Raw genomic sequence first — 57,091 nt, 5'->3', positions numbered from 1 at the left:
TCATTGAGCAGCAGCAATAGCGTTTCACGCAGCGCTACCACAAGAACTTCCTGCGCCGGCGAGAGCGTCGTCGAGAGTCGGTGCGAGGCATCCTCGACGCCACTTGCGTACCGTTAGGGGCGAGAGGTTGTACTGCGCGGCCAAGACCTTGGTCGGCAACGTCGAGGCCTGCACTTCACGACGAATCGCCGGGGTGGTGCGGGCATTCTTATGCAAATAGATCTCCATCGACGATCAGGTTCCCGAGCTGTGGACTGTTGCGCGAGCGGTGGCTTCGTAAATCAAAAGCTCAAGAGCCTCGCGGGCTCGGAACAAATGATCGCTTCGACGGTGAATATGATCACACGTGGCATAACAAATAGGTTGTGGTAATGGAAATAGAGCATGATGTGCTTGTGGGGTTGGAAAAATTGCTTCTAAGCTTGCCGGAATGGGGGCAGAGAGAGTGGCGACTAAGATTTGCTCAGAAAGCACTCGGAAAAAAACATCCTGTAATAGAAAGGGTGCGCTGGGGTGGTACGGCTAGAGATGTTGCTTGGGATTTAGTGAGTAACTGCGAAGACTTTCCTCAACCCACGCCATACAATGTTTCTCCGCTTTGCTCTTTGTTGATTGGTGTTCGCGATAATGATGGAATTTTTGATAAAAAATTAAGTGATTCAATATTATTTTTCGAGAAAAAGCTAAGGTGTGATTTTTTAGATAATCCTGAGTGGTTTCACGATCCTTATCCTGGAATGAAGCCGCTAATGAATTCTCAATCTTCGATTTTTTTTGGGCGGAAAAAGGAGGTTAGGGATTTAGTTGAGAAGATAAAGCTAAATAAAAATAGATTGATTTTGGTTGCTGGTGCTTCAGGAGCTGGGAAGTCTTCTTTGGTTCACGCTGGAGTATGGGCAAAGCTTAGTATTTTAGAAAATGAACCTATTGCGGGGTCGAGCAAATGGGTTATCACTTCAATGACGCCTGCTTGCAATGACAGGGATCCATTTAAATCATTGGTGGCAAGCCTTAAAGATGTACCGGGTTTCAATTATCCTTATGAAGAGGCGGATGCGTTGCGTCAGGACCTGTCTTTTTTTTCAGTTTTAATTAGAAATGTTTTATGTGAACGCCCCAAAGAATCAAGGTGGCTTTTGATTTTAGACCAATTTGAAGAGTTGTTTACTAGCATTGAGCCTGGTTTGGCTAAATATTTTATCGATGAATTTTTGGCTGCTGCTATTGCAAACGATCGTTTTAATGTGGTTGCAACAGTGCGTTCAGATTTTTTGGGCAATTGTTTGTCGCATGATTTGCTGATTAAGGAAATAAATGGGGGCGCGATTTTTACGCTTGGTCTTCCGGGGGCGGCTGCTATGGTTGAAATAATAAAATACCCAATATCAAAGGTTCGACTCTCAAATCCAATTGAAATAGAAGAAGAACTAGTTGACAAGCTCGTTAGTGACGCTGGTGGACATGTTGGCGGGCTTGCTATTTTAGCTTTTGTCCTTAAAGACCTCTATGGAAAGTGCAAAGATTCTGGAAAAATAACTTCTAAGGATTACGAGGAGGGGTTAGATTTTTATGTCAAGAAGTATGCTGAAAATGCGGTTAAAAAATCTGGAGTTTCTAGTGAAGAAGTGCTTCCTAGAATATTTTCAAGGTTGTTAGCGATTCAACATAAAGGTCCACCAGCAAAATTGCGTGAAAAATTAGACTTCTGGAAAGAAGACCCTGATGCTATTTGCTTAATTGATGCTCTGGCAGATAAAGATGTGCGTCTTTTGGTTAAGTCTAACGAAGGGGTTGGTTTTGATTTGCCAGAAAAAGATGCTGTTGAGATTGGTTGCGCTTATGATGCTACGGTTGAGGTTGCTCACGAAGCCCTTTTTAATGCTTGGCCTGCTTTAAGTAAATGGATTAACGATAGTCGCATAGGGATAATGAGAAGGCCTCAAGTTGAATTTGATGCGGACGTTTGGGATTCTGAGGGACGTCCGGATAGAAGACTTTATAAAAAAGATATTATCGTTGAAATACGCAAAGAGTTTGAGAGCGCTTTTATTTGGGATTGTATCGCGCGCAATTCTAACGTTGCACATTTTCTTGCGCGAGACAACGAGAGAGAATTATTTGATCTAACTTTGCATGCTTTTTGCGAAAAAAAATCAAATGATGATCTTGTGGCGCTTTTGCGTACGCTTACTGCGGAGAGCCGAAGTGCGGAAGTTATCCAGTTACTTGGTTCTAAAATCGCTAAAGAAAAAAACGAGGTCGCTGATTGGTTGCGCTCTGGAATCACAGCTATAGTTAAAGGTCTTGAGAAAGGATTAGATATCGATTGGCATTGGCGACGACTCCGCCTTGGGGATTTATTGGCGGCGCTTGGAGATTGCCGTGAAGGAGTTGGTGTTCGTGATGGCTTGCCTAATATAGTTTGGAAGGACATACCGGCAGGACGATTTGTTTGGCAAGAAAAAGAAATACGTGAAACTGGTTTCTATAAAATCGCACAATATCCAGTGACAAATGCTCAGTATTCACTATTTCTTGAATCTAAGGACTATGCAGACCCAAAATGGTGGGGGGGGGTATGATTTTTTGTCAGCTCCTTCGGTATGGGAGCAGCCTAATCGTCCGCGTGTTATGGTGGCATGGATTGAGGCTATGGCTTATTGTGCTTGGCTGACTAATCGTTTTAAGTTGAATGGGGTCATTGGTGATAAAGAAGAGGTTAGGCTTCCAACTGAATACGAATGGGAGAAATCTGCTCGTGGGGTCGATGGTCTGAATTTTCCGTGGGGCGATAAATATGAATGTGGTAGTGCAAATATTAATGAGTCTTTTGATGGAAAAGGAACTCTTAGCTTGGGTGAGACTGTTGCTGTGGGGTTTTATCTGAAAAACGTTTCGCCTTACGGGTTATTTGATTGTAGTGGTAATGTTTGGGAGTGGTGTATAAACTCTTATGATGACCCTGAGGATGTTTCAGTTGGCAGCCCCTCTCTGCGTGCTTTGCGGGGGGGGTCTTTTATGGAGCATCAAATAAATGTGCGCACTACCTCTCGTAATAAGCATGGTTTTGTGAACTCATTCTCAGATAGAGGCTTTAGGCTTGTGCTTTCCGAGAAAAAGAGATCCTAAATGTCAAGTCCCCTAAGATTGTAAACCCACTTATTGAATAACTCAGGCCCGTTTCTGCGCCCATTCCTTGAGCGCTTGAATCGGGGCGATGTGCCCGAGCGCTTTCTAGGGGGATGCACTGGTTGTAGCCCTGGACATAGCGGGTGATGGTTTGCTCCAGACTCAGGGCGGAGTCGAAGCGTGTGGTGGCCAACACCTCGGCGATGCGTCCGTTGAAGCGCTCGACCAGGCCGTTGGTCTGTGGGATTCTGGGTTTGATCAGACGATGCTCGATGGCGTGCTGGACACAGACCTGATCGAAGCGATGCAGTCCGGTCGGGGCACGCTCACCGGTGACGCAGAAACGATCGGTGAACGCCTTACCGTTGTCGGTGAGGATCTTGGAGAGGGCGAACGGGGCAGGGCTATCGCATCAAGGATCTCCAATATTATAAGGCGCCAATATCTTTTGATATCAGTCTATTGTTGCCATCTTGCATCGAAACCCCGTCGTTATTCCCACGAAAGGTTTCGGACTGTGCAAGACAAGATCCACAACTGGAGCGAGACTTCGTCTTGATCATGGCGCCAAGAAGCGAGCCCTCGGCAAAGCCTCGTCTTGAGCAACGAGTGCCGACCTCCCTATCGCTTTGAATTATAATCAATATTAGCGAAATGGAATATTGGGGGTACTTGATGCGATAGCCCTGGCGAACGGGGCCTTGGCGATCAAGCGCTCGAGAAAGCCACTGGCCGAGGCTGCTGACTTGTCGTCGAGGATCTCGACATAGACCCAGCGGGTAGCGCGGTCGATGGCGGCGAAGAGATAGCGGCGCCGGTCCTCATCGGGCATCTGGGGCAGAGACTTGACGTCGACATGGACGACCCCCGGTTCGTCGTCCTTGAACGACTTGACCGGACGTTTTGCTGCGTCGGCCTCCTGTGGGATCAGGGCCTTGAGGTTGGAGACGCCGTAGCGGCGCAAGCAGTGATCGAGTGCCGAGCGCGAGGCCTTGGGATGGATGAACTCACGGGTCACCACCAACAGATCGTCGAGCGGCAGCAACCGCGTCTCACGCAGTGCTACCACAAGGACTTCCTGCGCGGGCGAGAGCGTCGTGGAGAAGCGGAGCGGGCGGTGCAATGAGTCCTCGACGCCAACCCGAGGCAGGCGCTGGAGGCGCGCGACCCGCAACTGGACACTCGTTGCCAGCGTGACACTCAACCCGGCGCGCGAGGACGATGACAGATGCCCAGAGGGCGAAGCTGCATAACAAGCCTCATGAGAGGCGACATCTACCTTGACAGTTACCGTATACAATCTAAGTAGAATTGACATGTAAGGAGATGCGCTAGTGGATAGTAGTTTGGTTGAGCAGATAGTCGTTAAGTTGCGTAAAGAGTGCGTGCTTGTAGCAGGAAGAAGTATCGGCTGTGGCTTTGCTGTTTCTCCTGGCTGGATTTTAACATGTGCACATGTTTTAAATCCTGATATTAAGATTAATGATAGCGTTGAAGTTCGTCTTTGGGATGGGGTTTTACGCACATCGATTTTGCGCCATCTTGAGAGAGATTTAGATTTGGCTTTGCTCGAAGATTTTAAGGTCAAATCTGTCAATGCAGTATTTGGCAATAGGCCGCGGCGTGACGCGCTGGTTCTTGGTATTGGCTTTCCGGTTCGTGATCATAGGCCAGAGTTTGATGAGTTTACGGCTCGCGTTGAGGGTTTTACAACAATAAAATACGCAAAAAAAGAAGTTGATTTAGAGCTAATTAAGCTAAAGCAAGGGAGAATAGAGTGCGGCTTTAGTGGTGGTCCTTTAATTAATATGGGGACAGGCGAAATCGTTGGGGTTACCCGTTTCAGTAATGACACTCAGACAGACCTTGGGGGCTGGGCTATCACGCCGGAATCAGTCAGTTTTTTTTGTTTTAAAGTGGGTGTAGAGTTAAATAAAAAGGAAGGTTTTACGAATGACTTTGAAGGTGGTTTTTTTAAGCCTCAAACAGTTGAGAGGGTGAGGGATTTGCTACTTAATTTGCCTGGGTGGGGAATCAAGGAATCAAGAATAAGCTTTATTGAGATTGCTCTTGGGAGAAGGCATCGAATATTAAATGAAATAGAGTTAGATGGCAGGCCGCGCCAAGTTGCATGGAGTGTTGCTAGAGCTTGCGAGGATTATCCGGAATTAACAGAAAGTGGGCTTGTGCCATTTTGTGCTTTGCTGAACACCATTCCTCGAGAATTTGGATGTAGGCCAGACCGCGACCGTGAAATTAATGAACTTAGGATTTTGCTTCACTGCGTTTTCCCGGAAAATTGAATAAAAAACATTTTGTATTAATCGAATAAAAATCAGATTTGAAGAATTTTAAGGAAGAAGTTACAGAACATCCAGAGCGCCGGGAAAAGCCGGCAAGAGATTGGAGGTGAAAGCCCTCTCCCCGGAAAGGTGTAGCGAACCGCCGGGACCCCGAGTCATGGGCCGGACTGTCCGCGAGGGCAGCGGTTAAGCGTTGACAGGGGCATGCATAGGCTCGGTATGGAGCTCCGAAATCAAGGTTGGGAACGCTGACCGCGTTGGGTGAGCGGGAAGGCAAGACGAGCGGTCGCGTCAGCGCAAGTGGCCGATCGGTTCCCCGGAGTCGTAGACCCGAAGCATGTGCGGATGTCTATTGCGCGGAACCCGGGAGGCATTGGTTACGGCCCGAGGAAGGGGCACGGCCCGGCCGAAGGTGAAGAACCGACACGTCAGCCGGGCGTATCTCTGTGGCTTTGATCGGTTGAGCGGACGGAGCTTCGAGCATCGGCGCGGCTGGGTGGAGTTGCGGTTGCGTCAGCTCGCCGGGGTGTTCGCGATCGATGTCGCGGCTTATGCGGTGATGAGCAATCACGTACATCTGGTGGTGAGGGTCGATGCCGATCGGGCGGCGGGGTGGTCGGATACCGAGGTGCTGCGGCGCTGGCGGTGTCTGTTCCGGGGGCCGGTGGTGGTGGAGCGGTTCCTGTCGCCTGCGACGCGGGCGGGGATGACCGAGGCGGAGCTGGAGGTGGTCGCTGGCTTGGTCGCGACCTACCGGGCGCGGCTGGCGGATCTCTCCTGGTTCATGCGGATACTGAACGAGTCGATCGCGCGGGCGGCGAATCGGGAGGATGGGGTGCGGGGACGGTTCTGGGAGGGACGCTTTCGCTCGCAGGCGATCCTCGACGAGACGGCGCTGTTGGCGGTGATGGCCTATGTCGATCTCAACCCGATTCGGGCGGGGATCGCGGAGATGCCGGAGGAGAGTGCGCATACCGGGATTGCGGCGCGGATCGCCGCCTTGCGGGCTGACGATGCGTGTGCGTCTGGTGAAGCGCTTGTCGAGACGGGCGAGGCATCGCCGTCGGTCCGTGTGACCACATCGCCCGAGACCAAGGCCATCGACTCTCCTTCAGACTCGCGTAGCGATAATCTTTGGGAGACCGCGCTGAATCGCCTGCCGTCCGCGCCGCTGTTGCCCTTCGGCAATCCCGCCGAGGTCCCTGCGGCGATTCCTTTCACCTTCGACGATTATCTGACCCTGGTCGATTCGCTTGGCCGTGCTCTGCATCCGCGCAAGCGCGGCTCGATCCCGGCGGATCTGCTGGACGTCCTCACCCGGCTCGGCATCGCGCCGGAGCGTTTCGTCGAGCACGCGGGTTTCCTGCTCAAGGGGTTTGGTGTCGCGATCGGCGCGCCTGAGCGGTTGGCGGCGCTTGCTGCGCGTCGCGAGTGTCGCTATCTGCGCGGGCTCGGACGCGCCAGGGCGCTGTTTGGGCAGGCGGGCAGGGCGGCGTGAGTCGCCTGGGCGTCTGACTTGCCGATGCCGCCTGGTCAGGCCGCGCGTCTGCCCGACAAACCTCTCGTCCCGCCGACCCCGAACCACCGCACCCGCCCGGCTCACCCCGTCCGCGCCTCATCCTCGCTCACCTTGAAGAATCCGGCATAGAACACCGGCACCGCGATCAGGGTGAGGGCGGTGGCGAATGCCAGTCCGCCCATGATGGTGACGGCCATGGAGGCGAAGAAGACGTCGAAGAGCAGCGGGATCATGCCGAGGATGGTGGTGCCGGCGGCGAGCATCACCGGGGTGAAACGGCTGACGCTGGCGGCGACGATGGCGTCGTGGCGGTGGTGGCCGTCGGCGATGCGCAGGTCGATCTCGTCGACCAGGACGATGGCGTTCTTGATCAGCATGCCCGAGAGGCTGAGGAAGCCGAGCAGGGCCATGAAGCCGAACGACTGTCCGGTGGCGAGCAGTGCGGCGGTGACGCCGGTGATCGCCATCGGCACGCACAGCCAGATGATCAGCGGCTGGCGCACCCGGCCGAACAGCGCCACGGTGATCAGCACCATCGCCAGGAAGCCGAGCGGGACGCTGCGCGCGAGCGCGGCCTGGGCGTCGCTGGAGTCCTCGTACTCGCCGCCCCACTCGAGCCGGTAGCCCGGCGGCAGCGCGATCGCCTCGACCGCGCCGCGCACCTGCGCGAGCGCCGCGTCGGTGTTGGCGCCGTAGGCGGGGTCGGCCTGAGCGGTGATGGTGCGTGCCTTGTCGAGCCGGCGGATCAGCCCGTCCTCGGTGCCGGTCTCGAAGCGGTCGATGACCTCGGTCATGGGGATGTAGGCGCCGGCGGTGGCCGACCAGACGCGACGGTCGCGCAGGTCGGTGTTGCCGTTGCGCTCGTCATCGGGGGCGCGCATCACGATCGGGATCAGCCGATCGCCCTCGCGATAGAGCCCGACGGTGCGCCCCTCGGTGACCATCGCCAGGGTATCGGCGATGTCGGCGCGGCTCACCCCGGCGGCGGTGGCGCGCTCCTCGGCCAGCCGGGGGACGATCAGCGGGCGGTACTGGCGCCAGTCGTGGCGCACGTTGATCAGGCCGTGGTCGCGGAAGATGCGCTCGGCCTCGGCGGCGAGCGCGCGCAGGGTGGCGTTGTCGGGACCGGAGAAGCGCGCCTCGATCTTGGCGCCGCCTCCGGGGCCGAGGCGGATGCGGCTGGTCCAGCCCTTGACCTGGGGCTGGTGCTCGCCGATCCACTGGCGCACGCGCGCGGCGATCTCGGGGATGCGCGCGGCGTCGGTGACGCGCACGATGCACTGGCCATAGGCGCTGTTGGGCAGCTCCGGGGCATAGACCAGCATCAGCCGGTCGGCGCCCGAGCCGCTGAAGCTGGTGACGTCCGTGACCCCGTCGAGCTGGCCGAGCGCGTTGCCGAGTTCGGCCATGTCGGCGGCGGTGGCGCGGATGTCGGTGCCCTGTTCGTGCCACACGTCGACATAGAAGAGCGGCGTGGCGCTGTCGGGGAAGAAGGACTGGGGCACGGCGCCGAAGCCGATCACCGCCGCCAGGGTCGAGCCGACCAGCGCCGCCACCGTGGTCAGCCGGTGGCGCAGCGCCAGGTGCACCAGCCCGCGATAGCCGCCGAGCAGGACGCCGCCGGCCTCCTCCTCGTCGCGGCGCTCGGCGGCGCTGCGGAACAGATAGCTGCCGAACAACGGGGCCACCGTCACCGCCAGCACCCAGCTCAGCAGCAGCGAGATGGCGATCACCGCGAACAGCGAGAAGGTGTACTCCCCGGTCGAGTCGTTCGACAGCCCGATCCCGGAGAAGGCGAGGATGCCGATCACCGTCGCCGCCAGCAGCGGCCACTTGGTCTGGTTGGTGATCTGCTGCGCCGCCTCCAGCGCCCCCAGCCCGCGCCGCATCCGCACCATCATCCCCTCGGCGATGACGATGGCGTTGTCGACCAGCATGCCCATGGCGATGATCAGCGCGCCGAGCGAGACGCGCTGCATGGTGATGCCGCCGATCTTCATCAGCAGCAGGGTGCCGAGCACGGTGAGCAGCAGCACCCCGCCGACCACCAGCCCGCCGCGCCAGCCCATCGCCAGACAGAGCACCAGGATGACGATCGCCACCGAGCTTGCGAGGTTGACGAGAAAACCGTTGACCGCCTCATCGACCACTCGGTGCTGCTGGTAGATCGGATCGATGGTGACGCCGAGCGGCAGGGTCTCGAGCAGCGCGTGGATTCGCGCCTCGACCGTCGCGCCGACCTCGACGATGTTGGTGCCGCTCTGCGCCGAGACGCCGATGGCCACCGCCGGGCGACCGTTGTGGCGCACCAGCAGGGTCGGGATCTCCTCCTCGCCGCGGCTCACCCGGGCGATGTCGCCGAGCCGCAGGCTGGCGTGCTCGCTGCTCGCCCCGGGGCCGCCGAGCGGCAGCGCCTCGATGCGCGCGACCGAGTCGAAGGTGCCCGAAGGGGCGAGGCGCACCGAGCGGTCCTCGACCCGCAGCGCGCCGCTCTCGACCACCGCGTTCTGCACCGAGATGGCGTTGGCGATCAGCGTCGGGGCGATGCCGAGCTGGGTGAGCACCGACTGCGGCGGCTCGACGAAGATGCGCTCGGCGCGCAGCCCGCTGATCGCCACCTTGGCCACGCCCGGTATCCGCAACAGCTCCTGGCGCAGGGTGCGGGCGAAGTCGCGCAGCTCGGCCTGGCTGTAGTCCGGGGCGCTGAGCGCGTAGTAAAGCCCGTAGACGTCGCCGAAGTCGTCGTTGACGTGCGGGGTGCCTGCCCCCGGGGGCAGGGCGGCGCTGGCGTCGCGGACCTTGCGCCGCAGCTCGTCCCAGATCTGCGGCAGCTGGCTGGAGTCGTACTGCTCGAGGATCTCGACATCGATCAGCGAGCGCCCGGGCTCGGAGCGCGAGCGGATCTCCTTGATCTGGGGCAGGCGCTGGAGGGCGATCTCGAGCTGGTCGGTCACCTCCTGCTCGACCTCGAGTGCGGAGGCGCCGGGATAGCTGGTGGTGATGATCGCCTGCTTGATGGTGAACTCGGGGTCCTCCAGCCGTCCCAGGCTGAACAGGGCCCAGAGTCCCCCGAGCAGACAGATGAGGATCAGCAGCCAGGTGTTGACCGGCTTGTCGATGGCGGCGCGAGCGATGTCCATGGGTAGGGGTTCCCGATGCTACTGGGCGGTGTCGTCGAGCGGGCGCACCCGCTGACCGGCGCTGAGGAAGCCGACCCCGGCGGCGACGATGCGCTCGCCCTCGGCCAGCCCCGAGAGGATGCGCGCGTGGCTGCCGTCGAGGGTGGCGACCGCGACGGCGCGCGGCTGCACCTGACCGCGCTCGGGGTCGTAGACCCAGACGCGGAAGTCGCCGGCGGCATCGGCGTCGAGCGCGCCGATCGGCACCTCGATCGTGCCCTCGGCGGTGGTGAGGATCTCGGCGCTGACGGTGGCGGTCATCCCCGGCAGCACCTGGATGTCGTCGGGGTTGGTCATGAACAGGGTGATGGTGTAGGTGCGGGTGCGCGGGTCGGGCTCGGTGGCGAACTCGCGGATGCTCAGCGGGAAGCTGCGCCCCGGCCAGGCCGAGAGCTCGGCGGTGATGGCGCCGACCTGCTCGCGCCGTACCCGCGCCATCAGCCGCTCGGGCACGTCGACCTCGACGGTGAGCACCGAGATGTCCTGCAGCAGCGCGATCGGCTCGCCGGCGCGGACGTTGACGAAGCGATCGACCAGACGCTCGGCAAGCAGCGCGTCGAAGGGCGCCTCCAGCTCGGTGTAGGCGAGGTTCTGCGCCGCCTGTTCGAGCCGCACCTGGGCGAGGTCGGCGGTGGCGCGGGCGTCGTCGAGGGCGTTCTCGGCGAGATGGCCGCGCTCGCTGAGCGCCTGCTTGCGCTTGAGCTCCTTGCGCGCGAGATCGGCCTGGACCCTGGCCTCGCGCAGCGCGAGCGCATAGTCGGTGGCGTCGAGCGCGGCGATCGTCTCGCCGGCGCCGATGGTCTCGCCCTCGCGGATGGGGAAGCGTTCGAGCTTGCCCGGCACCTGGAAGGAGACGGCCGAGGTCTGCGAGGCCTCGATGGTGGCCGGGAAGCGGCGCAGCTCGGATCTCGGCGCGGTATCGACGGTGAACAGCCGCACCGGTTGCGAGGTCGGCGCGCTGGTGGTCGTGTCGGACTCGGCAGCGGCGCGGTCACAGCCGCCGAGCGCGCCGCCGAGCAGCGCGATCAGGGCGGCGAGCAGCAGTGACGGACGGGGGGATAGGGCGGTCATCGAAGGGCTCCGTGATCGTCGAGGATGCGCCGGGCCTGGGCGCGCAGCGCGTCGGCCTCGTCGGGGTCGAGCGGCGAGATGCCGAAGACGTCGAACATGTAGAGCCCGGCCATCGCCAGATAGAGCAGCCGGGCGTTCGGGATCTCGTCCTCCAGCGCGCCGAGCGCGTCGAGCGTCTCGGTGACGTGTGTGCGGATCGGCGCGAGCAGCTCGCGATGGTGCGCGGAGGCGGCGATCACCGCGATGCCGAGCTCGGGCGAGACCGGACAGGGGGCGAGCGAGGCGATGAGCCGGGCGCGGCCCTCGCGGTTGGGCTGATCGGGCGGGAGGGTGTCGCGCAGCGCGCCGATGTCGGCCTCGTCGCGTGCCAGGGTACGCTCGACCAGCCCCTCGAGCAGCGCCTCCTTGCTCCTGAAGTGATAGAGCATCCCGCCCTTGCTGGCGCCGGCCTCGGCGATCACCGCGTCGAGCGTCAGTCGCGCGGCGCCATCGCGCATCACCACGGTCTCGGCGGCATCGAGCACGCGCTCGCGCAGCGACGGCTTGGGGGCTTGGGTTTCGGGCATGGATGGATCACCGGTCTGGACGATTGTAGAACAGTCTAGACGGTACGAAAGGGCTGAGGCAAATGGGCGCCAGTTGTCAGCCGCCAGCTTCCAGCGCCTGGCTTCTCCTGCTGGCTGCTGGATTGCCCGTCCCGCTCCGTGGTCCGATGGGCAGTCCAACCGACGAGCAAGCCGTCAGCGCCGACCCTCTTGCTGGCGGCTGGCGACTGGCGACTGGAAGCTGTCAGCGAGACGCTGACAGCCGATTCACTCAGTCGATGGTCACGCGGCGGGCGCGGAAGTCGCGACCGTCGTCGTCATCATCGTCGTCGTGGTCGTCGTGGTCGTCGTGGTCGTCATCGTCGTAGTCGCCGGCGATGGTCACCCGGGTCCCCGGGGTGATGCCCAGGGCGCGCAGGCTGTCGAGTTCGACGTCGAGTCGCTCGCTGCCGGTGTCGAGCAGGAAGCCGTCGTCCCAGACACGCTCGACCACGCCGCTGGCGCTGGTCTCGGCGCGGGCGCCGAGACTGGTGACCAGGGCGAGCAGGGCGCCGTAGAGTACGACATGGGTGAGGTTCGGACGTTGACGCATGGTTGCATCCTCCATGGTGCGGTGAGATGCGCCGTCGGGCGGCGCGGGGTTGGGGTCCTTGTGGCCTGGGCCGCGCCCCGCCGAGCGGTGGCGGGGCGGGGGCTCAGGCGACCATCCGCCGATAGCTCTCCCAGGTGGCATAGCCGAGTACCGGGAAGATCACCACCAGCCCGATGAACAGGGTGAGGATGCCGAAGCCGGTGAGGGCGACGATCATCGCGGCCCACAGCGTCATCGCCGGCCAGTTCTGGCGGCAGGCGCGCAGACTGGTGTGGATGGCGGTGAGCGGGCCGACGTCGCGATCGAGGATCATCGGGATGGAGACGGCGCTGGTGACGAACACCGCCACGGCCAGCAGCAGCCCGATGCCGAGGAAGAACAGCGTGACCACCGGATCGAAGTGCCCGGCCAGCAGGCCGGTGATGCTGTCGGACGAGGGCGAGAGGGTGTTGAACTTGATCGCGAACAGCAGCGCCGAGAAGCGCACCCAGGCCGCGGCGATCAGCCCGAGGAAGAGCACGAACAGCCCCAGATTGGTACGCCGCGCCCAGATCAGCGCCAGGCTGTCGTGGATGGCCACCGGCTCGTCGGCCTCGAGCTGGCGTGCGGCGACATAGAGCCCGGCGGCGAGGAAGGGGCCGAGCAGCAGCAATCCGGTGAGGAAGGCGATGGTGAACCAGGGCAGGGTCCAGGTCAGCGCCAGCGCGCCCCAGCAGGCGAGCACGAAGAGCGCGCCGTAGAGCAGACTCGCCGCGGGTGCCTCGGCGAAGCGCCTGACACCGGTAGCGAGCCAGTCGAGCGGCTCGCCGATGTCGACCCGGCTGACCGTGGGCGCCGGCGCGGGCGTGGTCTGATGCGATCGGACGGCTTGACTGGGCATGTTCTCGACTCCGTGTGGATGACGGCGCGCGGGCCGTGCGTGACGACGGGGACGGATGGCGGGCGAGGGCGGTCCGCCATGCTCGGTGAGACGCCAGGGGTGTGACGAAGTTCACCTCCGCACGTTGCATGATCGGTGCTGGGCCCCATTAGAAAAACACGCGCGTGGTGCTGTTTTTGGCGCTGCGCGTGCCCCGGCGCTGTCGGGGCGATGCGGGGCCGTGCCTCGCGCCGACCGGTTGCGCCCCGAGCCGCCGGTTGGTCTCTCCAGGCAGCCACCGTCCGCCGTGGGCGGGCAACCCACAGAGACCACAAGGAGTCCATTTGATGAGTGACAGCAGCATCCACCACTTCCCGGGCGAGGAGATCGATGTCTACTGGGACGAGCGTCTGTGTATCCATATCGGCGAGTGCGTCCGTGCCAAGGGCGAGCTGTTCGTCTCCGGGCGCGATCCCTGGTGCGATCCCGATGTCACCGAGCGCGAACGGGTGCGCGAGATCGTCGAGCGCTGTCCGAGCGGCGCGCTGAGCTATGTCGACAAGACCGGCGGTCCCGAGCCCGCTCCCGGCGAGAACGCGGCGGTGGTGGTCTACAATGGCCCCCTGTACTGTCACGGTGAGCTGGCGCTGGAGGGCGCCGGTGAGGCGCCCGAGCACGCCGGCACCAGCCGCCGGGTGGCGCTGTGTCGTTGCGGGGCCTCGGCCAACAAGCCGTTCTGCGACAACAGCCACCGTGCCGCCGGCTTCGAGGACTATGGCGCCGTCGGCGAGCAGGGGCGCGGCACCTTCGCCGCCGACGGGCCGCTGGCGGTGCGAGCGCTGCCCGACGGGCCGCTCGAGCTCGAGGGCAACCTGGTGATCCGCGCCGCCAGCGCGCGCGCGGCCTGGCGCGGCGACAAGGCCTATCTGTGTCGCTGCGGGGCCTCGGCCAACAAGCCCTTCTGCGACGGCAGCCACCAGCGGGTGGGTTTCAAGGGCGACTGAGCGCCGGTCGGCACCGGCGCGGGGAGGGATCGATGCCGTTTTCCAGTGCCGAGCGCGCCCTGCTGCTCGGCGGTCATCAGATCGGGCCGCGGGTGATCGCGCGGCTCGAACAGCTCGGCATCGAGGATCTCGACACCCTCGCTGGGCAGCAGATCGAGCCCCTGGTCGGGCTGATCGCCGACATGCTCCACGCCCCCTGCTGGCGCGCCAGCCCGCATGCCCGTACCGCCATCGGCAACGCCATCGCCATCGCTCGCGCCGCGCGCGAGCGCACGCCCTGATGCGCGGCCCTTCTTCCCGTCTCCGCCCGCGCCCCGCCCCCGTCGGCGGGGCGCGTCCCCCAGGCGGCGCGGATGCGCCGCCCTCCGCTAGAGAGGTCAAGCTGCCATGTATCTGACGGCATTCATGCTCGGCGTGCTGGCGTTCGTGGTGTTCAAGGTGTTCGTGCGCGCCTTCTACACCGTGAGCCCGGACGAGCGCGCGCTGATCACCAGCTTCGGTCGCGTCGAGCGACTCGGCGAGCTGATGGTCGAGGACCCGGCGCTCGACGCCGAGGAACAGCAACGCTACCGCTTCCCGCAGGTGCGGGTGATCGGCCCCGGCGGCCCCTACTTCAAGTGGCCGTGGCAGGAGGTGCACAAGGTCAGCGTGGTCACCCAGGCCATCGACCTGACCTGGGACCCGACCAAGGATCAGGTGATGGTCGAGGCGGTCACCAAGGACAACCTCACCACCGGGGTCGGCGGTCAGATCCGCTTCCGCGTCGCCGAATCCAACCTCTATGCCTACTGCTTCGGCGTCGACAGCCCGCTCGAGCACGTCATGGGTTACTTCATCTCGGTGCTGCGCGAGCGCATCGCCAACTTCGTCGACCCCAAGGGCGAGGGTCTGGTCGGCGAGGGCGAGCTGGCGCAGGGCGAAGCGGCCGCCGAACTCTCCGAGGGCGTCTCGATCAACGACCTGCGCAAGAACCTGCCGCTGCTCAACGACTACATGGAGCAGCAGTGCCGCTCGACCGGGGCGCGCTACGGCATCGAGCTCGATGCCGCGCTGATCACCCAGATCGACCCGCCGAGCGAGGTCGACCGCGCGCTCTCGGCGATCAACTCCACTCGCAACCAGGTCGCCGCCGATATCTCCACGGCGCGCGCCGACGCCGAGCAGCAGATCACCATGAGCAAGCGCGCGGTGGAGATCGCGCGCAACAACGCCCAGGCCGAGGTCGCGCCGCTGCGCGAGCTGGCCGAGACGCTGTCGCGAATCAAGTCGAGCGGCGGCACCGAGGCGCTGCGCGCCTATATCCGCAACCTGCGCGTGCCGCTGCTCGGGCGCGCCTCGCGCATCGTCCGCACCACCGGGCTCGAGCGCTGAGGGGAGAGACGCCATGGACAACATGATCGGTTCCACCATCGCCTTCGTCATCGGTCTCATCTATATCCCGGTGCTGCTCGCCATCGCCCGCAGCCTCGGGCTCTATGCCGTGGTGCGCGAGCGCGAGGCCCAGGTCTTCACCCTGTTCGGCAAGGTCATCGGTACCCTCGACGAGCCCGGGCTGCGCTTCCCGCTCGCCCACTTCGGGCTGCGCGCCCTGCTGCTGCCCTTCTTCGGCAAGCGCTACAAGGTCTCCACCGCGCTGCGCCAGCACTATCTGCGCGACCAGATGGTCAACTCCGAGGAGGGCACGCCGATGGGCGTGGGGCTGTGGTACGAGATGCAGGTGAGCGACCCCATCGCCTATCTGTTCAACAACGCCAACCCCGAGGGCTCGCTGCAGGCCAATGTCGCCAGTGCCGCCGTCTCCACCCTGAGCAATCTGGAGATGGACAAGATGCTCGAGGACCGTCACCAGCTCAGCCGTCGGGTGCGCGCCGAGGTCTCGCCGCTCTCCGAGCGCTGGGGCTACCGGCTCGGCTCGGTCTATATCCGCAAGGTCGCCTTCACCGACCGGCAGATGGTCGACAACATCACCGACAAGGTGGTCAAGCGGCTGATCCAGGTCACCAGCGCGATGAAGCAGGACGGCGAGAACCGCGTCGGCCTGATCCAGAGCCAGACCGCCTACAAGGTCTCGCAACAGATGGCCGAGGCCGCCGCCACCCGCCCGGCGATCGTCGGCGAGGCGCTCAACGCCATCGCCGAACGCGACCCCGAGGTGCTCGATACGGTGCTCGAGGTGATGGAGACCGAGCAGCTGCTCGCCTCCAAGGCCGAGGTCGAGGTGCTGCCGCGCGACTCGGAGATCCTGGTGCAGCTCGGCGCCACCCTGTAGTAGCCTGTTGCGCGCGGCGTCGGGAGGACGTCGCGTCTCTCCCCGGCGCCGGGCGGTCCCGTCCCCCAGGGTCGCGCCCGCCCGGTCCGGGCGATCGTGCTTGACCCCGACCCTCATGGACCCCTGACCCTATGTTCGACTGTCTCTGTTTCGACTTCGACGGCACCCTGGTCGACAGCACCGAGGCGGCCCTCGAGGCGCTCGCCCGGGTCGGCCCGGCGTTCGGCTGCGCCGGGCTCGATCGCGCCGCCGTCGAACGGTTGCGCGGGCTGCACGCGCGCGAGATCGTCCAGACGCTGGGCATCCCGGCCTACCGGGTGCCGGGCTTCGTCGCGCGGATGCGCCGCGAGATGCGCGCCGGTCTGCTCGCCACCCCGCCGGTCCCGGGCTGGACCGAGACCCTGGAGGCGCTGGCCGCGCGCGGGTTGCGTCTCGGCGTGCTCTCCTCCAACGCCAGCGAGAGCCTGGCGGCCTATCTCGCGCGCTACCCGTTGCCCCATCTCGATTTCGTCGTCGGCGGCGCGGCGCTGTTCGGCAAGTCGCGCGCGCTGCGTCGGCTTGCCGCGCGCGAGCGGCTGCGCCCGGCGCGCATGCTCTATGTCGGCGACGAGCTGCGCGATCTGGAGGCGGCGCGCGCCGCCGGTACCGGCTTCGTCGCCGTCGGCTGGGGCTATACCGACCCGACGCGGCTGCACGCGGCCGGTGCCGGGGCGCCGCTGAGCAGCCCGCATGAGCTGCTCGAACGGATCGAGTCAGACGCTTTTGATAACGAGGAGGTACGCCGTGTCGGCAGCTGATCCGATGAGCGATCTACAGGCGGTCTTCGCCGCGCTGCGGGTGCGGCTCTCGGCGCGCATCCTCGGTCAGCGCGCCCTGGTCGAGCGGCTGCTGGTGGCCTTGCTCGCCGATGGCCATCTGCTCGTCGAGGGTCCGCCCGGGGTGGCCAAGACCAGCGCGGTCAAGGCCCTGGCCGAGGGGATCGAGGGCGACTTCCACCGCGTCCAGTTCACCCCGGACCTGTTGCCCGCCGACCTCACCGGCACCGAGATCTATCGACCCCACGACGGCAGCTTCCGCTTCGATCGCGGGCCGCTGTTCCACAACCTGCTGCTCGCCGACGAGGTCAACCGCGCCCCGGCCAAGGTGCAGTCGGCGCTGCTCGAGGCGATGGGCGAGCGCCAGATCACCGTCGGGCGCGAGACCTACCGGCTGCCGGAGCTGTTTCTGGTGATGGCCACCCAGAACCCGATCGAGCAGGAGGGCACCTATCCGCTGCCCGAGGCCCAGCTCGATCGCTTCCTGATGCAGGTGCGGGTCGACTATCCCGACCTCGACACCGAGCGCGCCATCCTCGTCCTCGACCGCGCCCGGGCGCGCGAGGGCGCCGCCGCGAGCGAGGGCGGCGCCGAGATCACCCAGGCCCAGGTGTTTGCGGCGCGGCGCGCCATCCTCGATCTCTATCTCGCCCCCGAGGTCGAGGACTATCTGCTCCATCTGGTGCTCGCCACCCGTGCCCCGGCCGACTACGACCCGGCGCTCGACGGCTGGTTGCGCTTCGGCGCCAGCCCGCGCGCCACCCTGGCGCTGGAGCGCTGCGCGCGCGCGCTGGCCTGGCTGGAGGGACGCGACTTCGTCTCCCCCGAGGACGTGCGTCGCCTCGCCCCCGACGTGCTCCGTCACCGTCTGCTGCTCGGCTACGAGGCCGAGGCCGAGGGGCGCACCCCGGACGACTTCATCGCGCTGCTGCTGGCGCGGGTGAGCTGTGCCTGAGACCAGCGCGCTTGCCGTCGGGGTCGCCGAGCTGGTCGGGCTGCGCGCCCGCGCCAGCGGGCTCGATCTCGCTCCGCGCGCGCGGGTGCTGGCCGCGCGGGGCGGGGCACACCCGTCGCGGCTGCGCGGACGCGGCATGGAGTTTGCCGAATCGCGCCCCTACCAGCCCGGCGACGAGCCGCGTCACATGGACTGGCGGGTCACCGCGCGCGCCGGTGAGGCGCACGTCAAGTGCTTCCGCGAGGAGCGCGAGCGACCGGTGTGGCTCTGTGTCGACCAGCGCGCGACGATGCGCTTCGCCACCCGGGTGGCCTTCAAGTCGGTGATCGCCGCGCGCGTCGCCGCGCTGCTCGGCTGGGCGGCGCTGGCGCGGGGCGATCGCGTCGGCGGGTTGGTGTTCGACGACCATGCCATCCGGCTGCACCCGCCGGCGGCGCGCGCTCGCGGGTTGCTCGCGCTGTTCGAGTCGCTGGCCGCGCCCGCCGCCACCTCGGCTGAGACGGCGATGACCTTGCAGACGGCGCTCGCGCGGCTCGATCGGGTGGTCCGTCCCGGCGCGCTGGTGGTGTTGGTGAGCGATCTCGCCGGGCTCGGCGCGGGACGCGACCCCAGCCTGACCCGGCTGGGGCGCGGTGCCGAGCTGGTGTGGGTGCAGATCGAGGATGTCCTCGAGTGCGAGCCACCGCCGCCCGGACGTTACCCGGTGCTCGCCGCCGGGCGCCGCGGCTGGCTCGACCTGCGCGGGTCGCGACGGCGCGCCGCCTGGGCCGAGGCGCGCGCCGCCGCGCGCGCGCAGATCGTCGAGCAGGCGCGTGCCCATCGTGCCCACCTGCTGCGTCTGCGCACCGATCAGGACCCGGCCGCGGCGCTGGCGCGCGGGCTCGGGCTGCGCCCGGGAGGGGGGCGATGACCCCGCTCGCCGATCCGCTCGCCGGGCTGCGCGACTGGCACGCGCCGTCGCCGGTCGGCTGGTGGCCGCCGGCGCCGGGCTGGTGGCTGCTCGCCGCGCTCGGGCTGGCGCTGCTCGGCTGGGGCGCTTGGGCCTGGCGGCGCCACCGGCGGCGCGTTGCGCCCCGACGCGCGGCGCTCGCCGAGCTGGCGCGGCTGCGTGCCGGGTTCGTCGCCGGCGGCGATGCGCGGGCGCTCGCCGCCGGGTGCTCGCGCCTGCTGCGTCGCCTGGCGCTGAGCCGTCATGGCCGGGCGCGGGTGGCCGGTCTCGCCGGCGCCGACTGGCTCGCCTTCCTCGATGCCGAGGGCGGCGCGGGGGACTTCTCCAATGGGATCGGCCGGGCGCTGGTCGAGCAGGCTTATCGCCCGCCGGAGGCGTCAGCGGTCGACGCCGAGGCGCTACTCGGGTTGGTCGAGCGCTGGATCCGCGCCCAGGGGCGCGGACGATGATCTCCCTGGCCTGGCCCTGGGCGCTGCTCGCACTGCCCTTGCCGCTGCTCGCGCGGCGGTTGCCGCCGGCGCGCCGGGCGCCGGGCGCGGCGCTGCGCCTGCCGCCGACGCTGCTGCCCGCGGGGCTGGCCGGCCCGGCGGGCGGGGGCGCGCGACCCTGGCGTTGGCTCGCGCTGTTCGCCTGGGTGCTGCTGGTGCTCGCCAGCGCGCGTCCGCAGTGGGTCGGGGACCCGCTCGGGGTGCCGCGCAGCGGGCGCGACCTGATGCTCGCGGTCGACATCTCCGGCAGCATGGAGGAGCGCGACTATCTGCTCGCAGGCCGTCGGGTGTCGCGTCTGGCGGTGGTACAGCAACTGGCCGGCGACTTCGCGCAGCGGCGCGAGGGCGACCGGCTGGGGCTGATCCTGTTCGGCTCGCGCGCCTATCTGCAGACCCCGCTGACCTTCGACCGCGCCACGGTGGCGACCCTGCTCGCCGAGAGCGTGGTCGGTCTGGCCGGGCGGGAGACGGCGATCGGGGATGCGATCGCGCTGGCGGTGAAGCGTCTGCGCGAGGCGTCTGCGGGCGAGCGGGTGCTGATCCTGCTCACCGACGGCGAGAACACCGTCGGTCACATCGCCCCGCTGGAGGCCGCCGCGCTCGCCGCCGAGGCCGGGGTGCGGGTGCACGTGATCGGGATCGGCGGCGGCGCCGACGGTCGGCTCGGCGGGCTCGGGCTGCGATTGCTGCGCCAGGGGCGCGGCTTCGACCCCGAGACCCTGGAGGCGATCGCCGCGCGCACCGGCGGGCGCTTCTTCGTCGCCGGGGCGAGCGAGGCGCTCGAGGCGGTCTATGACGAGATCGACCGCATCGAGCCCGAGGCGCGCGAGGCGCGCGCGCTGCGCCCGCGGGTGGAGTTGTATCCCTGGCCGGCGGGTGGCGCGCTGTTGCTGGCGCTGCTGATCGCGGCGGCGCGGCTGGGGGCGTGGAGGACGGAGGATGGCTGATTTCCATCTGTTGCGCCCCTGGTGGCTGTTGGCGCTGATCCCGCTGCTGGCGGTGTTGGTCGCGGCGGCGCGGACCCAGGGCGGGGCGGGGCGCTGGCGTGCGCTGGTCGATCCCGAGCTGTTCGAGGCGCTGCTCGTGCCCGGGCACGGCGGGACGCGGCGCTGGCCGCTGGCGCTCGCCGCGCTGGGCGGGGTGTTGCTGGTGCTCGCGCTCAGCGGGCCGACCTGGCAGCGTGCGCCGCAGCCGCTGCTCGAGGGCGGGGTGTCGCGGGTGCTGCTGCTCGATCTCTCGCCGAGCATGGGCGCGGCCGACCTCGCGCCCTCGCGGCTGGCGCGCGCGCGCTTCGAGCTGCTCGACCTGCTGCGCGGCCAGCGCGACGGCGCGGTGGCGCTGATCGCGTTCGGCGCCGAGCCCTTCCTGGTCTCGCCGCTGACCACGGATGCGCGCACCATCGCCGCGCAGGTGCCGCTGCTCGAACCCGCTCTGTTGCCGGTCGAGGGCCCGCGCCGCACCGATCTGGCGCTGGCCGAGGCCGGCGCCCTGCTCGATCGCGCCGGGGCGCGCCACGGCGAGGTGGTGCTGCTGACCGATGCCCTCGACGGCCCGGCGGCGGCGCTGGCCGCGGCGCGCGCGTTGCGCGCGGCCGGGCATCGGCTCTCGGTGCTGGCGCTGGGCCGTCCCGGCGGTGCGCCGCTGCCGCTGGCCGAGGGCGGGCTGGCCACCGACGCCGAGGGCGCGGTGCGCCTCGCCCCCTTCACCCCGGAGGCGCTGCGCAGCCTCGCCCGGGTCGGTGGCGGGCGCTATCTGGAGGCGCGCGCCGATGGGCGCGACACCGAGCGCCTGCTCGCCCTCGGCGACCCGAGTCCGGGCGAGCACGAGCAACTGGTGGCGCGCTGGCGCGATCAGGGTCCCTGGTTGCTGCTCGCGCTGCTGCCGCTGGCGGCGCTGGCCTTTCGTCGCGGCTGGCTGCTGGTGGTGGCGGTGCTGGTCTGGCCCGCGCCGCCGGCGCGCGCCGACGGCTGGGACTGGCTGTGGTGGCGTCCCGACCAGCAGGGCGCGCGGGCGCTCGCGGCGGGGGACGCCGCCGGCGCGGCCGAGCGTTTTCGCGACCCGGCCTGGCGCGCCACCGCGTTGCAGCGCGCCGGTGATCCGGCCGCGGCGCTGGCGGCGCTCGCCGGGGTGCCCGGGGTCGAGGCCGAGTACAACCGGGGCAACGCGCTCGCCCGGCTCGGTCGGCTCGACGAGGCCGCCGCCGCCTATCGCCGGGTGCTCGAGAGCGACCCGGACCATGCCGATGCCCGTCACAACCTCGAACTGGTCGAGACCGCGCGTGAGCGGACGCCGCCCGAGGACGCCGATGAGCCCGGTGACGACGATGACACGGGGGACGACGGTTCGGCCGATGGCGAGCGATCCGGCGACCCGTCGGACGAGGCGCCCGGCGCGCCCGGTGATGAGCCGCCCGCGTCGCGCCCCGATGATTCGCCCTCGACCCGGGATGACGGGGTGGGCGACGATCCCGAGTCCGAGTCCGAGTCCGAGTCCGAGTCCGAGTCCGAGTCCGAGTCCGAGTCCGAGTCCGAGTCCGAGTCCGAGTCCGAGTCCGAGTCCGAGTCCGGTGCCGAGGACGGCGGGACCGGGCGCGGGGCGGAGACCGAGGCGGCGGGCGCGCGCGAGGCCCCCGACGCCGATCTCGGCGACGAGCGCGAGCGCGCCCTCGATGCCCAGCTGCGGCGGGTGCCGGACGATCCCGGCGGGCTGCTGCGTGAACGCTTTCTGTTGCAACACCTGCGTCGGGAGGGACGTCTGCCGTGAGACCCTGGTTGCCTGTTCTGCTCATCCTCCTGCTCGTCGGCTGGTCGCTCGGCGCCCTGGCGCAGTCGGCTGAGCTGCGGCTCGATCTCGAGCGTCAGCGCCTGGCGCTCAACGAGACTCTGGTGGCGCGGCTGATCGCCGATGGCGGGCTCAAGGGCGAGCCCGATCTGCGTCGGCTGGAGCAGGACTTCGAGGTGCTCGAGCGCAGCCATGCCGAGCAGATGCGGATCATCAACGGCACGATCTCGCGGCTGCGGGTATGGACCCTGGTGCTCGCGCCGCGTCATCCCGGGGTGATCGAGATCGCCCCGATCACGCTCGGCGCGGCGCGCACCGAGCCGCGCCGGGTGGAGGTGGTGGAGGCCGGGGCGCGGCGCGATGCCGAGCCGGGAGCGCCGCCCCTGGCCCGGGTCGAGGCCGAGGTCGAGACCGCCGCCCCCTATGTGCAGCAGGCACTGGTCTATCGGGTGGCGATCCTGCTGCGCGAGCGCCCGCTGCAGGCGGCGCTCTCGGCGCCGCTGGCCGAGGGCGCGATCGTCGAGCCGCTGGGCGAGGACCGGAGTTCCCGCGCGGTGGTCGACGGCGTCGAGTACACCCGGGTCGAGCGCCGTTATCTGCTCATCCCCCAGCACAGCGGGGCACTGCGGGTCGAGGGGCCGCGGCTCGATGTCATCTTCGCCGCCGCGCCCCGTCCGGGGGCGCTCTATCGCGACTTCCCCAGCCTCTCGGGTTTCGGCGCCGGGGGCGGCGAGCGGCGGCTGGTCGAGCGCGCCGAGACGCTGACCCTGCAGGTGCGAGCGCGCCCGGACGCCGCCGCCGAGCCCTGGTTGCCCGCGAGTGCGGTGCGGTTGCGCGAGGACTGGGCCGAGACCCCGCCGCGCGCGGTGGTCGGCGAGCCGCTGACGCGGGTGCTGACGCTGGAGGTCGAGGGCGCGAGCGCCACCCAGCTCCCCGAGCTGGTGCTGCCCGAGGTCGAGGGCGCGCAGCGCTACCCCGGTCGTCCGCGGGTCGAGGACGGGCTCGCCGCCGGCGAGGTGCGCGCCAGCGCGCGCCACGAGATCGCGCTGATCCCGACCCGCCCGGGTCCGCTGCACCTGCCCGAGGTGCGTCTGGTCTGGTGGGACCTGGTCAACGATCGCCCGCGCGAGGCGGTGATCCCGGCGCGCACCCTGGAGGTCGCGCCGGCGCCCGGCGCGCCGCTGCCCTCGCGCCCGGCCTCGGCGGCCGTTGCCGAGACGGTGGCGGGGGACGAACCGGTCGCGACCGATGAGGGTGGGCGGGGCTCGGCCGGGGCCGGTCCCTGGCCCTGGGTTGCGTTGGTGCTGGGGCTGGGGTGGGCGGCGACGCTGATCTGGCTGTGGTGGCGCCGCCGTGCCGGGGGCGAGGCGCCGGTGGCGCCGCCGAGCGCCTCGGTGGATCTCGGCGCGGCGCGGGCCCGGGTGGAGGCGGCCTGTCGCGCCAACGACCCGCGCGCCGCGCGTGCGGCGCTGCTCGATTGGGGGCGGGCGCGCTGGGGCGCGTCGGCCCCTGGCGGGCCGGTGGAGCTGGGGCGGCGGCTCGGTCGCCCCGGGCTGGGCGCGACCCTGGCCGCGCTCGAGCGTGCGCTCTATGCCCCGACGGGCGAGCCCTGGGACGGGGCGGGCTGCTGGGCGCGGCTCGCGCCGGCGCTGACCGACGCCTCGACCGAGACCGCCCGCGCCACGCCGCTCGCGCCGCTCTATCCCGGCGCGGGCTGAGGGCTCAGGCGGGTTCGGCCAGCCCGTCGGTCTCCGGCTGAGGGATCCGCTCGATGATCTGGCGGTAGCTCACCGCGTCGCGCAACGCCTGCAACGGGCCGAGCGTGGGGTGATGGGCCTCGGGGGCGATCTCGAGCAGCGGGATCAGCATGAAGTCGCGCTGGTGCAGACCGGGGTGGGGGAGTGTCAGATGCGGCAGCGTCAGCACCCGGTCGCCGTGCAACAGCAGGTCGAGATCGATGGTGCGCGGACCGTTGCGCACCGTGCGATGACGGTTGAGTCGCTGTTCGATCGTCTGGGTGTGTTCGAGCAGGGTCTCGGGATCGAGCGCGGTCTCGACCTCCACCACCAGGTTGATAAATTCAGCCTGGTTCTCAATTCCCCAAGGTCGCGTGCGATACCAGGACGAACGGCGCTTGAGCCGCGTCTGCGGCATTGTCTGGAGCATTTCCAGACTGCATATGATGTTCTGGGTCGGCGCGATGTTCGACCCGATCGAGATGAATGCCTGTAGTTCCGGGGGCATGGTCCGCCTTCCTCTGTCGTGGCCCGAGACAAACGAGCATGGTAGCTCAGCGGCCTGGTTCTGCGTCGCTGTTATGTCCGTGAAAACGGCTTCGGGCATGTCGCTATCCGTTTCGTACACAGAACAACCGATCGATAGATTGCTATCGTGACGAGGGCCCGCAGTCATGCTGAACCGATTGACGATGATGCAGAAGTTATTGGTCACCCTGATCCCGGTGACCATCGTGGTATTGCTCGGGGTGATCCTGTTCGTGCGCGACGTGGTGCGCGAGTCGGCCACCGAGCAGGCCATCGCGCTCTCCCAGGAGGTCGCGCGCGCCCAGGGCGTGGAGCTGGCCAGCTCGGTGATGGCCGAGCTCGAGGGGGTAACCGCGCTGATGAGCGTGCTCCATGGCCGCGACGAGATCCCGGTTGGGGTGCGTCGCGACTATTTCTCCGGGCTGCTGCAGTCCTATCTGCGCGACCACCAGGAGCTGGTTGGCGCCTGGATGGTCTGGGAGCCCGATGCCTTCGACGGTGAGGACGGACGCTTCGCCGGCACCGAGGCGCACGATGCCACGGGGCGCTTCATCCCCTACTGGTATCGCGACGGCGAGACCATCGGCACCGAGATCCTCGAGGACTACGAGACCCGCGACTATTACCGCCTGGCCAAGCAGAGCGGCAAGACGGTGGTACTCGATCCCTATCTCTACGCGCTCGGCGGCGTCGATCAGCTGCTCACCTCGATCGCGGTGCCGATCCTCGAGCAGGGTCGGGTGGTCGGCGTGGTCGGGGTCGATCTGCTGATCTCCGATCTCCAGGCCCAGGTCGCCAAGATCCGTCCCTTCGACGGTGTGACTGCGCTGTTCAGCGGCACGGGGACGGTCATCGCCCACCCCGACGAACGCCGTCTCGGCAAGGATCTGCGCGAGACCGATACCGACGTGCTCGGCGAGGACATGGGACGCTTCGTCACCGCGCTCGAGCGTGGCGAGTCCTTCGTCACCCAGCGCTGGAGCGACAGCCTCGATGGCGAGGCGCTGGTCATCTCCCAGCCGCTGGCGCTCGCCGGCACCGAGCAGCACTGGACCATCGCCATGGCCTTGCCGGTGAGCAAGGTGCTGGCGCACGTCAACGCCATGATCACCAAGGTGGTGCTGATCGGCCTGGTCGGGCTTGCGGTGATGAGCGCGCTGATCGTGCTGCTCAGCCGCAGTCTGGTGCGACCGTTGCGCGGCGTGGTCGGCGCGCTCGAGGACATCGCCAGCGGCGATGGCGACCTCACCCAGCGTCTGCCGGCCGAGGGGCGCGACGAGGTGGCGCAGCTGGCGACCGCCTTCAACGCCTTCGTCACCCGCATCCACGATCTGGTCCGTCAGGTCAGTGGCGCCACCAGCCAGCTCGCCTCGGCCGCCGAGGAGTTGTCGGTGACCAGCGACGGGACGCGTGAACAGGTCCAGCACCAGCACGCCGAGACCGATCAGGTGGCCACCGCGATGAACGAGATGACCGCCACCGTCCAGGAGGTCGCGCGCCATGCCAACGACGCGGCCAAGGCCGCGCGCGAGGCCGATCGCGAGGCCACCGAGGGCGCCGGGGTGGTGCGCGAGACGATCGATGCCATCGGTCTGCTGGCCAACGAGGTCGAGCAGGCCGCCGGGGTCATCCACCGCCTGGAGTCCGACAGCGACGAGATCGGCAAGGTGCTCGACGTGATCCGCGGTATCGCCGAGCAGACCAATCTGCTCGCGCTCAATGCCGCGATCGAGGCCGCGCGCGCCGGCGAGCAGGGACGCGGCTTCGCGGTGGTGGCCGACGAGGTGCGCAACCTCGCCAGTCGCACCCAGACCTCGACCAAGGAGATCCAGGCGATGATCGAGCGCCTGCAGGAGGGGGCCAACAGCGCCGTCGGTGCCATGGAGCAGGGGCGCGTGCGTTCGAGCGAGACGGTCGAGCAGGCCACCCGCGCCGGCCAGTCGCTGACCACCATCGCCGGGGCGATCGCGCAGATCAACGACATGAACACCCAGATCGCCAGTGCCGCCGAGGAGCAGAGTGCGGTGGCCGAGGAGATCGATCGCAATGTCGCCAACATCGCCCAGTCGGTCGACACCACCTCGCAGACCTCGGGTCAGATCGCCGCCTCCAGCGACGAGCTGGCCAAGCTCGCCGCCGAGCTGCAGGAGATGGTCGGCCAGTTCAAGGTCTGAGCCAGGGCGCGGGGCGGTGGCTCTCGCCGTCCCGCGCGCCGCCCGCCGACTGGCACCCGAGGGTGGGGCGGCGTACCATCGCGCCAGTGCCGTGAACCGGTTGGGGCGGCAATGGTGGTCGGGTGTGTGGTAGGACGAGAGCCTGGTGCAAACGGGACAAGATGCTGAACGTGATGGCGGGGGGGAGCGACAGGACCGGCTGATTGCGCACTCGCTGACCCTGTTCTTCGCGATCTTTCTCGCCATCGCCGCGGTGATCGGCGGTCTCGGCGCCATCTTCTACCAGTCCGAGGTCAAGCGCTATCTCGAGAACACCGCCGAGCAGGAGCGCTATCGCATCGAGCTGCTGCGCTATCTCGTCCACGGCACCTTCGACGACGTCATCGGCGACCTCTTCGTCCTCGCCGGTCAGAACGAGCTCGAATGGCTGCTCGTTGATGGCGACACGCAACACCTGCGCTCGGCCATCGCCGACGAATATCTCGCCTTCTCCACCCTCAAGGGGGTCTATGACCAGTTGCGCTTCCTCGATCTCGAGGGGCGTGAGCGGGTGCGGGTCAACTACAACGACGGTGCCCCGGCGGTGGTGCGCAACGCCGATCTCCAGGACAAGCACCATCGCTATTACTTCACCGCCAGCCTGGCGCTGCGCCGCGGGCAGGTCTATGTCTCGCCCTTCGATCTCAACATCGAGCACGGTGGCCTCGAGCGTCCGCTCAAGCCGATGATCCGGCTCGGCACCCCGGTGTTCGATGCCGTCGGCAACAAGCGCGGCGTGGTGCTGATCAACTATCTCGGCGAGCATTTGCTCGATCGTCTGGCCACCGCCGGTGCGGCGATGAGCGGTGAGCTTGCGCTGCTCAACGCCGATGGCTACTGGATGCTCAGCCCGCGCGAGGACGATACCTGGGGCTTCATGATCCCGGAGCGCGCGGCGCGGCGCTTCGACAACGACTATCCGCGCGAGTGGGCCTTGTTGCGCGCGCACGAACAGGGTCAGGTCCATACCGACAACGGGCTGTTCACCTTTGCCGAACTCCATCCGCTGGAGCCGGGACGTCGACTCGGTGTCGGTCATCTCGCGCGCACCGCGCCGGGCACCGAGCGTTATGTCTGGTATCTGGTCTCGCAGGTCCCGGCGGCGGTGATCGAGCATTACACCGGCGGGTTGCTGACGCGGTTGCTGATGCTCGGCGCCGGGGTGTTGCTGGTGATCGCGGTCGGCTCCTGGTACCTGGCGCTCGGCATCATCCGTCGGCGTCTCTACGAGTCGCAGCTGGTGACGCTGGCGCACTACGATCGACTCACCGGGTTGCCCAACCGGACGCTGTTCTTCGACCGGCTCGAACGGCTCCACGAGAGCGCGATGCGTTACGGGCGGCGCTACGGCCTGCTCTATCTCGATCTCGACGGCTTCAAGCAGGTCAACGACACCTTCGGCCATCATGCCGGCGACCGGCTGCTCGAGCAGGTTGCGGTGTTGTTGCGCCAGGGGGTGCGTCGCGCCGATACCGTCGCTCGGCTCGGCGGCGACGAGTTCGCCATCCTGCTCTCCGAGGTCGGTGACGCCGATACCGCGCACCAGTTCGGCAACAAGCTGATCACGCTGATCGGTGATGCCGAGCAGCTGCACTCTCAGGGGGTGCGAGTCGGGGCCAGCGCCGGGATCGCCATCTATCCCGATCACGCCAGCTCACCTGAGCTGTTGGTGCGCCGCGCCGATCAGGCGATGTACGCGGCGAAGAAACGGGGCAAGAACAAGTGCGTGGTGTGCCGGCGGCTGGTGCTGTCCTGAGCCTGCGGCCGTTCAGCCCTCGCGGGTGCGCCGCACCCAGCCGGTGAGGGTGTTGTAGAGCTCCTTGAGCCCGAGCGGCTTGCTCAGATAGTCGTCCATCCCGGCATCGAGACACTGCTCGCGATCACCGGGCATCGCCAGCGCGGTCAGGGCGATGATCGGGGTGCGCCGCAGCGCCGGCGCCTCGCGCAGCCGTCGGGTGGTCTCGAGCCCGTCCATGCCGGGGATCTGCACGTCCATCAGGATCACGTCCGGTCGGCGCTCGCGCGCGAGCGCCAGCGCCGCCTTGCCGCTACGGGCGGTGGCGACCGCGCAGCCGCGGATGCGCAGATAGGTGGCGATCATCTCCTGGTTGCTCTCGTTGTCCTCGACCAGCAGCACCTGGACCTGGCCGAGCGCGTCTGCCTCCGCGGTCTCGTCGTCGCCCGCGGCGTGGCTCCCGGGCTCGTCGCCGGCCTCCTGCGCGGCCGGATCCCAGGGCAGCACGATGTCGAAGCGGCTGCCCGCGCCGGGCTCGCTCTCGACCTCGATGCGTCCGTGGTGCAACTCGGCCATGCCTGCGGCGAGCGCCAGCCCCAGCCCGCTGCCGTCGTACTGGCGCGAGGGCCGGCTGTCGAGCTGGACGAAGGGCTGGAAGAGGCGCTCGCGCTGCTCCGGGGCGATGCCGACACCGGTGTCCCAGACACAGACATGGACCTCGCCCCGGGGGGCGTCGGCGCGCACCTCGAGCCCGATGCGCCCGCCCTCCGGGGTGAACTTGACGGCGTTGCCGAGGAGGTTGACCAGCATCTGCTTGAGCCGCCGGCTGTCGCCCTGGACCAGCCGCACCGCCGGGTCGATGTCGGTGGCGATGGCGATCGACTTGCGCTTGGCCGCCGGGCCGATCAGCCGCAGGCTCGCCTCCCACAGCTGGTTGACCGGGATCTGGTCCCAGCGCAGCTGCATCTGCCCCGAGGCCACCCGCGACATGTCGAGGATGTCGTTGATCAGTTCGAGGAGATGGGCGCCGTTCTCATGGATGGTGTGAATGGCGCGCGCCTGCTGCGCGGTGAGCGGCCCGAGCAGGGTGTCACCGATGGTCTCGGAGAGTCCGAGGATGGAGGTCAGCGGGGTGCGCAGCTCGTGGCTCATCGCGGCGAGGAACTCGTCCTTGGCGCGGGCGCTGCGCGCCAGCTCGACGTTGGCGCGATCGAGTTCGGCGGTGCGTTCGCGCACCCGCTCGGCAAGCAGCGCGCGCTCCTCGGCGAGCGCCTGATGGGCGTTGCGCAGCGCCTGCTCGGCGCGCTTGCGCGCGGAGATGTCGGCGAAGGTGACCACCGCGCCGACCAGGCTGCCGTCGCGATAGATCGGGTTGGCGTGGTACTCGACCGGGATGCTGGTGCCGTCGGCGCGCCAGAACACCTCGTCGTCGACCCGCGCCGGGGTGCCGTCGCGGTGGGTGCGCGCGGCCTTGCAGTCGCAGGCGGCATAGGGGCTGGCATCGACGCGCGAGTGGTGCAGGGTGCGGTGCATGTCGCGTCCGTGCAGTGCTTGCGGCGAGTCGTAGCCGAGCATGCGCGCGCCGGCGGGGTTGCAGAAGGTGCAGCGGCCCTGGGTGTCGACGCCGTAGATGCCCTCGCCGGTGGATTCGAGCAGCAGGCGGAAGCGCGCCTCGCTCTGGCGCAGGTGCTCCTGGGAGTTGGCGAGATTCTCCTGCATGTGCTTGAGGGCATGGAGCATCTGTGCGTGCTCGTCGTTGCCGCTGACCTGGATCTGGGTGGAGAAGTCGCCGGCGCTCACCCGCCGCGCGATCGCCGTTGCGGTGGCGATGGGCTGGCCGATGGTGCGATCGAGCAGCCAGATCAGCGCCGCCACGGCCACGCTCATCACCCCGAGCACCAGCGCCAGCACCTTGAACTCGGCGGCGCGTGTCTGGCGGTCGATGGCGGCGATCTGGATGCGCTCGTGGGCGCGCGCCTCGGCCACCAGACGATCGATCAACTCGGTCGGCTCGCGGTCGATGCCGCGCACGTCGCGGTCGACGCTGAGCTGGGCGGCGGGGTCCTCCGCGCGATAGTGATCGAGCGCGTCGCGATAGGCCGAGCCGAGGCGCAGGTGGGCGGCGAGGAAGTGCTCGGCGCTGGCGCGCACCCGCGGGTCGTGGTCGCGCAGCAGCTCGAGCAGCCGGGCGACGGCGGCACGGGTCTCGACCTCTTCCTGCTCGAACTGTGCCAGATAACGCTGGTAGAGCTCGGGGTCCTGGCCGCGCAGCAGGATGTTCTTCCACTCCTGCACCTGGGTCTTGAAACTGACCTGGGCGGTGAGCGCGGTGGTGACGATCTGCGAGCTGCGGGCGCGGATCTCGGACTCGCGATCGGCGGCCTGTTTGTGGAGATGGAAACCGTAGAGTCCGACGGCGAGATCGACGATGAGGATGGCGATGAGTCCGCCGGCGAAGCGTGTGCGTACGTTCATGTGCGGTTCGTCGGGGCGCCGGGTGGCGCCCGTGCGATGGCGACCTCTGGGCGGGTTTCAGGATGGAGGCGTGGCGGCGGCGCGGTCGAGCATCTCGCTGGCGTGGTCGCGGGTGCGGCGGGTGATCTCGGTGCCGCCGAGCATGCGCGCGATCTCCTCGATGCGCGCCGACTCGTCGAGCGGATCGATCCGGGTGTGGGTCTCGCCCTCGCGCCGCTCCTTGCGCACCCGCAGCTGGCGGTGGGCCTGGGCGGCGACCTGGGGCAGGTGGGTGACGCAGAGCACCTGGCGCTCGGCGCCGAGACGGCGCAGCAGCCGACCGACGATCTCGGCCACGCCGCCGCCGATGCCGACGTCGACCTCGTCGAAGACCAACGTGGGGATGCGCCCGCAGGCGGCGGTGGCGACCTGGATGGCCAGGCCGATGCGCGAGAGTTCGCCGCCGGAGGCGACCCGGGCGAGCGGCTGCAGCGGCTGGCCGGGGTTGGCGCTGACCATGAAGGTGATCCGTTCCAGCCCGCCGGCTGCGGCGCGCTCGGTGGGCAGGGGTTCGAGCGCGACGGCGAAGCGTCCGCCGGCCATGCCGAGCTCGCCCATCGCCGTGCTCAGGGTCTCCTCGAGACGCGTGGCGGCGGCGGTGCGCGCCTCGCCCAGTGCCTCGGCGCCCTGGAGATAGCGCCCCCAGGCCGCCTCGCGCGCCTCGGCCAGCCCGGCGAGCGCGACCGAGGCCTGTTCGAGCGCGTCGAGTTCGGCGCGGCGCTCGGCGAGGTATTCGGGCAGCTGGGCGGGAAAGATGCGATGCTTGCGCGCCAGCGCCTGGAGCTGTTCGAGCCGGGCCTCGACCGTGGCCAGGGCGTCGGGGTCGAGCTCCAGCCCGTCGAGATAGTGACGCAGCGCCGCGGCCGCCTCGCCGGCATGGATGCTCGCCGTCTCCAACAGTTCGCGGGCCTCGCCGAGCGCGGGGTCGATGGCGGCGAGATCCTCGATCTCGGCGAGGGTGGCGGCGAGCTGATCGCAGATCGTCGGTTCGCCCTCGGCCAGTGCCTGGAGTACGGTGGCGGTGCCGCTCTGGAGCTGTTCGAGATGGCTGAGACGGCGCTGCTCGCCGTCGAGCTGTTCGAGCTCCGCGGCATCGATCGCCGCAGCCTCCAACTCCTCGACCTGGAAGCGCAGCAGCTCGAGGCGCTCGGCGCGGCTCTGCGCCTCCTGCTCGGCGCGCTCGAGGGCGCGGGCGTGGTCGCGATAGGCGCGGAAGTCGGCGGCGACCTGCTCGGCGAGCGCACGGTGGCCGCCGTAGGCGTCGAGCAGGTCGCGCTGGGCCTCGGCGCGCAGCAGCGACTGGTGGGCGTGCTGGCCGTGGATGTCGACCAGCAGCTCGCCGAGTTCGCGCAGTTGCGCGGCGGTGGTGGGGTGGCCGTTGACATAGGCGCGCGAGCGCCCCTTGGCCACCAGCAGGCGGCGCAGGATGCAGGCGTCCTCGTCGCCCTCGAGCTGGTGGGCGCGCAGCCAGTCGCGTGCGGCTGGGTTGGCGCCGAGATCGAAGCCGGCGACGATCTCGGCGCGCGTGCAACCGGGACGGATCATCGTCGTTTCGGCCTTGTCGCCGAGGGCCAGCCCGAGCGCGTCGATGAGGATCGACTTGCCGGCGCCGGTCTCGCCGGTGAGCGCGCTCATCGCGGCCTCGAACTCCAGCTCGACGGCGCTGACGATGGCCAGGTCCCGGACCATGAGATGGGTCAACATGCCGCGCAGCCTCCGTGCTCGGTGGGGTGTCCGTTCATGCCCGCCGGGTCTGGGTACGTCCGCCCCAGCCGAGCTTGGCGCGGAGGATCTGGTAGTGGTCCTGTCCGAGCGGGTGGAGCAGGGTGGCGCGCTCGGGGTGGCGGGTGATCTCGATCGTTGCCCCGGGCGGCAGCTGGAGCTCGTCCTGGCCGTCGCAGGTGATCTGCACGTGTCCCAACTCGAGCGGGCCGACGCGCACCTCGATGTGCCGGTCGGCGGGCAGCACCAGCGGGCGGTGGGCGAGGTCGTGAGGGCAGATCGGCACCAGCACGATGGCCTCGAGTCCGGGATCGATCAGCGGGCCGCCGCCGGAGAGGGCGTAGGCGGTCGAACCGGTGGGGGTGGCGATGATCAGCCCGTCGGAGCGCTGGGCGTTGACGAAGACGCCGTCGACATAGGTCTCGAACTCGATCATCCGCGCGGTGTTCCACTTGTGGATGACCACGTCGTTGAGCGCGCAGGCGCGGCGCGGCGGGGCCTGGTCGCAGCGGATGCGCGCCTCGAGCATGGCGCGCGAGTCGGTCTTGTACTCACCCTCGAGGATGCGCTCGAGCACCGAGCCGATCTCCTCGGGCGAGACGTCGGCGAGGAAGCCGAGGCGCCCGAGGTTGATCCCGACCAGGGGCACGTCGTGCGCGGCCAGCGCGCGCGCGGCGTGCAGCAGGGTGCCGTCGCCGCCGACCACGATCACCAGGTCGCAGCGCTCGCCGAGCTCGTCGAGCGGGCGGGCGGCGCCGACGGGGGCATCGAGCAGATGGGCGCTCTCGGCGTCGAGCAACACCTCGAGCGCGTGCGCGCGCAGATAGGCGCAGAGGGTGCGAAGGGTGCTGCGTGCCTTGTCGGGGTCGCCTTGCTTGCCGATGATGCCGATGGTCTGGAAATGCGCCATGGAGTTCTGTGTGGGGTTGGGGACGGCAGGACCGATAAACGTTAGCATGGGCGGCCAGACACGCCAATAGGCGTCCGGGGGCAGCCTTGACAGGGTAGGAGCAAATCCCTAAATTCCTGTGTTAGCACTCTCTGACGGTGAGTGCTAACGGGGTCGACCCCCCTGATGTCCGCCGCCGCGTGGCGGGCGTGAGGCGAAGGTCGACGATGGTCCATCCGCGCGATCCAGTGATGTAGGCGGCTGAAACCTTGGCAGGCGAGACGCGACAGTTCGATTCCCCGGTGAGCGAGCGGGCGCTGCTGTTCCTGAAGGCGTTGGTCGAGCGCTACATCAGGGACGGCCAGCCGGTCGGCTCCCGGACCCTGGCCAAGGATACCGGCCTCGACCTCAGTCCGGCGACGGTGCGCAACGTGATGGCCGACCTCGAGGACCTGGGGCTGCTGGTCTCGCCCCACACCTCGGCCGGGCGGGTGCCGACGGCGGCCGGGTATCGGCTGTTCGTCGATTCGCTGCTCACGGTCAGTCCGCCCTCGGAGCGCGACATCGCCTCGCTGCGCAGTACCTTCGTGCCGGGGATGGACGCCAAGTCGCTGGTCGAGACCGCCTCCAACCTGCTCTCCGGGGTCACCCATCTGGCCGGGGTGGTGATGCTGCCGCGCCACGAGCGCAACGCCTTTCGCCAGATCGAGCTGGTGCCGCTGTCCGACTCGCGGGTGCTGGCGATCCTCATCACCACCGAGGGTGAGGTCCACAACCGCATCATCAACACCGATCGCCGTTTCTCGCCCGCGCAGCTCGAGCAGTCGGCCAACTATCTCAATCAGATGTTCACCGGACAGGACATCAACGAGGTGCGCCGGCGGCTGCTCGAGGATCTCAAGCGTACCCACGAGAACATGGACCAGTTGATGATGCACGCGGCGGTGCTCGCTCACCGCGTGGTGGAGGATGCCGACCGCAAGGACGACTGCTACATCGCCGGGCAGACCAACCTGATGGAGTTCGGCGAGCTCTCCAGCATGGATCGGCTCAAGCAGCTGTTCGAGGCCTTCAACGAGAAGCGCGAGATCCTCCACATTCTCGATCGCTGCATCGCCGCCGACGGGGTGCAGATCTTCATCGGCGAGGAGTCGGGCTACGCGCTGCTCGACGACTGCAGCGTGGTCTCCACCACCTATCGGGTCGAGGGTGAGGTGGTCGGCGTGCTGGGGGTGATCGGCCCGACCCGCATGGACTACCAGCGGGTGATCCCGATCGTCGATGTCACGGCGCGGCTGCTGGCTGCGGCGTTGCGTCAGAATTAGCGCGGAACCAGGTTTCATCACGCGCTGCCATGTCTATGTCCGACGTGGTGGCGCGGTCGTTTACGGAATTTCGGAGGTCACAATGAACCCAGAGCAGAAGCGCCCCGAGCAACAGCCCGAGCAGCAGGGCCAGGGCGACGAGGCGGTCAATCGCGCCGCCGTCTCGGCCTACGCCGAGGCCTCGGCCGAGGTCGAGACGCCGGTCGAGGACAGCGCCCCCGAGGGCGAGCAGCAGGTCGCCCCCGACGAGCCGGCGGCGCCGAGCGCCGAGGAGCTGGGCGCGGCGCTGGCCGAGGCGGCCGAGGCGCGCGCCGAGGCCGAGAGGCTGCGCGAGCAACTGCTGCGCGCCCACGCCGAGGGCGAGAATCTCAAGCGGCGTCACGCCAACGAGCTGGAGAAGGCGCACAAGTTCGCCCTCGACGGCTTCGTGCGCGAGCTGCTGGGGGTGCGCGACAGTCTCGAACTGGGGCATCAGGCGGCGCAGGATGAGGGCGCCGATGTCGCCAAGCTGCGCGAGGGCACCGAGCTGACGCTGAAGTTGCTCGGCGACGTGATGGACAAGTTCGGGGTGGCGCAGGTCGACCCGATCGATCAGCCCTTCGACCCCGAGTTCCATCAGGCGATGTCGATGCAGCCGCGCGAGGATGTCGCGCCGAACACCGTGGTGGGGGTGATCCAGAAGGGCTACATGCTCAATGGCCGCCTGGTGCGCCCGGCGCTGGTGCTGGTCTCCCAGCAGCCCGCCTGAGCATCGCTTGAACGCCCTGGGGGGCTCCCCCAACTGATCGAACAGCCAGGCGCCAAGGCGCCATACGACACAATTCGGAGACGATAGTCATGGGAAAAATCATCGGTATCGACCTCGGCACCACCAACTCCTGCGTGGCGGTGATGGAGGGCGACAGCGTCAAGGTCATCGAGAACGCCGAGGGTGATCGCACCACCCCCTCGATCATCGCCTACACCAACGACGGTGAGGTGCTCGTCGGCCAGTCGGCCAAGCGTCAGTCGGTCACCAACCCGACCAACACCCTGTTCGCGGTCAAGCGTCTGATCGGCCGCCGCTTCGACGACTCGGTCGTCAGCAAGGACAAGGACATGGTCCCCTACAAGATCGTCAAGGCCGACAACGGCGACGCCTGGGTCGAGGTCAGCGGCAAGAAGATGGCGCCGCCGGAGATCTCGGCCAAGGTGCTGCAGAAGATGAAGAAGACCGCCGAGGACTATCTCGGCGCCGAGGTCACCGAGGCGGTGATCACCGTCCCGGCCTACTTCAACGACTCGCAGCGTCAGGCCACCAAGGACGCCGGTCGCATCGCCGGGCTCGATGTCAAGCGCATCATCAACGAGCCGACCGCCGCGGCCCTGGCCTACGGCATGGACAAGCAGCGCGGCGACCAGAAGATCGCCGTCTACGACCTCGGTGGCGGCACCTTCGACATCTCGATCATCGAGATCGCCGAGATCGAGGGCGAGCACCAGTTCGAGGTGCTCTCGACCAATGGTGACACCTTCCTCGGCGGCGAGGACTTCGACCTGCGCATCATCGACCACCTGGTCGAGTCCTTCAAGAAGGAGCAGGGCGTCGATCTGCGCAACGATCCGCTGGCGCTGCAGCGTCTCAAGGAGGCCGCCGAGAAGGCCAAGATCGAGCTGTCCTCGAGCCAGCAGACCGACATCAACCTGCCCTACATCACCGCCGACCAGAGCGGTCCCAAGCACCTCAACCTCAAGCTCACCCGCGCCAAGCTCGAGTCGCTGGTCGAGGAGCTGGTCGATCGCACCATCGCGCCCTGCCGCACCGCGCTGAAGGACGCCGGTCTCACCGCCGGCGAGATCGACGAGGTGATCCTGGTCGGTGGCCAGACCCGCATGCCCAAGGTCCAGGCCAAGGTCGAGGAGTTCTTCGGCAAGACCCCGCGCCGTGACGTCAACCCCGACGAGGCGGTGGCCATCGGTGCCTCGATCCAGGGCGGCGTGCTCGGCGGCGAGGTCAAGGACGTGCTGCTGCTCGACGTCACCCCGCTGTCGCTCGGCATCGAGACCCTCGGCGGCGTGATGACCAAGCTCATCGAGAAGAACACCACCATCCCGACCTCCGCCGGTCAGGTGTTCTCCACCGCCGACGACAACCAGACCGCGGTCACCGTGCACGTGCTCCAGGGCGAGCGCGAGCGTGCCGCGAGCAACAAGTCGCTGGGTCGCTTCGACCTCTCCGACATCCCGCCGGCGCCGCGCGGCGTGCCGCAGATCGAGGTCAAGTTCGACATCGACGCCAACGGCATCCTCAACGTCTCGGCCAAGGACAAGGCCACCGGCAAGGAGCAGTCGATCGTCATCAAGGCCTCCTCCGGCCTGTCCGACGACGAGATCGAGCGTATGGTCAAGGACGCCGAGGCCCACGCCGAGGACGACCGTCACTTCCAGGAGCTGGTCGCCGCGCGCAACCAGGCCGACACCATGATCCACGCGACCCGCAAGTCGATGGAGCAGCTCGGTGACAAGGTCGAGAGCGGTGAGCGCGAGTCGATCGAGAGCGCCATCAAGGACCTCGAGGAGGCCATGGGTGGCGAGGACAAGGAGCGCATCGAGGCGCTGACCAAGACCCTCGGCGAGTCCTCGGCGAAGATGGCCGAGCGACTCTACGCCCAGAACGCCGAGGCCGGCGGCGGCGAGGCCGGCGCCGAGGGTGGCGCCGACGCCCAGTCGTCCGGCGCCAAGGGCGGTGCCGACGATGTGGTCGACGCCGAGTTCGAAGAAGTCAAAGACGACAAGAAGTGAGGTGAGCGGCCGCTAAGCGGCCGCCTCGACCTTTGTGGCGAAAGCGTACCGACGTTCTGCGTCCGTGCGCTTTCTGCTTATGAACACGTCCGAGGCTGGCGTGCTGCGGCTGGAATGAATCAATGTCAAAACGCGACTACTACGAAGTCCTCGGTGTTCAGCGCAACGCCAGCGAGGCCGATCTCAAGAAGGCCTTTCGCCGCTTGGCGATGAAGTATCATCCCGACCGCAACGGCGGCGCGGATGCCGAGACCAAGTTCAAGGAGGCCAAGGAGGCCTACGACGTCCTCAGCGACGCCAAGAAACGCTCGGCCTACGACCAGTTCGGCCATGCCGGGGTCGAGGGCGCTCCGGGCGGCTTCGGCGGCGCCGGTGACTTCGGCGGCGCCGGCTCCTTCTCCGACATCTTCGGCGACGTCTTCGGCGACATCTTCGGCGGTCGTGCCGGGGGCGGCGGGCGCCGCGCCCAGCGCGGGGTCGACCTGCGCTACGACCTCAGCCTGACGCTCGAGGAGGCGGTCAACGGCAAGGATGTCAGCATCCGCATCCCCACCCAGGTCGATTGTCAGTTCTGCGGCGGCAGCGGCGCCAAGCCCGGCACCAAGCCCAAGACCTGTCCCACCTGCGGCGGTGTCGGTCAGGTGCGCATGCAGCAGGGCTTCTTCTCCATCCAGCAGACCTGTCCCGAGTGTCGCGGCACCGGGCACGTGATCGAGGAGCCTTGCTCGCACTGTCGTGGCCAGGGCCGGGTGCAGGAGGAGAAGACGCTGTCGGTGAAGATCCCCGCCGGCGTCGACACCGGTGATCGCATCCGCCTCGCCGGCGAGGGCGATCGCGGCGAACTCGGCGGTCCGCCCGGCGATCTCTACGTCCAGGTGCAGGTGCAGCCGCACCCGATCTTCACCCGCGAGGACAGCAACCTCTACTGCCAGGTGCCGATCGGCTTCGTCGCCGCCGCGCTCGGCGGCGAGCTGGAGGTGCCGACGCTCGACGGCAAGGTGATGCTGAAGATCCCCGCCGGCACCCAGACCGGCAAGATGTTCCGGGTCCGCGGCAAGGGCGTGAAGCCGGTGCGCGGCGGCCCGGTCGGCGATCTCATCTGCAAGGTGGTGATCGAGACCCCGGTCAACCTCACCGAGCGTCAGCAGGAACTGCTGCGGGACTTCGAGGAGAGCGTCCGCGAGGGCGGCTCGCGCCACAACCCGCAATCGCACTCCTGGCTCGACGGGGTCAAGAGCTTCTTCGAGAAGATGGGGCTCTAGGCCCGGCACTCGCCGCACCGCGCCGCGCGCGGTGCGTCATCCGCCAACAAGGACATCCTTCACATGACAGACATCAGGATCGCAGTGGCCGGTGCCGGCGGGCGCATGGGACGCGCGCTGGTACAGGCCGTCACCGAGGCCGAGGGCGTGGTGCTCGGCGCCGCCACCGAGCGCGCGGGCAGTTCGCTGCTCGGCACCGATGCCGGTGAGCTGGCCGGGGTCGGCGCGCTCGGCGTGACCCTCGTTGCCGAGCTGGCGACGGTGCTCGACGACTTCGACGTGCTCATCGACTTCACCGCGCCGGCGGCCACGCTCGCCCATCTCGAACTCTGCCGCGGCGCCGGCAAGCGCATGGTGATCGGCACCACCGGCTTCGACGAGGCCGGGCGTGCGGCGATCGCCGCGGCCGCCGAGTCGATCGGCATCGTCTTCGCGCCGAACATGAGCGTCGGCGTCAACCTGACCTTCAAGCTGCTCGACATCGCCGCGCGGGTGCTCGGCGACGAGGTCGACATCGAGATCATCGAGGCCCATCACCGTCACAAGGTCGATGCCCCCTCGGGCACCGCGCTGCGCATGGGCGAGGTGGTGGCCGAGGCGCTCGGGCGCGATCTCGACGAGGTCGCCGTCTACGGGCGCGAGGGTCACACCGGCGCGCGCGAGCGCCGTACCATCGGCTTCGAGACCATCCGCGCCGGCGATGTGGTCGGCGAGCACAGCGTCTGGTTCGCCGCCGAGGGCGAGCGCGTGGAGATCGCCCACAAGGCCTCCAGCCGCATGACCTTCGCCAGCGGTGCGGTGCGTGCCGCCGGTTGGATCGGCGCGCGCTCGCGCGGCCAGTTCGACATGCAGGACGTGCTCGGGCTGCGCGATTACTGAGTCGCCCGTCGCCCCGCCGCCGGCGGGGCGACGACCCGGCTCAGTCCTGACAGGAGTAGCCGAAGGCGATCAGCCCTTCCTCCAGGTCGTCGGCGACCATCGGGTGGACCAGCAGATAGGCCGCCGCGCGCAGCGAATACTCGCCGATGGCGTCATCGACCGCCGTCTCCCAGTCCTCCAGCTCGTAGTCGCCGCGCCCCAGCCACATCAGCGCCACCAGCTCGGCACGCTGACGCTGGCTCATCTCGGCGATGGCCTCGGTCATCGCCACCAGCGCCATGTCGTCGCTGTGGTCGGCGAGCATCTGCAGTCCCCAGTCCTCGGTCGGGCTCGAGGGGACGTCCGGCAGCACCACCTCCTCCTTGGCCTGGAACTCGCGGACCTTGCCGATGATCTGGCACAGGGTCTGGGGTTGGATGTGAAGCTTGCTCATCGATCTCCTCGCTCTCGACGGAGTCCGGCCGCGGGATGCGGCGCGTCGTCGAATGGCCAGTGTACACCGCCGCGCCGGGGTGGTGGCGCGCCGTCTCCGTCCCCATCTGCCCTGCAATGATCACTGCACGAGAGAGCCCCCGGATGTCCCCCTCGTCGCTCGCCCGCCGGCTGCTGCCCTGGTTGCTGGCGCTGATGCTGTGGGGCTGCGCCAGCGCGCCCGAGACCGGGCGCAGCCAGCTGATGCTGATCGATCACGCCGAGGAGGCCAGGCTCGGCGCCCGTGGCTTCGCGCAGATCAAGCGCGAGCTGCCGCGCGCCCGCGACCGTGCCGCCCAGGCGCGCGTCGAGCGCATCGGGCGGCGTATCGCCCGGGTCGTCGAGCTGCCCGGGGCGCGCTGGGAGTTCGTGCTGTTCGAGGACCCCAGCCCCAACGCCTTCGCCCTGCCGGGCGGCAAGGTCGGGATCAACACCGGCATCCTGCCGATCGCTCGCACTGATGCCGGGCTGGCCACGGTGATGGCCCACGAGATCGCTCATGTGGTGGCCCGTCACGGCGCCGAGCAACGCTCCCAGGAGATGCTCGCCGGACTCGGCGCCGGACTGCTCTCGGCGGTGCTCGGCGCCCAGGGCGTGCCGGGTAGCGACCTGGCGGTACAGGCCTATGGCGTCGGCGCCCGGCTCGGGGTGATCCTGCCCTATTCGCGTGCCCACGAGCTCGAGGCCGACCGACTGGGGCTCTTCTACATGGCCCGCGCCGGCTACGACCCGCGCGAGGCGATCGCCTTCTGGCAGCGTTTCCAGGCCGCCAGCCGGGGCAGGGCGGCACCGCCCGAGTTCCTCAGCACCCACCCGGTCGATACCACCCGTCTCGCGCAGCTGCGCGAGCTGCTGCCCGAGGCCGAGGCGATCTATGTGTGGAAGGCGCGCTGAGCGACGGTACTTGAGCCGCATCCGGCTGCCGGTCTTGGCGCTGGTCGGGCTGCTCGGCGGTTGCGAGGCGCCCCCGCCCCCCGTCGAGCAGGATGCTGCGCTGCTCGCCGGGGTCGCCGCGCTGCTCGCCCCCGGCGCGGTGCCGGGTCCGCTGGACCTGCCCGCCGACCATGGCACCCATCCGTCCCAGGGGCTGGAGCTGTGGCGGCTCCAGGCGCGGGTCGAGGAGACCGATGGACGGGCGCATCTGCTCACCCTGGGGGTCGTCCGCCTGACCCTGGCGACACCGCCCGATCCTCCGCTCTCGGCCTGGCGCGGCGATCGGCTGCTGTGGGGCTGGTCGCAGCGGCTGGGGCCGGTCGGGGTCGCGTTCGAGCAGCGCCGCGCCCGCGCCGTGCTCGGGCTGGCCGGGACGAGGCCGGACCCGCCGCGGGTGTGGGTGCGCGACTGGACGCTCGCGCTCGGGCCGGGGCGCCCGCCCTGGCGTCTGCGCTTCGAGGATGCCGCGGGGAGGCGGCTGGTGCTCGCCGGCGGCGCCCCGGCGCTCGGGCTGGCGCGGCTTGCCGCGACCCTCGGCGCCGAGGCGACGACCGCCGGCCCGCAAGGCTATCTGTTGCCGGGGCTGAGCGTGAGCGGGCAGCTGCTCGTCGACGGCCGGCCGCGCGCGGTCGAGGGGCGCGCCTGGTTCGAGCATCTCTGGGCCGGGGGCGGGGAGGGTGCTGGTGTCGGGCTGCGCCTCACCCGGCTGACGCTCCAGCTCGACGAGGCCCGCACCCTGGCCTGTGTCGAGCTGCGTCGTGCCGAGGCGGGCGGGCGACCGATCCCGGGCTGCGTGCTGGTCACTGACGACGGTCAGGTGCGCGCGTTCAGACGGCGCGAGCTGCGTCTCGAGGCGCAGGAGCGCGGCACGCACCCGGCGCGCTGGCGCCTCGAGATCCCCGCCCTCGCGCTGGCCGTGGCGCTGGCGCCCTGGGAGGATGCGCCGGGGCCGATCGCGCCTGGCGTGGCGGTGCGGGTCGCCGGCAGCGTCGAGGGGCGTGTGATCGATGGTTGGGGCTGGGTCGAGTCCGGCGGGCCGGGGCAGCGGATACGCGGGGAGGGTGAATGATGCGCTGGCGTGATCGTCGATGCTGGTCCTGGATGCTGCTCGCACTGGCGCTCGCCGGTTGCGACCGTCCGGGTGAGAAGGCCGAGGCCGGGCGCATCCCCGCCGCCGAGCAGCGCCCGGGCGATCCGGTGCGCGGGCGCGATGCCCTGCTCAATCGCGCGGTGGTGACCTGTGGCCCGCCCCATGCCGCCTATGCCGCGCGCGCCGGGGCGGGGGGCGCGCCGGCGCTCAATCCCGCCGGGCGTACCGGGCGCAACGCCGAGCTGCCCTATATGCTCACCGCCCATGTCGACCCCGCCGGGGTCGAGCTGGTGACCTCGAACTGTCTCGGCTGTCATGCCGCGCCGCTCGAGGGCGAGCTGGTGATCGGGCTGGGCAACGAGTTCCTCGATCTGACCGCGGACCCGCTGGTGGCGATCGAGGCGCTCGGCGCGGGGCTCGCGCCCGGTCCCGAGCGTGCGGCCTGGCGGCGCTGGGCCGATCGTATCGGGCGCATCGCCGACTACATGATGACCGACACCATCGGGGTGAACTCGGCCAACAACCTCACCCTGGCGCTGATGGCCCATCGCGACCCGCAGACCCTGGCCTGGTCCGATACGCCGCTGATCGCACCGCCGCCGACGCGTCCGCTGCCGGTGAGCGTGCCGCCCTGGTGGCACCTCGCCAAGAAGCACGCCGTTTTCTACAACGGCGAGGGGCGCGGTGATCATGTGCGCTACATGATCCTGGCCTCGACCACCTGTACCGACAGCGTCGCCGAGGCGCGTGCGATCGATGCCTGGTTCGTCGACGTGCGCGCCTATCTCGCCACCCTGCGCCCGCCGCCCTATCCCTATCCGATCGACGCCGAGCTGGCGCGCGTCGGCGAGCGCGTGTTCGCCGATCGCTGCGCGAGCTGTCACGGCACCCAGGGCGCCGACGGGCGCTATCCGAACAAGCTCGTCGCCCTCGGCAAGGTCGGCACCGACCCGGCGCTGGCGCGGGCGGCCTTCGCCGAGTCCGATCGTTTCCTCGACTGGTTCCACGACTCCTTCTATGGCGAACTGGGACGCTCGCGTCCCGGGCTGGGCTATGTCGCGCCGCCGCTCGACGGTATCTGGGCGACCGCGCCCTATCTGCACAACGGCGCGGTGCCGACCCTCGCCGACCTGCTCGAGAGCGGCGCGCGCCCGGCCTTCTGGCGCCACCAGCGCAGCGGCCAGGCGCTGCCCGAGTACGACACCGAGCGTCTCGGCTGGCGCTACCGGCGTCTCGCCGCGGGCAAGTCGGCGGCGATGAGTTGGGCGGAGCGCAAGCACATCTACGACACCAGCCTCCACGGCTACGGCAACCAGGGGCACGACTTCGGCGACCGGCTCGCCCCGGCGGCGCGCCGCGCGCTGCTCGAGTATCTCAAGACCCTGTGAGCGTCCCCGCATCGGCGCTCGCGGTGCCGTGTCCGGCGGGGTGAAAGACCTTGATGGAAAAAAGACTTGCGCCCCTCCACAGTCGTCCCTATAATTCTCGGTCTCGATTGCGGGGTGGAGCAGTCAGGCAGCTCGTCGGGCTCATAACCCGAAGGTCGTAGGTTCAAATCCTGCCCCCGCTACCACATCTCGTCGCGCCGATCGCAAGATCGCTCGACAGGGTCGCAAGACCCGGCCCAAGCGGGCACACAGTTCAGTTGCGGGGTGGAGCAGTCAGGCAGCTCGTCGGGCTCATAACCCGAAGGTCGTAGGTTCAAATCCTGCCCCCGCTACCACATCTCGTCGCGCCGGTCGCAAGATCGCTCGACAGGGTCGCAAGACCCGGCCCAAGCGGGCACACAGTTCAGTTGCGGGGTGGAGCAGTCAGGCAGCTCGTCGGGCTCATAACCCGAAGGTCGTAGGTTCAAATCCTGCCCCCGCTACCACATCTCGTCGCGCCGGTCGCAAGACCGCTCGACAGGGTCGCAAGACCCGGCCCAAGCGGGCACACAGTTCAGTTGCGGGGTGGAGCAGTCAGGCAGCTCGTCGGGCTCATAACCCGAAGGTCGTAGGTTCAAATCCTGCCCCCGCTACCACATCTCGGCCCACAGCATTCGTGTTGTGGGCCGTTTTTGTTTCTATCGCACCCCTTCGATGTCTTGCCGCCGGACGAGGCGGGCGTTAGCATCCCTTTTGTGATCCGGTTCCGATATCACCGCCCGGCGTTCGGTGCCCCGGCGCTTCGGTCCGGGCGCGATCGGGTCGACCCTTGCCCGAGGTCGAGGGCGCATCCATGTGCAGGAAGGTGTCGACCCGATCGGCATCCCTATCCAGCCCAGCACCGCGGGGAGCAAGTCAGATGGCGCCACCGGCCGATTTCTCCAAGAAAACCTATCTGGTCATCGACGACTTCTCCGACATGCGCTCGGTGATGCGCAGCATCCTGCACTCGCTCGGCGTCACCCGCATCGACCAGGCCCGCGATGGTAACGAGGCGATCGGGTTGATGGAGCGCCGTCACTACGATGTGGTGCTGTGCGATTACAACCTCGGTAGCGGCAAGGACGGCCAGCAGGTGCTGGAGGAGGCGCGCCATCGCGCGCTGATCGGGGTCGATACCATCTTCATCATGGTCACCGCCGAGAACACCCGCGAGATGGTGATGGGCGCGGTGGAGTTCGCCCCCGACAACTATCTCGCCAAGCCCTTCACCAAGGAGCTGATCAAGACCCGGCTGGCCAAGCTGTTCGAGCGCAAGTCCGACCTCGCCGAGGTCAACCGCGCGCTGGTGGCCAAGGACTATGGCGGGGCGATCGCCGCGCTCGACACCCTGATCGCCGGCAAGCCGCGCAATCTCGCCGAGCTGTTGCGGCTCAAGGCCGATACCTGCATCACCGCCAATCGCTACGATGACGCCATGGCGATCTACGACGAGGTGCTCGAGGGGCGCGACCTCAACTGGGCGCATCTCGGCAAGGGGCGGGTGCTGTTCCAGCAGAAGCAGTATGTCGCCGCCCAGGAGGTGTTCGAGCGTCTGCTCGAGCTCGACCCCAACTTCATCCCCGGCTACGACTGGCTTGCGCGCGCCCAGTTCGCGCAGAAGGCCTTTCCCGCCGCGGAGAAGACCCTGCAGAAGGGCGCCAAGCTCTCGCCGCGCAGCGTCGAGCGCCAGCAGCGTCTCGGCGAGCTGGCGCTGAGCAACGACGATCGCGAGGTCGCCGAGAGCGCCTTCGATCGCGCGGTGGCCTTCGCCAAGCACTCGGTACACAATCACCCCTCGATCTATGCCGGACTGGCCAAGGCCAAGAGCGCCAACGACAAGCACGTCGAGGCACTGAAGGTGATCGGCGAGATCGACAAGACCTTCGGCGACGACCCCGAGGCGGCCTTCTACAAGGCCAGTACCACCGCGGTGGTCAAGCGGCGCAAGGGCGATGCCCAGGGCGCCGCCGAGGCCTTCGCCGCCGCCGGCGAGGCGATGAACGCGCTCGGCGAGCTGGCCTCGCCACAGCTCGCGCTGGAGATGGTCAAGACCTGCTCGGAGCTGGGCGAGCCGGAGAAGGCCACGGGTTATCTGCGCACCGCGATCGCCAACAACCACGACGATCACGCCTTCCTCGCCGAGGTGATGCACGTGTGCGAGGAGAGCGGCATCGCCGAGGAGGCCGACGCGGCCATCCGCGCCATCCAGCAGGACGTGGTACGCACCAACAACCAGGGGGTGCGGCTGATCAAGCAGGGCGAGTTCGGCGCGGCCATCGAGCTGCTGCGCCAGGCCGCCGACGAGATGCCGGCCAACAAGACGATCAACCTCAACGCCGCCAAGGCCTGTATCATCAAGATGGAGCGCAACGGCACCTCGCCCGAGGAGATCCAGCTGGTACGCCGTTACATCGAGCGCGTCCAGCACGTCGCCCCGGGCGACTGGCGGCTCAACGACGTGCAGACGCGCCTGCAGCGACTGGCGACCGAGACCTGAGCGGGCCTGTGCGCCCTGGCCTAGAACCGGACGGCTCTGAACACATGGATTTCTCAGACATCCTTGCCTCCTCGATCCACGACATCAAGAACTCGCTCGGGCTGATCTTCAACAGCCTCGACGATCTGGTCGACGATCCGGCCAACCAGCTCGCCGACCCGCGCAAGGCGAGCCTGATCAAGCACGAGGTGCAGCGCGCCAACAACAACCTGGTACAGCTGCTCACCCTCTACAAGCTCGGCAACGCCCAGCTCGCGGTGCGCATCGCCGCGCACAACCTCGAGGAGTTCTGCGAGGAAGTGGTCGCCGAGTGCCAGGCGGTGTGCACCGCGCTCGGTCTCGATCTCGACTACGACTGCGACCCCGAGTTGACCGGCTACTTCGACTGGGAACTGGTGCGCGGGGTGCTGACCAGCAGCATCGGCAACGCCCAGCGCTATGCCCACGCCCGTATCCGGCTCAGCGCCGCCGAGGAGCAGGGCATGCTGGTGATTCGCGTCGAGGACGACGGCGCCGGCTTCCCCGCCGCGGTGATCGATCTGCTGCCCGATGACGGGCAGCCCGACTGGTCCTCGGAGTCCGAGACCGCGCCGGGCACCAGCCGCACCCGGCTCGGGCTCTACTTCGCCCATCAGGTGGCGCGGCTGCACCATACCCCGGAAGCGTTCGGGCGGATCGGCCTGAGCAACGCCCATCATCTCCCCGGTGGTTGCTTCGAGCTGTGGCTGCCGTGAGTCGTCTCTCCGTGCGATCCTGGCCGCTGCTGCTCTGCCTGCTGCTCCTGCCCGCCACGCCGTTCGCCGCGCCCGAGGACGTGCGACTGCTGATCGACGTCTCCGGCAGCATGCGCCAGAACGACCCCAAGAACCTGCGGGTACCGGCGCTGCGGCTGGTCAATTCGCTGCTCCCGGCCGGCGCGCGCGCCGGGGTCTGGACCTTCGCCGAGGGCACCGAGGTGCTGGCCGCGCCCGGGGTGGTCGACGACGACTGGCGCCGGCGCACCACCGCGAACCTCCGCCAGGTGCACTCGCGCGGGCTGTTCACCGATATCGAGGCGGCGCTGAAGGCCGCCACCGCCGACTGGGATGGTCCGCCCGGCGAGGGCGCGCGCCACGTCATCCTGCTCACCGACGGGCTGGTCGACGTCGCCAAGGACGATACCCGCGATGTCGCCTCGCGTCGGCGCATCCTCTCCGAGCAGCTCGACCGGTTGCGCGAGTTGGGGGTGAAGGTGCACGCGGTGGCGCTCTCCGACAACGTCGACACCGAGCTGCTCGAGGCGCTCACCGAGCGTACCGGCGGCTGGCTGGAGTCGGCCTCCAGCGCCGAGCAGCTGCAACGGGTCTTCCTCCACATGCTCGAACAGTCGGCGGCGCCGACCACGGTGCCGATCGAGGGCAATCACTTCGAGATCGACGCCCAGGTCTCCGAGTTCACCCTGCTGGTGTTCCGCGCCCCCGGCGGCGAGACCCGGCTGGTCAGTCCCGACGGCCAGACCCTCTCGGCCACCGCCCACGGTCCCATGGTGCAGTGGCGCGGCGAGCCCGGCTACGACCTGGTCACCATCGAGCGCCCGGCGCCCGGGCGCTGGACGCTCGACGGCGGGCTCGACCCCGACAACCGCGTCGCGGTGGTCACCGATCTCGGTATCGACGCCGCCCCGGTGCCGGCGGCGCTGCACTCGGGCGACACCCTGAGGCTCGAGGCCTGGATCACCGATCACGGCGCCCCGGTCGCCCGCACCGACTTCCTCAAGCTGCTCTCGGCCAAGGCGATCCTCACCCTGGCCGATGATCCGACCCGGCGCATCGACCAGCCGCTCGCGCTCGACCCGGCACGCAACCGTTTCACCGCCGAGATCAAGGCCAACGCCTTCGCCGCCGGGGTCTACGACCTCAGCCTGCTGATCGACGGCGAGACCTTCAAGCGTCAGTTGCAGCGTCGTCTGCGCGTCACCCCGACGCCGCTGACCCTCGACTATCAGGCGCGGGTGCTCGACCCCGCCTCGCCGAGCGAGAACGGTGACGCGGCGGCGGAGGACGCCGCGCCCAGGCCGCCTGCGCTGCTGCGGGTGGTGCTCAATCTCGAGCGCGATCAGGTCGCCCCCGAGAGCCTGTTCGGCTATGTGCGGCTGGAGGGGCCCGGGGGCGCGCAGTCGCTGCTCGAGATCGCCGCGCCGACGTCCCTGCCGATGCTCTACGAGCTGCCGGTCACACAGCCCGGCAGCTATCGGGTCGGTGCGCGGCTGGCCGCGCGTACCGTCAACGGCAGCTCGATCCTGCTCGAACCCCCCGACGAGACCCTGGAGTTCGCCTTCACCGCGCCCGTCGAGGAGCCGCCGGCGCCGCCGCCGGGCGCGTTCTCCTGGCTGGTGTTCGCGCTCTATGTGCTCGGCGGCAACCTGCTGCTCGCCGCCGCGCTCGGGCTGACCTGGTGGTTGTTCAAGCGGGCCGCGGCGAAGCAGGCCGCTGCGGAGGCGTGATGGGCACGGGGGAGACGACATGAGCGCGATCGAGATCGGCGGCCTCATCCTCAGCGTCGAGTTCGCCCTGGTGGCCTGGGGCGTGCTCTTCTTCATGCTCAGGCGCCAGCGCAAGGGCGACAGACAGGCCCAGGCCGACGCCAGCGCCGTGCTCGAGCAGGTCGATACCGGCGAGGAGGCACGCCGCGAGGCGCTTGCCGGGGTCTTCGCCGCGACCTACCAGCTCGAAGGCGATGAGCTGCAGTCGACCGTCGACGAGTATCTGGAGCGCGAGCGCGCCTTCTACAACGCGATGCTCGACATCTATCTCGAACGCAGCGGCGAGAAGCTCCAGGACCTGCCCAAGGAGCTGACCAAGGTGCTCGCGCCACTGGTGCACATGACCCCGACCAACATGGTCGATGTCGAGCAGCTCTCCGATCTCGAGGACGCCAAGGCGCAGCTCGAGGCCGAACTCGGCGACACCAAGAAGACCCTCAACCAGCTCATGGACGAGTACAACGCCGCCTTCAGCGCCCAGCAGCAGGAGGCAGCCGCGGCTGCCGCCAGCCCGACCGAGACGACGGGGGGCGGCGAGGACGCCGATGTGATCGACGACATCGACGCGCTGCTCGCCGAGGCCGGCGCCGATTTCGATGCCGCTGCGCCCGAGCCTTCAGTCCAGCCCCAGCCCGACGCCGATGCGCCCGAGTCTGAGGAGATGGAGATGGAGATGGAGGCCGAGGAGATGGAGGCGCCGAGCTTCGAGCTGGCCGATGAGTTCGAGATCGGCGAGGAGACCGACGAGGACCAGCAGCAGGCGGGGGACGACGAGGAGATCTGGCAGGAGAAGCTCGAGGAACTCAGCGATCTGTTCGAGACCCCGGAGGACGAGGCCAAGGGCAAGGACAAGGGCTGAGGTTGCGCTCAGCCGCCGTGAACCCGGCAGCAGTTGCGCCCGGAACGCTTGGCCTCGTAGAGCGCGGCATCGGCACGGCGGTAGACGTCTTCCGGGGTGTCGTCCTCGACGAAGGCGGCCAGCCCGCAGGACATGGTCACCGGGACCGGCTGACCGCGGTACTGGAAGCGTGAGGCGGCGACCTGCTCGCGCAGCTTCTCGGCGACCTCGAGTGCGGTCTCGATCTCGGTCTCGGGCAGCAGCATCATGAACTCCTCGCCGCCGAAACGGGCGACGAAGTCGCTCTTGCGGATCGAGGTGCGCAACAGCTTGCCGAGGATCTTGAGCACGTTGTCGCCGGCGGTGTGACCGAAGCGGTCGTTGATCCGCTTGAAGAAGTCGACGTCCCAGATGCTCAGCACCGCCGGGTGGCCGTAGCGCGCCCAGCGCTCGCACTCCTGGGCGATGCGCTCGTCATAGGCCAGCCGGTTGCTCAGCCCGGTGAGGCTGTCGAACAGCGCGCGCTGGCGTGCCTCGTGCAGCAACTGACGCAGCTCGCCGCTCTCCTCCTGGACCTTGCCCAGCTCCTGTTTGAGATGATCGATCTCGGCGCGCGCCTGGTTGAGCTGCTCCTGCTCCAGGCTGCGTCGGGCATCCATATGTTGCTGGATGTTGCTCAGGTGCCCCTGGATCGAGAGCTTGAGCTGATCGACGTCCTGGGCGGCGTCGACCGAGCGGCGGATGCGGGCGACCTCGGCGGACATGTCGGCATCGATCGAGGCGCCCTGTCGAGCGCTCTCCTCGCGCTGCCCGAACGAGGCCTCGAGATAGCGGTCGAGCGCCTCGAGCCGTCCGGTGAGCTGGGAGAGGAAGTGCTCGATGTCCTTCTTCTCCTGCTCGAGATGATGACGCGCGCGTGCCAGCAGGTCGGCGATCTCGGTGACCGCGCGCTCGGCGGTCTCGGCACTCGGCTCGTCGCGCAGCAGCGTGGTGATGGCGCTGAACTGCTTGGCGAAGGTCTCGGGGAGGTCGAGACGGTGGATCAGGTCGAGCAGCACCAGGTTGAAGGCCGGTAGCGACGGATCGAGCGTGGTGGCGAGGTCATCGCGCGGCGGCAGCGGGGCCTCGATCTCGGCAGGCTGGGTGTCGAGGTCGACCAGCTCCGTCGGTGTCTCCTCGGCGCCGCTCTCGCGATGTCCGCCGAACAGCCGTCCGAACAGCCCCTCGCTGCCTTGTTCGGAGCTGGCGAGCCAGTCGGTGAGGGTGCGGGCATAGTCGGAGTAGGCGGCGAGCGCGGCGCCGAGTCCTGGCTCGCGTCGCGCATCGCGCAGCCGCTTGCGCAGCGTCTTGGTCTCCTTCTTCAGCGCGCCGGGGAGACGCTGCTGCTCGAGCAGGTCGTCGAGCCGGGCGATGGCGCGATCGAGGTCGTCGGGCTGGGCGCGCTGCTCGTCGAGACGCAGCATCGACTCGGAGATGTCCTCCATCAGCAGGCCGATCTGCTTGGCCGTGGCGTTCTTGCGGATCGCCTGACGCAAGGACTCGAGCTGTTCCTCGAACGTCCTGTCCGGGGTCTCCACCGCGAGGCTCAGGCGCGAGACGGCGTAACGCAGCGTCTTCTCGATCTGCGCCCAGGCCTTTTCCTTCGCCTCCAGGGTGTCGAGCGTCCCGTAGTACTTCTCTTTCCAGTGATTGGTGTCTTGCGAGGCCATGTGGACGCGAGTCCTCTGGGTGGTGGACGCTGGGCGTGTGGTGCCGGTTCAGCGCTTGGGGCCGAGCAGCAGCCAGAGGATGAAGCCGAGCAGGGGAAGCAGCAGGATCAGCACGATCCACAGCACCTTGGAGAGGGTGCCGGCACGACTCTGCACCGTGCTGACGATGGCCCACACATTCAGTACCAGCAGCAGTAATCCAAAAAATCCGCTGACTTCTATCGACATCGATCGACTCCTGGTGATCCGGTTCGCCCCGGGCACGCCGGGGCGTGTCGAGGCTGGACCCTATGATGGTTGACGACCCCCGGAAGGGCGTCAAGCGCAGCGGCTATTTTCCTTGATCGCCGTCTGGATATCGGCCCGACATGGGAGGGCACGTGAGCGATCACTCACGACCACAGCCCCCAGAGATGAGAGCGCCGCGGTGCGGGCGCCGGGGAGAGGGGTGGGTGCAGCCCGCCGGGGCCGGTCGGCAGCCTCGGGCGAGGTGGCGCGGCGAGTGCGCGCAGTCGCTCGATGCGTGCCTCGGTCGAGGGGTGGGTCCGCAGCAGCGAAGGTTCGGGCAGGCGCCAATGGGGCGCGAGCAGCCGCTCCCAGCCGCGTCCCTGCAGGCGCTCGATGCGCGCCAGTCGAAAAAACGGGGAAACCTCAGCGCTCGGACGCATCGCTCCGATTCAAGCGCTCAAGGAATGGGCGCAGAAACACCCTGAGCTATTCAATAAGCGGGTATGCAATCTCAGGGGGCTTGAGAACTAACTCGCGCTTGTTTGAGCTTGTCCCCACACCCCTATTTCACCTTGTCACGTAACGCCTCGGCCGCTTCGAGAGCACTCTTCACGAGGTTAGCCGCTTCGTCGGTGGCCTGTGCTGCCTCGGCCCCATTGCGGGCAATATCCTCCACCACTGCGTTCTGCTCAGTGACGCTGGCCGCGACCGACTGCATTGAGGATCTGACTTCACCGATCTGGCGACTCGCCTCGGTCACTCGCTCCGACAAGTTGACGATCCGACCGACGTTGTCGGCGATTTGGAGGCGCGTTTCTTCGGTCTTTTCGGCAATCTGCTGCGTGGCTTCCTGGGTTTTTTGAGCCAGCTGTTTGACCTCGTTCGCCACGACCGCGAAGCCGCGCCCGTGCTCCCCGGCGCGAGCCGACTCGATCGACGCGTTCAGCGCCAGAAGGTTGGTTTGGTTGGCGATTTCTCGAATGACCGTGCTCATCATCGAGATCTGCTCGCCAACTGTTGCCAAGGCGCGTATGGCGTCGGCCGCTTCCTGTGCTTCGTCGCCGACCTGTTGCGCGATCTTTTCGACGGTGTTCACCGTAGCTACCGTAGTCTCGGCCGAGCGGCTAATCTCTAAGGTCGAGTACGAGAGCTCTTCAGCGGCGGTAGCGACGCTCTTGATGTTTCCCGAGACTTCGTGGATTGCATGAGCGGTGCTCGTCGATAGCTCTTGGACGCGATCACTGGCGCGCGACATCTGGAACTTCAGCTCCTCCTGAGGATCCACCCATTCCACGACATAAGCCGGTTGGCCAGATAAATCCTCAACGGTCTTGGTATAGACCCGGAAATGGTTCAGACCACCTCCGAAGTCTTGAGCGAATATTGTGTTCGGCTGTCCTTTGCTCAGACACGCTCTACCGCAATTTTCGGTCTTGCAGATATTGGCGCCCCACTCATGGCAAGGCCGATCGAGAAACTCGCTAAGAGGCTTGCCAAAAGCAGCCCGAACCGGATGGTTCACGTAGAGCCATCGCCATTCCTTGTCTCCCGGTTCGCCGATCGCTGTGACTGAGCAGGGTTGATCGCATGCATCCAAGATGCCCATGAAGAAACGCTCACGCTCACGTTGGATCTTTTCGAGATTTTCGAGGTGCCTTGGGATGCGTGATCGCAGGTACCACGCGGCGGTGAAACCGATCAGCACTCCGAGCGGCCAGATCCAGTCGTCGGAGAATCGCCAGAGCAGCGCGCCGAGCAGGGCAATGCCTGCAAAGGCAAGGGTCATCAGGCGGCTCAGTCGATTGATTTCATGCCGAAACTCCCGCAGTGCCGTGGGCACGGAATGGTGATCGATAACCATCGTTAATCCTCAAGGATACGAGAGAGTCATAGCGGGTCAACAAGATTACCCCGCTACCTTTGACTCTTTCTTGAAAAGGCACCTATTCAGTCAATGCGGTCTGTTTCAATGGCCCTGTGAACGGCATTCGCCTTCTTTCGGTTTTCAATACGGGGTCTACGTCTCTGCGGATATACGCTCGTGACGGGATCTTTCGTTTCGGCTATCTTCCCTGCGCAGCTTTAGCATATGCGATCTGCTCGTTCAAGACACTGCTCGCACCTGGAATCGGGAATGTGTTCGCTTTTCGTTGGTAACGCTACCGCCAATTCAGCCGGCACGACTGACGGTAAGCCGCGTGAATCAGACGCTCATGTTCAATCGCGAGCGTCCGTTTGCGTGTGATGACACCAGGGTCAGGACGATCACTTGGTCCGGGGCTTTTTGCGCGATGAGTCGCGAGCCGAATTGGCCCGGTGAGTGTGCCTTTAGTGTGGCACGCCGGGGCGTGTCGAGGCTGGATCCTATGATGGTTGACGGCCCCCGGAGGGGCGTCAAGCGTGTGGTGGCTATTTTCCTTGATCGCCGTCTGGATATCGGCCCGACATGGGAGGGCACGTGAGCGATCACTCACGACCACAGCCCCCAGAGATGAGAGCGCCGCGGTGCGGGCGCCGGGGAGAGGGGTGGGTGCAGCCCGCCGGGGCCGGTCGGCAGCCTCGGGCGAGGTGGCGCGGCGAGTGCGCGCAGTCGCTCGATGCGTGCCTCGGTCGAGGGGTGGGTCCGCAGCAGCGAAGGTTCGGGCAGGCGCCAATGGGGCGCGAGCAGCCGCTCCCAGCCGCTGCCCTGCAGGCGCTCGATGCGCGCCAGCGCACGCGCCAGTCCCTCGGGGTCGCCGGTGAGCTCGACGGCGCGCCGATCGGCCTCGAACTCGCGGCTGCGCGAGAGCGCGAACTGCGCCAGCGCGCTCAGCGTCGGCGCGAACACCAGCACCAGCAACGCCGCCCAGGGCACCTCGACCCCGCCGAGCAGCGCCAGCGGCAGCGCGATCAACACCAGCAGCTGACCGATCAGGCTCAACAGATTGGTGAGTCGGCTGACCAGATCGGCGAAGGCCATCACCCGCAGGTCGTCGTTGGCGATGTGGCCGACCTCGTGGGCGAGCACCGCGATCAGCTCGCGCTCGTCGAGCCGACGCAGGGTCATCTCGGAGACGGCGATCACCGAGGACCAGGGACCGCCGGTGGCGAAGGCGTTGACCACCCGCGAGGGGATGTAATAGAGCAGCGGCACCCGAGGCAGCCCGGCGCGCGCGGCCAGGGTCTCGAGCACCCGATAGAGCGCCGGGGCCTGATGCGGCGCGAGCAGCTGGCCGCGATAGAGCGAAAGGGCCAGACGGGGCGAGGCCAGCGGGGTGAACAGATAGAGCGCTGCCACCACCACCAGGGCGAGCAGCGCCAGATCGGGACCGCCGAGGATCCAGGCCAGGGTCGAGAGCAGGGTGGCGAGCACCGCCAGCAGCGCGGCGGTGTGTAGCTGGTTGAGTCGGCGGTGCGTGGTCAGTCGTCGGGTATCCATCACCACCTGATGATGGCGACGGAGGGCGCGGCGGACAAGCGCCGCCTCGCCGTGCTCAGCGCCCCTCGGCGCGGCGGCGTGTCACCGTCTCGCCGCCGATCCCCCAGTTGTCGGTCTCGACCTCGTCGATCACCACCACCGTGGTCTGCGGGTTCTTGTCGAGCACCCGGGCGAGCAGCTCCGTGACCCCGCTGATCAGCTCGGCCTTCTGCTCGGCGCTCGCCCCCTCGCGGGTGATCTTGATGTTGACGTAGGGCATGGTGGTCTCCTGGGCCGTTATTGATCGAGCAGTGGTCTCTTAATCCACAGCGCTTCGCGTTGACTTGAGTCGTAGGCGCGAACGGCGCCGCCGCGCCGTCCGCGCGGGTTGCTACTGGCAGGCCTCGCACTCGGGATCGTCGATGGCGCAGGCGCGTGGCGTCTGCTCGGCGGCGCCGTAGCTGCCGCCGACCGCGCTCAGGCGGTTGGCGCGCTGGTTGTCGGCGAGGGTCGATTTCTCGACATGGGTGGCGCCCTGCGAGCGCAGGTAATAGGTGGTCTTCAGCCCCCGCACCCAGGCGAGCTTGTAGAGGTTGTCGAGCTTCTTGCCGCTCGGCTCGGCCATGTAGAGGTTGAGGCTCTGTGCCTGATCGAGCCACTTCTGGCGGCGCGCGGCGGCCTCGATCAGCCAGCGCGGGTCGATCTCGAAGGCGGTGGCATAGCGCTGCTTGAGCGTCTCGGGGATGCGCTCGATCGGTTGCAGCGAGCCGTCGTAGTACTTGAGGTCGTTGACCATCACCTCGTCCCACAGCCCGAGCGCCTTGAGTTCGGCGATCAGGTCGGGGTTGACCACGGTGAACTCGCCCGAGAGGTTCGATTTCACGAACAGGTTCTGGTAGGTCGGCTCGATCGATTGACTGACCCCGACGATGTTGCTGATGGTCGCCGTCGGCGCGATCGCCAGACAGTTGGAGTTGCGCATCCCGACCTCGCGCACCCGCGCGCGCAACGCGTTCCAGTCGAGGGTGGTGGTGGTGTCGACCTGGAGATACTCGCCGCGCGACTCGGCGAGCAGGGCGATGCTGTCGATCGGCAGGATGCCCCGGCTCCACAGCGAGCCCTCGAAGCTCGGATAGCGCCCGCGCTCGGCGGCCAGCTCGCAGCTCGCCTCGATCGCGTAGTAGCTCAGCACCTCCATGCTGCGATCGGCGAACTGCACCGCCTCGGGGCTGGCGTAGGACAGCCCGAGACGATGGAGCGCGTCCTGGAAGCCCATGATGCCGAGCCCCACCGGGCGGTGGCGCCGATTGGCCTCGCGCGCCTGGGGGACGTTGTAGAAGTTGTAGTCGATGACGTTGTCGAGCATGCGCATGGCGGTGCGCACGGTACGGCGCAGCCGCTCGAGGTCGAGCCCCTTGGCGGTGACGTGGGCGGCGAGGTTGACCGAGCCGAGGTTGCACACCGCGATCTCCTCGTCGCTGGTGTGCAGGGTGATCTCGGTGCACAGGTTGGAGCTGTGCACCACCCCGGCGTGCTGGTTGGTGTAGCGCAGGTTGCAGGGGTCCTTGAAGGCGATCCAGGGGTGGCCGGTCTCGAACAGCATGCCGAGCATCTTGCGCCACAGATCGACCGCCCTGAGGGTCTTGCTCACCCGCAGCTCGCCGCGCGCGGCGCGCGCCTCGTAGTCGCAGTAGGCGTGCTCGAACGCCGCGCCGCTGAGATCGTGCAGCTCGGGGGTCTCGTCGGGCGAGAACAGCGTCCAGGGGCCGTCCTCGGCCACCCGCTTCATGAACAGGTCCGGCACCCAGTTGGCGGTGTTCATGTCGTGGGTGCGGCGGCGGTCGTCGCCGGTGTTCTTGCGCAGGTCGAGGAACTCCTCGATGTCGATGTGCCAGGTCTCGAGATAGGCGCACACCGCGCCCTTGCGCTTGCCGCCCTGGTTGACCGCCACGGCGG

General features: G+C 67.6%; 46 protein-coding genes, 4 tRNA genes and 4 pseudogenes (2 of these 54 only partly in view). 34 read left to right on the top strand and 20 right to left on the bottom strand.

Annotation, left to right across the window (positions count from 1 at the left end; all coding sequences use genetic code 11):
* Positions 1–228 (bottom strand): annotated as a pseudogene (locus tag EDC29_RS17500) (IS481 family transposase) (its annotated part extends 92 nt beyond the left edge of the window); the annotation flags it as partial.
* A 143-nt stretch (positions 229–371) separates the two neighbouring features.
* Here EDC29_RS17500 and EDC29_RS08830 point away from each other — a divergent pair.
* Together EDC29_RS08830 and EDC29_RS08825 are read left to right on the top strand one after the other, a co-directional pair.
* The gene (locus tag EDC29_RS08830) at positions 372–2,582 is read left to right on the top strand and encodes an nSTAND1 domain-containing NTPase (RefSeq protein ID WP_132229482.1); all 2,211 of its coding nucleotides are present in this window, start codon (positions 372–374) and stop codon (positions 2,580–2,582) included.
* Positions 2,551–3,129 carry a formylglycine-generating enzyme family protein gene (locus EDC29_RS08825; protein ID WP_165913472.1) on the top strand — a complete coding sequence of 193 codons (579 nt, stop codon included), beginning with the start codon at positions 2,551–2,553 and terminating at the stop codon, positions 3,127–3,129. The genes EDC29_RS08830 and EDC29_RS08825 overlap by 32 nt, the downstream gene beginning before the upstream one ends.
* Here EDC29_RS08825 and EDC29_RS08820 read toward each other — a convergent pair.
* Together EDC29_RS08820 and EDC29_RS08815 are read right to left on the bottom strand one after the other, a co-directional pair.
* A pseudogene (locus EDC29_RS08820) lies at positions 3,126–3,529 on the bottom strand (integrase core domain-containing protein); the annotation flags it as partial. The gene EDC29_RS08825 and the pseudogene EDC29_RS08820 overlap by 4 nt on opposite strands.
* A 294-nt stretch (positions 3,530–3,823) precedes the next feature.
* Positions 3,824–4,228: pseudogene (locus EDC29_RS08815) on the bottom strand (transposase family protein); the annotation flags it as partial.
* 235 nt (positions 4,229–4,463) lie between these two features.
* Here EDC29_RS08815 and EDC29_RS08810 point away from each other — a divergent pair.
* Positions 4,464–5,432 (top strand): trypsin-like peptidase domain-containing protein, encoded by a 969-nt coding sequence (locus EDC29_RS08810; protein ID WP_132229479.1) that lies wholly within the window; start codon positions 4,464–4,466, stop codon positions 5,430–5,432.
* Between the two features lie 508 nt (positions 5,433–5,940).
* Positions 5,941–6,930, top strand: a complete 990-nt coding sequence (locus EDC29_RS08805; RefSeq protein WP_420870455.1) for a transposase — start codon at positions 5,941–5,943, stop codon at positions 6,928–6,930.
* Between the two features lie 101 nt (positions 6,931–7,031).
* Here the strand turns inward: EDC29_RS08805 and EDC29_RS08800 are convergent, their stop codons facing one another.
* From EDC29_RS08800 to EDC29_RS08780, 5 genes are all read right to left on the bottom strand, one after another.
* Entirely contained in the window at positions 7,032–10,091 is a 3,060-nt protein-coding gene (locus EDC29_RS08800) for an efflux RND transporter permease subunit (RefSeq protein ID WP_132229477.1), read from the bottom strand.
* An 18-nt stretch (positions 10,092–10,109) separates the two neighbouring features.
* Complete coding sequence (locus tag EDC29_RS08795; RefSeq protein WP_132229475.1) at positions 10,110–11,201, bottom strand: efflux RND transporter periplasmic adaptor subunit; 1,092 nt, start codon at positions 11,199–11,201, stop codon at positions 10,110–10,112.
* Positions 11,198–11,767 (bottom strand): TetR/AcrR family transcriptional regulator, encoded by a 570-nt coding sequence (locus EDC29_RS08790; protein WP_132229473.1) that lies wholly within the window; start codon positions 11,765–11,767, stop codon positions 11,198–11,200. Before EDC29_RS08790 ends, EDC29_RS08795 begins: the two co-directional genes overlap by 4 nt.
* A 250-nt stretch (positions 11,768–12,017) precedes the next feature.
* Complete coding sequence (locus EDC29_RS08785) at positions 12,018–12,338, bottom strand: hypothetical protein (protein WP_132229471.1); 321 nt, start codon at positions 12,336–12,338, stop codon at positions 12,018–12,020.
* A 103-nt stretch (positions 12,339–12,441) separates the two neighbouring features.
* The gene (locus EDC29_RS08780) at positions 12,442–13,218 is read right to left on the bottom strand and encodes a DUF2189 domain-containing protein (RefSeq protein WP_132229469.1); all 777 of its coding nucleotides are present in this window, start codon (positions 13,216–13,218) and stop codon (positions 12,442–12,444) included.
* A gap of 326 nt (positions 13,219–13,544) precedes the next feature.
* Between EDC29_RS08780 and EDC29_RS08775 the strand changes: the two genes are divergently transcribed.
* The 11 genes from EDC29_RS08775 to EDC29_RS08725 all read left to right on the top strand — a co-directional run bounded on the left by EDC29_RS08775 (position 13,545) and on the right by EDC29_RS08725 (position 24,176).
* A complete protein-coding gene (locus tag EDC29_RS08775; RefSeq protein WP_132229467.1) occupies positions 13,545–14,201 on the top strand; it encodes a CDGSH iron-sulfur domain-containing protein in 657 nt (218 codons plus the stop codon).
* A gap of 32 nt (positions 14,202–14,233) precedes the next feature.
* Entirely contained in the window at positions 14,234–14,482 is a 249-nt protein-coding gene (locus EDC29_RS08770) for a helix-hairpin-helix domain-containing protein (protein ID WP_123141775.1), read from the top strand.
* A gap of 106 nt (positions 14,483–14,588) precedes the next feature.
* Complete coding sequence (locus EDC29_RS08765; protein WP_062271290.1) at positions 14,589–15,572, top strand: SPFH domain-containing protein; 984 nt, start codon at positions 14,589–14,591, stop codon at positions 15,570–15,572.
* Between the two features lie 13 nt (positions 15,573–15,585).
* Positions 15,586–16,470, top strand: coding sequence for an SPFH domain-containing protein (locus EDC29_RS08760; RefSeq protein ID WP_062271288.1), 885 nt, complete (start codon positions 15,586–15,588; stop codon positions 16,468–16,470).
* 131 nt (positions 16,471–16,601) lie between these two features.
* Positions 16,602–17,267 (top strand): HAD family hydrolase, encoded by a 666-nt coding sequence (locus tag EDC29_RS08755; RefSeq protein ID WP_132229465.1) that lies wholly within the window; start codon positions 16,602–16,604, stop codon positions 17,265–17,267.
* Positions 17,268–17,271: 4 nt separating this feature from the next.
* The gene (locus EDC29_RS08750) at positions 17,272–18,240 is read left to right on the top strand and encodes an AAA family ATPase (RefSeq protein ID WP_132229463.1); all 969 of its coding nucleotides are present in this window, start codon (positions 17,272–17,274) and stop codon (positions 18,238–18,240) included.
* Positions 18,233–19,150: a DUF58 domain-containing protein gene (locus tag EDC29_RS08745; RefSeq protein ID WP_132229461.1), complete on the top strand. Its 918-nt coding sequence runs from the start codon at positions 18,233–18,235 to the stop codon at positions 19,148–19,150. The genes EDC29_RS08750 and EDC29_RS08745 overlap by 8 nt, the downstream gene beginning before the upstream one ends.
* Entirely contained in the window at positions 19,147–19,638 is a 492-nt protein-coding gene (locus EDC29_RS08740; RefSeq protein ID WP_132229459.1) for a DUF4381 domain-containing protein, read from the top strand. The genes EDC29_RS08745 and EDC29_RS08740 overlap by 4 nt, the downstream gene beginning before the upstream one ends.
* Positions 19,635–20,624, top strand: coding sequence for a VWA domain-containing protein (locus EDC29_RS08735; RefSeq protein WP_132229457.1), 990 nt, complete (start codon positions 19,635–19,637; stop codon positions 20,622–20,624). Before EDC29_RS08740 ends, EDC29_RS08735 begins: the two co-directional genes overlap by 4 nt.
* On the top strand, positions 20,617–22,440 hold the full coding sequence (locus tag EDC29_RS08730) for a VWA domain-containing protein (protein WP_132229455.1): 1,824 nt from the start codon (positions 20,617–20,619) through the stop codon (positions 22,438–22,440). The genes EDC29_RS08735 and EDC29_RS08730 overlap by 8 nt, the downstream gene beginning before the upstream one ends.
* Before the next feature lie 8 nt (positions 22,441–22,448).
* Complete coding sequence (locus tag EDC29_RS08725; protein WP_165913471.1) at positions 22,449–24,176, top strand: BatD family protein; 1,728 nt, start codon at positions 22,449–22,451, stop codon at positions 24,174–24,176.
* A 4-nt stretch (positions 24,177–24,180) separates the two neighbouring features.
* Here the strand turns inward: EDC29_RS08725 and folK are convergent, their stop codons facing one another.
* A complete protein-coding gene (gene folK, locus EDC29_RS08720) occupies positions 24,181–24,702 on the bottom strand; it encodes a 2-amino-4-hydroxy-6-hydroxymethyldihydropteridine diphosphokinase (RefSeq protein WP_132229451.1) in 522 nt (173 codons plus the stop codon).
* Positions 24,703–24,889: 187 nt separating this feature from the next.
* Between folK and EDC29_RS08715 the strand changes: the two genes are divergently transcribed.
* Together EDC29_RS08715 and EDC29_RS08710 are read left to right on the top strand one after the other, a co-directional pair.
* Entirely contained in the window at positions 24,890–26,896 is a 2,007-nt protein-coding gene (locus EDC29_RS08715; RefSeq protein ID WP_242466039.1) for a methyl-accepting chemotaxis protein, read from the top strand.
* Between the two features lie 145 nt (positions 26,897–27,041).
* Positions 27,042–28,691: a sensor domain-containing diguanylate cyclase gene (locus tag EDC29_RS08710; protein ID WP_132229449.1), complete on the top strand. Its 1,650-nt coding sequence runs from the start codon at positions 27,042–27,044 to the stop codon at positions 28,689–28,691.
* Positions 28,692–28,703: 12 nt separating this feature from the next.
* Here EDC29_RS08710 and EDC29_RS08705 read toward each other — a convergent pair whose 3' ends face one another.
* From EDC29_RS08705 to EDC29_RS08695, 3 genes are read right to left on the bottom strand one after another with little or no spacing between them, the layout of a single operon-like run.
* The gene (locus EDC29_RS08705) at positions 28,704–31,145 is read right to left on the bottom strand and encodes a response regulator (protein WP_132229447.1); all 2,442 of its coding nucleotides are present in this window, start codon (positions 31,143–31,145) and stop codon (positions 28,704–28,706) included.
* A gap of 57 nt (positions 31,146–31,202) precedes the next feature.
* Complete coding sequence (recN, locus tag EDC29_RS08700) at positions 31,203–32,888, bottom strand: DNA repair protein RecN (protein WP_123143308.1); 1,686 nt, start codon at positions 32,886–32,888, stop codon at positions 31,203–31,205.
* A 34-nt stretch (positions 32,889–32,922) separates the two neighbouring features.
* On the bottom strand, positions 32,923–33,816 hold the full coding sequence (locus tag EDC29_RS08695; protein ID WP_165913470.1) for an NAD(+) kinase: 894 nt from the start codon (positions 33,814–33,816) through the stop codon (positions 32,923–32,925).
* A 248-nt stretch (positions 33,817–34,064) separates the two neighbouring features.
* Between EDC29_RS08695 and hrcA the strand changes: the two genes are divergently transcribed.
* The 5 genes from hrcA to dapB all read left to right on the top strand — a co-directional run bounded on the left by hrcA (position 34,065) and on the right by dapB (position 40,042).
* Entirely contained in the window at positions 34,065–35,120 is a 1,056-nt protein-coding gene (hrcA, locus tag EDC29_RS08690) for a heat-inducible transcriptional repressor HrcA (RefSeq protein ID WP_123141370.1), read from the top strand.
* A gap of 82 nt (positions 35,121–35,202) precedes the next feature.
* A complete protein-coding gene (grpE, locus tag EDC29_RS08685; RefSeq protein WP_123141369.1) occupies positions 35,203–35,868 on the top strand; it encodes a nucleotide exchange factor GrpE in 666 nt (221 codons plus the stop codon).
* A gap of 89 nt (positions 35,869–35,957) precedes the next feature.
* On the top strand, positions 35,958–37,901 hold the full coding sequence (dnaK, locus tag EDC29_RS08680; RefSeq protein ID WP_123143427.1) for a molecular chaperone DnaK: 1,944 nt from the start codon (positions 35,958–35,960) through the stop codon (positions 37,899–37,901).
* 122 nt (positions 37,902–38,023) lie between these two features.
* Positions 38,024–39,163 (top strand): molecular chaperone DnaJ, encoded by a 1,140-nt coding sequence (gene dnaJ, locus EDC29_RS08675; RefSeq protein ID WP_132229445.1) that lies wholly within the window; start codon positions 38,024–38,026, stop codon positions 39,161–39,163.
* 63 nt (positions 39,164–39,226) lie between these two features.
* Entirely contained in the window at positions 39,227–40,042 is an 816-nt protein-coding gene (dapB, locus tag EDC29_RS08670) for a 4-hydroxy-tetrahydrodipicolinate reductase (RefSeq protein WP_123141366.1), read from the top strand.
* A 40-nt stretch (positions 40,043–40,082) separates the two neighbouring features.
* On the opposite strand, the gene EDC29_RS08665 is transcribed toward dapB, so the two are convergent.
* Entirely contained in the window at positions 40,083–40,475 is a 393-nt protein-coding gene (locus EDC29_RS08665; RefSeq protein WP_123141365.1) for a DUF3775 domain-containing protein, read from the bottom strand.
* Between the two features lie 143 nt (positions 40,476–40,618).
* Here EDC29_RS08665 and EDC29_RS08660 point away from each other — a divergent pair, with 143 nt between their 5' ends.
* The 11 genes from EDC29_RS08660 (at position 40,619) to EDC29_RS08610 (ending at position 49,822) form a co-directional block, all read left to right on the top strand.
* Positions 40,619–41,407, top strand: coding sequence for a M48 family metallopeptidase (locus EDC29_RS08660; RefSeq protein ID WP_132229443.1), 789 nt, complete (start codon positions 40,619–40,621; stop codon positions 41,405–41,407).
* 10 nt (positions 41,408–41,417) lie between these two features.
* A complete protein-coding gene (locus EDC29_RS08655) occupies positions 41,418–42,515 on the top strand; it encodes a carotenoid 1,2-hydratase (protein WP_165913469.1) in 1,098 nt (365 codons plus the stop codon).
* Positions 42,516–42,547: 32 nt separating this feature from the next.
* Positions 42,548–43,924, top strand: coding sequence for a c-type cytochrome (locus EDC29_RS08650; RefSeq protein WP_132229439.1), 1,377 nt, complete (start codon positions 42,548–42,550; stop codon positions 43,922–43,924).
* Positions 43,925–44,032: 108 nt separating this feature from the next.
* Positions 44,033–44,109 (top strand) — tRNA-Met (locus EDC29_RS08645).
* A gap of 73 nt (positions 44,110–44,182) precedes the next feature.
* Positions 44,183–44,259: transfer RNA gene (locus EDC29_RS08640), tRNA-Met, on the top strand.
* A gap of 73 nt (positions 44,260–44,332) precedes the next feature.
* Positions 44,333–44,409: transfer RNA gene (locus tag EDC29_RS08635), tRNA-Met, on the top strand.
* Positions 44,410–44,482: 73 nt separating this feature from the next.
* Positions 44,483–44,559 (top strand) — tRNA-Met (locus EDC29_RS08630).
* A gap of 263 nt (positions 44,560–44,822) precedes the next feature.
* The gene (locus tag EDC29_RS08625) at positions 44,823–46,442 is read left to right on the top strand and encodes a tetratricopeptide repeat-containing response regulator (RefSeq protein ID WP_123143091.1); all 1,620 of its coding nucleotides are present in this window, start codon (positions 44,823–44,825) and stop codon (positions 46,440–46,442) included.
* 44 nt (positions 46,443–46,486) lie between these two features.
* Positions 46,487–47,176 carry a sensor histidine kinase gene (locus tag EDC29_RS08620; RefSeq protein ID WP_123143090.1) on the top strand — a complete coding sequence of 230 codons (690 nt, stop codon included), beginning with the start codon at positions 46,487–46,489 and terminating at the stop codon, positions 47,174–47,176.
* Positions 47,173–48,924, top strand: coding sequence for a vWA domain-containing protein (locus tag EDC29_RS08615; RefSeq protein WP_243695641.1), 1,752 nt, complete (start codon positions 47,173–47,175; stop codon positions 48,922–48,924). Before EDC29_RS08620 ends, EDC29_RS08615 begins: the two co-directional genes overlap by 4 nt.
* A 19-nt stretch (positions 48,925–48,943) precedes the next feature.
* Positions 48,944–49,822: a hypothetical protein gene (locus EDC29_RS08610; protein ID WP_123143088.1), complete on the top strand. Its 879-nt coding sequence runs from the start codon at positions 48,944–48,946 to the stop codon at positions 49,820–49,822.
* 8 nt (positions 49,823–49,830) lie between these two features.
* Here the strand turns inward: EDC29_RS08610 and EDC29_RS08605 are convergent, their stop codons facing one another.
* The 3 genes from EDC29_RS08605 to EDC29_RS17495 all read right to left on the bottom strand — a co-directional run bounded on the left by EDC29_RS08605 (position 49,831) and on the right by EDC29_RS17495 (position 52,178).
* Positions 49,831–51,510 carry a GGDEF domain-containing protein gene (locus EDC29_RS08605; RefSeq protein ID WP_132229435.1) on the bottom strand — a complete coding sequence of 560 codons (1,680 nt, stop codon included), beginning with the start codon at positions 51,508–51,510 and terminating at the stop codon, positions 49,831–49,833.
* Positions 51,511–51,558: 48 nt separating this feature from the next.
* Positions 51,559–51,738, bottom strand: a complete 180-nt coding sequence (locus tag EDC29_RS08600) for a PLDc N-terminal domain-containing protein (protein WP_062271220.1) — start codon at positions 51,736–51,738, stop codon at positions 51,559–51,561.
* A gap of 164 nt (positions 51,739–51,902) precedes the next feature.
* Positions 51,903–52,178, bottom strand: coding sequence for a hypothetical protein (locus EDC29_RS17495; RefSeq protein WP_242466041.1), 276 nt, complete (start codon positions 52,176–52,178; stop codon positions 51,903–51,905).
* Here EDC29_RS17495 and EDC29_RS17490 point away from each other — a divergent pair.
* Positions 52,165–52,269: pseudogene (locus EDC29_RS17490) on the top strand (IS481 family transposase); the annotation flags it as partial. The gene EDC29_RS17495 and the pseudogene EDC29_RS17490 sit on opposite strands and share 14 nt — an antisense overlap.
* Positions 52,270–52,300: 31 nt before the next feature.
* Here EDC29_RS17490 and EDC29_RS08585 read toward each other — a convergent pair.
* From EDC29_RS08585 to EDC29_RS08570, 4 genes are all read right to left on the bottom strand, one after another.
* Complete coding sequence (locus EDC29_RS08585) at positions 52,301–53,599, bottom strand: methyl-accepting chemotaxis protein (RefSeq protein ID WP_123143086.1); 1,299 nt, start codon at positions 53,597–53,599, stop codon at positions 52,301–52,303.
* A gap of 609 nt (positions 53,600–54,208) precedes the next feature.
* The gene (locus EDC29_RS08580) at positions 54,209–55,156 is read right to left on the bottom strand and encodes a zinc metalloprotease HtpX (protein WP_132229433.1); all 948 of its coding nucleotides are present in this window, start codon (positions 55,154–55,156) and stop codon (positions 54,209–54,211) included.
* Positions 55,157–55,211: 55 nt separating this feature from the next.
* Positions 55,212–55,415 (bottom strand): tautomerase family protein, encoded by a 204-nt coding sequence (locus EDC29_RS08575; protein WP_132229431.1) that lies wholly within the window; start codon positions 55,413–55,415, stop codon positions 55,212–55,214.
* Between the two features lie 111 nt (positions 55,416–55,526).
* A protein-coding gene (locus tag EDC29_RS08570; RefSeq protein WP_132229429.1) for a ribonucleoside-diphosphate reductase subunit alpha crosses the window boundary here: on the bottom strand, positions 55,527–57,091 show its 3' portion. 1,303 nt of this gene lie beyond the right edge of the window; 1,565 of the gene's 2,868 nt are visible here — the last part of the coding sequence; the start codon falls outside the window, past its right edge; it ends in the stop codon at positions 55,527–55,529.

Source organism: Marichromatium gracile (genome assembly GCF_004343155.1).
Classification (GTDB): domain Bacteria; phylum Pseudomonadota; class Gammaproteobacteria; order Chromatiales; family Chromatiaceae; genus Marichromatium; species Marichromatium gracile.
This window is presented reverse-complemented; position numbering and strand designations above follow the sequence as displayed.

Excerpts from the sequence above, each read along its gene's own strand:
- folK (WP_132229451.1), bottom strand. The coding sequence starts at position 24,702 with ATGCCCCCGGAACTACAGGCATTCATCTCGATCGGGTCGAACATCGCG.
- EDC29_RS08585 (WP_123143086.1), bottom strand. The coding sequence starts at position 53,599 with ATGGTTATCGATCACCATTCCGTGCCCACGGCACTGCGGGAGTTTCGG.
- dnaJ (WP_132229445.1), top strand. The coding sequence starts at position 38,024 with ATGTCAAAACGCGACTACTACGAAGTCCTCGGTGTTCAGCGCAACGCC.
- EDC29_RS08760 (WP_062271288.1), top strand. The coding sequence starts at position 15,586 with ATGGACAACATGATCGGTTCCACCATCGCCTTCGTCATCGGTCTCATC.
- EDC29_RS08610 (WP_123143088.1), top strand. The coding sequence starts at position 48,944 with ATGAGCGCGATCGAGATCGGCGGCCTCATCCTCAGCGTCGAGTTCGCC.
- EDC29_RS08780 (WP_132229469.1), bottom strand. The coding sequence starts at position 13,218 with ATGCCCAGTCAAGCCGTCCGATCGCATCAGACCACGCCCGCGCCGGCG.
- EDC29_RS08575 (WP_132229431.1), bottom strand. The coding sequence starts at position 55,415 with ATGCCCTACGTCAACATCAAGATCACCCGCGAGGGGGCGAGCGCCGAG.
- EDC29_RS08705 (WP_132229447.1), bottom strand. The coding sequence starts at position 31,145 with ATGAACGTACGCACACGCTTCGCCGGCGGACTCATCGCCATCCTCATC.
- EDC29_RS08740 (WP_132229459.1), top strand. The coding sequence starts at position 19,147 with ATGACCCCGCTCGCCGATCCGCTCGCCGGGCTGCGCGACTGGCACGCG.
- EDC29_RS08825 (WP_165913472.1), top strand. The coding sequence starts at position 2,551 with ATGCAGACCCAAAATGGTGGGGGGGGGTATGATTTTTTGTCAGCTCCT.
- EDC29_RS08600 (WP_062271220.1), bottom strand. The coding sequence starts at position 51,738 with ATGTCGATAGAAGTCAGCGGATTTTTTGGATTACTGCTGCTGGTACTG.
- EDC29_RS08785 (WP_132229471.1), bottom strand. The coding sequence starts at position 12,338 with ATGCGTCAACGTCCGAACCTCACCCATGTCGTACTCTACGGCGCCCTG.
- EDC29_RS08770 (WP_123141775.1), top strand. The coding sequence starts at position 14,234 with ATGCCGTTTTCCAGTGCCGAGCGCGCCCTGCTGCTCGGCGGTCATCAG.
- EDC29_RS08830 (WP_132229482.1), top strand. The coding sequence starts at position 372 with ATGGAAATAGAGCATGATGTGCTTGTGGGGTTGGAAAAATTGCTTCTA.
- dnaK (WP_123143427.1), top strand. The coding sequence starts at position 35,958 with ATGGGAAAAATCATCGGTATCGACCTCGGCACCACCAACTCCTGCGTG.
- EDC29_RS08695 (WP_165913470.1), bottom strand. The coding sequence starts at position 33,816 with ATGGCGCATTTCCAGACCATCGGCATCATCGGCAAGCAAGGCGACCCC.
- EDC29_RS08625 (WP_123143091.1), top strand. The coding sequence starts at position 44,823 with ATGGCGCCACCGGCCGATTTCTCCAAGAAAACCTATCTGGTCATCGAC.
- EDC29_RS17495 (WP_242466041.1), bottom strand. The coding sequence starts at position 52,178 with ATGCGTCCGAGCGCTGAGGTTTCCCCGTTTTTTCGACTGGCGCGCATC.
- EDC29_RS08580 (WP_132229433.1), bottom strand. The coding sequence starts at position 55,156 with ATGGATACCCGACGACTGACCACGCACCGCCGACTCAACCAGCTACAC.
- EDC29_RS08795 (WP_132229475.1), bottom strand. The coding sequence starts at position 11,201 with ATGACCGCCCTATCCCCCCGTCCGTCACTGCTGCTCGCCGCCCTGATC.
- EDC29_RS08650 (WP_132229439.1), top strand. The coding sequence starts at position 42,548 with ATGCTGCTCGCACTGGCGCTCGCCGGTTGCGACCGTCCGGGTGAGAAG.
- EDC29_RS08775 (WP_132229467.1), top strand. The coding sequence starts at position 13,545 with ATGAGTGACAGCAGCATCCACCACTTCCCGGGCGAGGAGATCGATGTC.
- recN (WP_123143308.1), bottom strand. The coding sequence starts at position 32,888 with ATGTTGACCCATCTCATGGTCCGGGACCTGGCCATCGTCAGCGCCGTC.
- EDC29_RS08765 (WP_062271290.1), top strand. The coding sequence starts at position 14,589 with ATGTATCTGACGGCATTCATGCTCGGCGTGCTGGCGTTCGTGGTGTTC.
- EDC29_RS08790 (WP_132229473.1), bottom strand. The coding sequence starts at position 11,767 with ATGCCCGAAACCCAAGCCCCCAAGCCGTCGCTGCGCGAGCGCGTGCTC.
- EDC29_RS08715 (WP_242466039.1), top strand. The coding sequence starts at position 24,890 with ATGCAGAAGTTATTGGTCACCCTGATCCCGGTGACCATCGTGGTATTG.
- EDC29_RS08735 (WP_132229457.1), top strand. The coding sequence starts at position 19,635 with ATGATCTCCCTGGCCTGGCCCTGGGCGCTGCTCGCACTGCCCTTGCCG.
- EDC29_RS08605 (WP_132229435.1), bottom strand. The coding sequence starts at position 51,510 with ATGGCCTCGCAAGACACCAATCACTGGAAAGAGAAGTACTACGGGACG.
- EDC29_RS08750 (WP_132229463.1), top strand. The coding sequence starts at position 17,272 with ATGAGCGATCTACAGGCGGTCTTCGCCGCGCTGCGGGTGCGGCTCTCG.
- EDC29_RS08755 (WP_132229465.1), top strand. The coding sequence starts at position 16,602 with ATGTTCGACTGTCTCTGTTTCGACTTCGACGGCACCCTGGTCGACAGC.
- EDC29_RS08665 (WP_123141365.1), bottom strand. The coding sequence starts at position 40,475 with ATGAGCAAGCTTCACATCCAACCCCAGACCCTGTGCCAGATCATCGGC.
- EDC29_RS08660 (WP_132229443.1), top strand. The coding sequence starts at position 40,619 with ATGTCCCCCTCGTCGCTCGCCCGCCGGCTGCTGCCCTGGTTGCTGGCG.
- EDC29_RS08800 (WP_132229477.1), bottom strand. The coding sequence starts at position 10,091 with ATGGACATCGCTCGCGCCGCCATCGACAAGCCGGTCAACACCTGGCTG.
- EDC29_RS08730 (WP_132229455.1), top strand. The coding sequence starts at position 20,617 with ATGGCTGATTTCCATCTGTTGCGCCCCTGGTGGCTGTTGGCGCTGATC.
- EDC29_RS08620 (WP_123143090.1), top strand. The coding sequence starts at position 46,487 with ATGGATTTCTCAGACATCCTTGCCTCCTCGATCCACGACATCAAGAAC.
- grpE (WP_123141369.1), top strand. The coding sequence starts at position 35,203 with ATGAACCCAGAGCAGAAGCGCCCCGAGCAACAGCCCGAGCAGCAGGGC.
- dapB (WP_123141366.1), top strand. The coding sequence starts at position 39,227 with ATGACAGACATCAGGATCGCAGTGGCCGGTGCCGGCGGGCGCATGGGA.